This is a genomic window from Methylocella sp., from assembly GCF_044226135.1.
In the GTDB taxonomy this organism is placed as follows: Bacteria; Pseudomonadota; Alphaproteobacteria; order Rhizobiales; family Beijerinckiaceae; genus Methylocapsa.
In genome coordinates this window covers 1-57,671 of sequence record NZ_JBGAHM010000016.1, presented here as the reverse complement: position 1 = coordinate 57,671, position 57,671 = coordinate 1, and the positions used below count along the sequence as shown (strand labels likewise).

The following is a 57,671-nucleotide window of genomic DNA, read 5'->3' as shown; positions in this document are numbered from 1 at the left end:
TCAATCCACGCCCCTGCGCGAGGGGCGACCCTTTTCGACTGGGCGATTGCATCATTTGAGGAGTTTCAATCCACGCCCCTGCGCGAGGGGCGACTCTACGACAAGCTGCGCCCCGGCCGGCGCGTGGTTTCAATCCACGCCCCTGCGCGAGGGGCGACCCGGTGACATAGGTAGGCGCATCAGTGATGGAGCCGTTTCAATCCACGCCCCTGCGCGAGGGGCGACCGGCGTTCGCCAACAGCGATCCGACCGGCATCGGGCAGTTTCAATCCACGCCCCTGCGCGAGGGGCGACACGCTAAAAAGGTGACGAGCGCCGTCGCGTTGATTGTGTTTCAATCCACGCCCCTGCGCGAGGGGCGACGCAATACTACAGATAGCCCTGATGGACATGGCGGCGTTTCAATCCACGCCCCTGCGCGAGGGGCGCGACTCGCGGCCTGATTAGGCGTCAGGCCGCGCCGCAGGTTTCAATCCACGCCCCTGCGCGAGGGGCGACCGGAAATTCGAGCACATCTATGAGGTGCGCGGATGAGGTTTCAATCCACGCCCCTGCGCGAGGGGCGACAATTGCAAAGGCTAACAAGATCGCCGCGTCTGTGTTTCAATCCACGCCCCTGCGCGAGGGGCGACCCCCGTTTCGTAACGCATGGAGGCCACAAAGAAAATGGCTTCTCTCGCGCGAACCCACATAGCATGGCCTCGATGCGTCGGGGCGACCGTCGATCAAAGCAGTACGGCTTTGTTATAAAAGGGCATTCTGCGCCGCGAACCGCAGTCGTGGGTCGAGGCCGCTTGCGGTTCGCGCTCAGGAAAACGAGAGAGATTGTCAAACAGGATTCATAAGATCATCGGCGCGTCGAAATCGACGGCTGGCTTCGCGCCGACGTGCTCCACCCGGCGACGCCAATTCGCGCCCAGGAAGTAGAAGCGCAAGCTGTCCTTTTCGGCGTCCATCTCTTTGACAAGACGCGCGCGCAACGTCGTCCACTGCGCGGGATCGACTTCGCATTCGAACACCGAATATTGCACGCGCTGGCCAAGGTCGCGGCAAGCTTTGGCGATCCGACGCAATCTCCTGCGGCCCGCAGACGTCGTCGTCTCGACGTCATAGCTGACAAGCACCATCACGACCGCGCCTATTTCCAGATCATCGGCGGATATCCGTCAAGATCTCCGCGCACGGCCTTCGCCAGGAGTTGAGCCTGAAGATGCGGCAGCAATCCGATCGGCGTCTTCTCCTTCAAAAAGGGATGTTCGATCTCCTCGCGCTTTCGCTCCTGATAGGCGATCAGCACACGCTTTCTCGCGGCGTCCTCAAGAAGCGTCGCGCCATTGTCGAATGCGCGAAAATCGCGCGCGCCCAATTCTCCACGATTGAGAAGCGTCAGCGCGAGCCTGTCAGCGACGTGCGGTCGTAATTCCTCCATCAAGTCGAGCGCAAGGCTTGGACGGCCGGGACGCAGCCGATGAAGAAAGCCGACCGCGGGGTCGAGCCCCACGCCTTCCAACGCCGAACGGCAGTCGTGGACAAGCAGAGTATATAGAAAGGACAGCAAGGCGTTGATGGGGTCGAGAGGAGGACGACGCGAACGCGCTTTGAAACGAAGGCCTTCGTCGCCCGTCCGGATCAACAGATCGAAGACGCTGAAATAGCCACGGGCGGCCTCGCCCTCAATTCCACGCACCTCGTCGAGCGGACGCGACTTCAGACAACGCCGTGCAGCATCCGCCAGCGCGTCGACGACATTTTCGAGCGCGCCGCGCTGGGTCGGCTCCAACACCGCTCCATGGTCGCGCAAGGCGCGCTGTAGCACAGCACGCTGATTCGAGGTCTTGGCGATGACGATCGCCGCTGCGAATTTCACGCTTGTCTCGCCGCTTTCATGCGCTCGAAACTGATCTCGGCGCAACAGCACATTTCCAGAAACCGGACCCTCGACACGCGCAAGAAAGCGGCCGCTCTCGGAAAAATACGTGATGGCGATCCCTGACTCCATCGCCGCCGCCACCAGGCCGGTCGAAACACCTACGCGGCCCATGGGCGCGATCGCGCCGAGTTTGTGTAATGGCGCGCGCAGCCGTTCGACGCCGTCGATCTCCACCACCGCATTCTCCCCGTCTTTGCGCAGATAGGCGCCTTCCGTCGAGACATAGAGTGTGTTGAGGTAGCGGCGATCGACCATCTCACACTCCCGCCATCCGCTCGATCCAGCGCGCCACATGGCCGCCGTCGGCCGTCGCCTTTGGCGCGCAGACTTCAAGAAGCGAGCACGCGCGGCAGCGCCTGGCTTCATAGACGGCGTGAGGCGTCGATCCGGAGAGAATCATGGCGCGCGCGGCGACCGCCGTCTCACGCGTCAGATCGCGTAGCGGCGCGTCGAAGGCGACCACGACACGCCGCCGCGTCTCGCCATAAAACAGCGCGCCCTCGGGCGTCTCGACGTCGAACATCTCCTCGAGCGCGAAAGCCTGGGCGCAGAGTTGGACTTCATCCGCGCGATGCGCTTTTGGCGAGCCGCGCTTATATTCGACCGGAAAGGGACGCGATCGTCCTTCGATCTCTCTAAGCTCGACTATATCGGCGACGCCCGACACACCGAGCGCGCGGGAGCGGATCGGCATGGCGCGCGCGATCCGCGCGCCCCGGCGCCGTGCGCCGCCCGGCTCGTCGGCGCGCTCGTGCAGTATCCGCCCCTCGGCGGTGAAGCGATTCTCGCTCCAAACCTGCTCGACATGAATGAGCGCGCACTGGCGTGGGCAATAGAGCATGTGCTGAAGCGCGGACAACGGGATGAACTCCTCCTCCGCCACCTCCATCTCAGACAAGCTCCAACAGTTTCACCCGCGCCGGCAGATCGGCGTCGTCTACCGCCACGCGATAATCGGCATAAGACCGCGGCGGACCTTCGGCGCCATTGGCCCGCGCGACGCTCACCCGCTCGAAAAGCTTGTGCGCAGGCGCGTCGCCAAGATCGCTTTCGTGCTCGAACACGATCAGGCGTCGCGCGGTCATCTCGCCGCGCGCGGCGGACCGGTCATGGTCGAACATTTCTGCAAGCGCGCGCCAGAACAGGGCGAGATCATCCTCGGAAAAGCCCGTGCCCTTGCGCGAATCATTGGCGAGGCGAGCAGAAACGAAGCCATGCGCGCGGTAGAGCCCATAAGGCACGATGTGTTTGCGGCCCATGGTGCGGTCGTTTTTCAGCGCGTCGGCTTCGTTGGTGACGGAGGAGCGGGTGATCGATATTTCGAGCGGCACGATCGGGTCGAGAGACTGCGCGAAGGTGAGCTGGACGGGCCCGCGCACTTGGCCGACATTGACTTCCGTCGACATCACCGCGCCGAAGGCGCGAATATCGTAGAAGTTGTCACACATCCACCGGGTGAGGGCGCGGGCGTCACCGTCCTTCTTCGGCAGCTTTTTCTTTTCGGACTCGAGCCCGAGCGCGGCGTAGGCCTCGCGGTGCTGGAGGTTGAGGACGGCGCGCTCAGCCATATAAATGCGATGCCCCGGCTCGTCGCCGCGCGCCATGGCGACGAAATTACGGACCTTGCGCTTGAGGCAGACGTCGGTGACGAGGCCAAGGCCGGTTTCGGGATCGAGGCGCGGCATGTTTCCGGCGTCGGGATCCCCATTCGGATTGCCGTTGGCGACGTCGAAGAGATAGACGAAATCATAGCGATGGCTGATGGCGGGCATGGAATCATTCCTCGTCGGCGTCGACATTCTCAGCAATATCCAAATCGATAGGGGCCGCCGCAGTTTTTTTGTTGAATGCTTCGCGTTGATGGTAGTAACCGATAGCAAATCGACCTTGCCAATCGAGTGAAAGCGTCCTCGGGAATTCAAACGTAGGTCCGTTTAGAACTTCGGCAATTCGGTCTTCGAACCATTCCGCCAATCCCGGGCCGACTTTCGAACGGATTGATTTTGAGTGATTTTTTGCGTTCCTGATTAGGGCTGGGAACACACGTGCGGGCGTGGCTGAGGCTGTCGCGTAGAATTTGTCGCGGATTGTCGCGTTTCGTCGCCCGAGCGCAGCTGCTTGCATTCGTTCTAAGATCCCAAAGAGCCTTCCTAGACGGTAAGCTATATTACGCTCTTGAATGTCGATTGACACAGGCATCCCCTCGTATGATCGGCAAAGCGAACCTTTGATCAGGGCAACACGCAGTGGTGTTATTTCTCGATCCACGCGTAGCCGCATAAGGAGCGTAGAAAGAATAGATAGAGGATAGCGCGCTCCCGTGAGAATTGCCCGCGCCAGCTCTCCTGCGATATGTGCGTTAGCATGCTCAAACCGAAGATTTTCGTCGCTCGTCATTATTTTTATAGTGCCGTCACTGTTCCGGCGAATCGCCGCGAGGCAATAAATTAAGCGCTTTATCGTTGGCGCCCCGCTATTTTTCCACGCTGGCGGCTCAAGCCGCAAATCCTCGAAATGCCGCGCAAGCTTCTCCGCGAGCTGCTCGATCGTCGTGTCGAGCCAGAACCGCACGGAGATGCGGGCGGCGTTGGGCGAGAGGCCGAGGACATAGAATTTCGTCGCGGGATCGATTGACCGCCCGGGAGCCTGCCCATGCGCAATCTGGTCGAGCGCGGCGAGGAGGTCGCGCTCCTGCGCGTTTGCGCTCGGCGCGTCCGGCGTCTCCTCTTCCGCCTCAAAGGAGGCGCCGCCGAAAAACGAGCCGAACACCTCTTCGACAGGGGCGGCGTCCTCCCCCTCGTCAGCCTCGGCCCAGAACACGACCGAGGCGTCGCCGATCTGCACGCGATGGCGCCTGTCGGCGAGCAGCATGTTGAGCGCGCTCGAATAGGCGAATGCGGCGTATTCCGAGACGGGGGCGTTGTCGCCCTGCTCCTTGCCGTAGGAGGTGAAAGAGGTCTGGTTGAACGATACGATCGATGCGCCGGAGGATTGCGCGCCGCGCACCCCCTTGATCGACGGATGCAGGCGGGCGACCGGCGCCTCCTCGCCGCGCACGAGGCAGAAGCCCGTGGCGCCGTCGCCGCCTGCGCGCGCCACCAGCGCGTGCGCCGCCGGACGATCGTGCAGCCAGCCCTTGTCGCCGTCGAGGCTGAAGACGACATTGGCGTCGAGCATGTCCCGCGCGTGCGGCAGGCTCGCGTAGCGCTCAGAATCCCAGTTCTCAAGAAAGGCGAGCAGCGCCCTGAGGCCATCGTCGGAGGTCTCGCCGATCGCCTCGCGCTGGCGGCGGGCGAACGCGTCGAACTCCGCCGCTCCCGGCTTTTGCCCAGAGCGCTCGGCGCGCTTCGACGGCTTGCCCGGATCGGCTGCGCCGAACACATAGCTCGTCTTGTCCCACAGGAGATTTGCGGCGACGCCGGATGCGCGCTTCACGGGTTGCGGCACGCTCATGACGCGCGGGGCGCTTTTGCCTCTGACGATCGTTCCGAGCGGCGCGACGTCGACGACCGCGCCGGTCTTGTCGAGAACGACGTTGAAGCCGATCTTCTCTGCGGAATAGCCCGTGACCGGCGCCTTGCCCCGCGCGGCCATGCGCTCGTAGCGGCGCATGAGGGCGGCCAGCATGCTCATCGGCGCGCCTCGGCATCCTCAAGGCGCGGCGGCGAGATCACGCCATCGACCATCTCGGCGCGGAAGAACACCGGCGTGGCCCCGGCGGAGAAATCAATGTCGAGCAACATATAGCCGAGATCGCGTCGCCCGAGGAGGCTTTCGTGCGGCGCGGGCATGGCGCCGTCGAGCAGCGAAAAGTCGGCGGCGAATTCACGCGTGCCGAGACAGGGCCGCTGGAAGCACTGGCCGGCCGCGGCGCGCCGCCGGGCCATGTCGACATGCTTGGCGTCATTGTCGTCCGCTCCCCATCTCGCCGTACGCTCGAAATGCGCCTCGATGACATAGGCCACGTCGCGCAGCACGGTCGACGCGCGCTGTTGCCGATCCTCGTCGACGGCGAGGGCGAGACCATCGAGGTGGCCGGACCGCATCGCCGCGCGGGCCGCGGATTCGGAGATCTTCGAGCCGACTTCATTGCGCCTGACGCTTTCAAAGCGGATCGGCCGCAACACATGGATGCGGTCGACGATCCAGCGGATCGCCGGCTTCCAGTGAATCGCCTCGAGAATTCCGCGCGCGGCGGAAGGAGTGATCACGTCATATGAGACGCGCTCGACCTTCATCTCCGGTCGCGTAAAACAGGCGCGCTCGCCCCAGACGTGTAATTTTAAACCGAAATCCCTGTCCGGCTCCGCCATGGGCGCCCCCTCTGCAATGGCGCGATGGTGACGCTTGCGCTCAGGCGCGCAATGCGCCGGCGCATTCATCAACAGGATATTTTTGTGGCAGGAGGGTGGGCGATCCGCCAGAAGCGGACCGCCCTGAACGTTTAAACGTTCTTCACAACCTACTTGTTGCAATCCACAAGGAGACGTCAGATTGAGCGCGTCCCGACGGCGTTGGGTTCGATCGGATCCAGGGCGTCTTTCGGCGGCTCCTTGCCGCCAATCAAATGGCTCTTCCGATCGGAAACGGCCGCATCGGCACGGTCGCCGATCGACATTTCAATTCCAGCCTTGAGCCAAAAATGAAATCGGCCAGCCCTAAAAAATCGTCCCCCGAGCAAGGAAAATCGTCCCCCGAGCAAGGTCAGCATCGTTTTCTCCTCGACGGAGACTGTCGTAGCGCGACTCATAGTGCATTTCAAGTAAGTTGTGATCCTACGTCACCAGCGAGCCCGCCTCAGTGAAGGTTGGATCGGAGACGTCAAGCCCAACATCGTCGCGGTAAAGCGAAAGGTCGGGGAGAACCACGAACTGCTCGCCAAATTGGTCGGGCCGAATGATTTCCGCCGCTCCACGGTGGATTAAGGCGGATCGGTCGCGCGGCGGCATGTTGACAAGATAGCGCTGCAGCTTGCGCGCGAGGCCGCCGACGTTTTGCGCGTGGCGCAAGGCGTTGATGAGCTCGCGCGCCGTCTCGTCGAAGGGAATGATGATCGGCGCCATGGCGTCGTCGATCATGCTGAAACGCCGCGCGAGCGACTCCATCGGCAGCTTGAGCGCCTCGCCTTTCCTTCGCGGCGCATAGGCGGCGAGCAGCTCAAGCAGGCCGTTCTGGTCGAATTCGCGGCGGTCCTTCGTCCAGAACCACTCGTTGAAATAGGCTTCGATCGCCGGCGGATCGAGCGGCGCGCCGGGCAGTTCGCCGTTTTCCAGGCGCCTCAGGACAGATTTCGTCGCCGCCCAGCGCTGCTCCATCTCCTTGTGCCGATAGGCGTCTTCGGATTCGAAGACAGTGACGAAACTTTCCTCGCGGGCGCGCTCGCCCTCGCGGTTGCAGCGCCCGGCCGCCTGGGCGATCTGGTCGAGGCCCGCCGCGGCGCGCATGACCAGAGGAAAATCAATATCGACGCCCGCCTCGATCAACGAAGTCGAGACGACCCTGACGGGGCGTTTCGCTTTGAGATCTTCCCTGATCCGCGCCAGCGCCGCGGCGCGGTGGGCGGCGCACATCATGGTCGAAAGATGCCGGGCGCCCTCAAGCCCGGCGATCCGGCGAAAGAGCTCTCGCGCATGGCGCCGCGTGTTGACGATGGTCAGGATCTGGTCCGCCTCGCCGATTCTCTCGGCGAGAGCCGCGTCGTCGAGCGGGCCGGCGTTCTCGATCTCGACGCGCCGCAAGATTTCAAAGAGCCGGGTCTCGTCCTGCAGAATGGGGCGGACGTCGCGCAGGCCACCTGGGAAGGACCTGTCCGAGGCCGCGTTTTCCAGAACGGCCGGCTGCGTCGCGGTGGAGAGGACGACGCTCGTTCTGTAGTTGCGGGCGAGCTCGTCGATCGCCACGAGGATCGGCCGCAGCACGGATATGGGCAGCGTCTGCGCTTCGTCGAGGATCGCCACGCTTCGCGCGATGTTATGCAGCTTGCGGCAGCGCGACGTCCTGTTGTGAAACAGGCTCTCGAAGAACTGGACGGCTGTGGTGACGACGATCGGGGCGTCCCAGTTCTCCTGCGCGAGCCGCAGCTTGAATTGCATTTCCGGCGCCTCGCGCGAGAGCTTCTCGTCGTCGAAGGCGCCATGATGCTCCAGAACGACGTCGTCGCGGTTGAGCGCGTCGCGAAAAACGCCGGCGGTCTGCTCGACGACGGAAGTGTAGGGAATGACGACGATGACGCGGTCGAGCCCATGGGTGATCGCATGGTCGAGCGCGAAGGCGAGCGAAGCGAGCGTCTTGCCTGCGCCGGTCGGAGCGGCGAGCGTGAAGACGCCTTGCGCCTGCTGCGCCGCGCAGCGGCAGGCGGCGAGCACCTTCGCGCGGACGTCGTTGACGACGCCGGGCCGCTTCCGCCGCGCGCTCTCGCTCCGTTCCAGCAAATAGGCGTCGAGCCGCGCCTTGAGGTCGACGAGCGAGACGTCGGAAAAGCCTCTGTCCTTCTCGCCATAAAAGCTTTCCGTCGCGATGAAGTCGGCGTCGACAAGCGTCGAGAAAACCATGCGCGCAAAGAAGGAGAAGGTAAACGCCGCGGCCTCGAAGGCGCGCTCGCGGTCGTTTTCCCTGCGCGTCGCGAGCCGCGACGGCGTCGGCTGCGGCGGATAGGAGAGGCCTTCCGCCTCCCACGCCTTTTTCTGTGCGTCGAGGCGCGCGACGCAGCCCTTCAGCCGCTCGTCGAGCGGGGTGATCGATCCGGCCGGCGCCTCGCCGTCATGCGTCGCGTCCATCAGTCCCGTGTGGTGACCGGCGATGATCGGCGCGAGGATCGCGGCGACGTGGGGATGATAGAGGCGCGACGCGAGCGCGCCGCCCGGCCCTGAGTGGTCGAAAGGCTCGCGCGAGCCATTGAGGCGGGACTGAAATTTGGGATCGACCTTGCCGAAGTCGTGCAGCCGCGCCGCGGTCTCCGCCCAGTCGCCCGCGCCGAATTTTTCCCCGCGCTGCCGCGCAAGTCGGGCGACCTGCTCCAGATGATCGGCCAAAAGCTCCGCCGGCGCGTCGGGCGAGGGAGCAGAATGCGCATAGATCGCCATGCCGGGTCCTTTGCTAAGTCGAGTGGATGCTTGTGAGGTCTTTGTCGGCGTAGCGGCTGTGGCGACGGCCCCGGCTTGTCCGATCGATTTTCGGCTGAGGCCGGCGCTTCGGCGTCTTTTCTCGAGATGTCGCGCCGCCACGCGGGACTGTCAGAAATTCTGTGCTTGGGGCCATGCTGATGGAAAATGGAGAATCATCGCATGGCTATAACAAGGCCGTCTACATCGCCCTCGGCGTTCTGCCGGACGACGCCAAGGGGATGCTCGGGCTTTGGATCGAGCAGACGGAAGGAGCCAAATTCCGGCTGCGGGTGATGAACGAAGTGAAGAACCGCGGCCTCAGTGACATTCTGATCGCCGTGGTCGACGGCCTCAAAGGAGTCCCCGAGGCGATCAGCGCCGTCTTTCCGCAGGCCATCGTGCAGACCTGCATCGTGCATTTGATCCGCCATTCGCTGGAGTTCGTCTCCTGGAAGGATCGCAAGCCGGTCGTGCCGGCGCTGCGGGCGATCTACCGGGCGAAAGACGCCGACGCCGGCCGCAAGGCCCTTGAAGATTTCGACGCCGGCTTCTGGGGCAGGAAGCATCCGGCCATCGCGCAGAGCTGGCGACGCGCCTGGGAGCACGTCGTTCCGTTCTTCGCCTACCCGGAAAGCGTGCGCCGGATCATCTACACGACCAACGCCATCGAGGCCTTGAACGCCAAGTTGCGGCGAGCGGTGCGAACGCGCGGCCATTTCCCCAATGACGACGCCGCGATGAAACTGCTATATCTTGTTTTGAACCACGCCGCCGCCGACTGGAAACGGCCGCCGCGCGAATGGGTCGACGCTAAAACGCAATTCGCCGTCGTCTTCGGCGAACGCTTCGTCATCCAGTGACAAAGCAAAACGGCCTCAGGCACAAACTAGCTGACAGTCCCGCGTCGGGCGGCAGCTTCTTGGCCATGCCCAGACGATCCGCCAAACATGGTTAGCAAATGGTTTTGTTAGGCGCTCTAAGTCAACTTCGTCTGTCAGCCACCAACAAAGGAAAAGAAAATGAAGTTCTCTCTCGCCGCCGGTTTCGCAATGATACTCGGCCTCACCACCGCAACGACTGGATATGGACAAGCCGCCATGCAACCGACACCGACGACAAAAATTCTGGCCATCGGAACCCTCAACCCCGGTGTCGATCGGCAGAAAGTCTTTGAAATCCTTCCGGACGAGGTTCGCGATACAGCCAATCTCTATCTGGATGGCAAGATCGACCAATGGTACTCGCAGCAGAACGGCAATGGGGTCGTGTTCATCCTGAACGTCACCGATCCCGTGGTTGCCCATGAGATGCTTGAGAAGCTGCCGCTCGGCCAAGCCCATCTGATGAGCTTCGAGCTGATCCCGCTCGGCCCCCTCGCTCCGCTTCGTCGGCTTCAAGGGATGGCAACAAAGCCGTAGGTTCTGTTGACAAATGTGCGGGTCCATATGCGGATCGCGGCGATCTGGACGAAGCCGAGATAGCTGGCTGCGGTCTTGTCGTATCGGGTCGCCAGGCGTCGCGCATTCTTGAGCCTGCTGAAGCAGCGCTCAATGCGGTCGCGTAGGACGTAGATGTAGCCGTCGACGGGGATTTGGATCTTGCGGCTCCGGCGGGTCGGCATGACGCTCGCGGCGCCTCTTTCCTCCAGAGTTTTGCGAATACGGTCCGAATCATGGCCGCGATCAGCCAACACGACCTTGGCCTGCGGCCCTTCCGCCTCCATCAAGGGGTCGAAGCCCAAATAATCGGAGACCTCGCCCGCCGTGATCTCGGCCGCCATGGGCAATCCTTCGCCGTTCGTGCGGAGGTGATTTTTGGCCGTGACGCCACCTCTTGAGCGCCCAAGACCCTGACGCGAAGTCCCCCTTTAGCGCCGGCGGCGCAATGATGCGCCCGGACGATGGTCGAGTCGATCATCTGAACGCTCTCGCCGACGCCCCCGGTCTCGTTGAAGGCGTCGAGCAGGACGTCCCACAACCCGGACAGGGTCCGGCGCCGGAACTGTCGGCAGACCGACCACCACTTGCCGAAATGCTCATGCAGATCGCGCCGCTGCGCGCCCGTCCGGGCGATCCAGAAAATTCCATCGAGAACGAGGCGACGGTCTCTCGGCCGCCGACCGCCATGCGCGCCGCGAACCGTCACGAACGGCTCAAAACACGCCCATTCCTCATCCGACATCAATCCCCGAATCAAGCCCGCCTCCCGTGAAAGCGACCTTGAATCAGAACCTTGCCAAAATGGAAATCCTATTCGTCAACACGGCCTAGCATCAATCAGCCACCGGCAAACCCGGCGGGGTTCAGTTGCGCGGCAGCCGCCGATCACGCCGTCGCACGAAACAGCGATATGGCTGCTGGCGCTTGATCCATCAATCTTCACTCCGGCGGCGCGTCGTTCTCACGCCGTGAGGTCCAGCACTCGTAACCGAGATCATCGTAGAAGCGCTTATATAGCCACACGGCGCGCCGCTCCACGGCTTGTTGGAATGCAGCAAGCCTGTACATGGTCCATTTCCTGTCTGTTCCCGACGCACGTAACCACAAGCCCCGGTCCTCTAACGGAAATGCTGAATCCTTCATCGCGTTCAGCTCGTCCTGAGTAGGTTCAGCGTCATTCCCGACAAAACGCATTTTTCCGGCGACTGGAGCATCCTGGTCGTGCCGGTTTTCCCACGAGGCGATCAGGCGCAAATTGCCAACTCCATCGCCGAGAGCATCTCGATTGTCTCGCATGGCCTTGAAGGCAGGCTCGTCAATTTTGTCAAAGCGGTCACTATTTTCCTTTCTCCAATCTAGCCTCCAATCACTCTTCGGACATATATGATCAACGTCATAGGGAAGGTCGTCCTCATGATCGGAGAGCGGCGCATATCCCGGAAACTTCGCCCGGATGTAGTCGCGCTGCAGCCAGGGCAACATTTTTTTCGACCGCCACCAGTTGGAGGCGATAACGTTCCGATGTGCGTGCTCGCCAAATCGCTCTCCGTCTGATCGCCAAATCGACTCATCCTGGTCCTGGCGACGCTGATTTCGGAACTGGTCGGGCGAGATCAGGGCAGTCGCACAGCTTTCGCCTCCTGCTTCTCCGGTGAGAAGTCGATAAAGGTCGGCGCCGGGGAAATTTTCGAGGGTCTTGCTTTGGCGTTGCTTGAGATATCTGAAGGACCTGTTTGCGGCTTTCTCGTCGTTTTCAACGCTCAGGCGCCAAAATAACGCGAAGCGGACCGCTTCGCGACGCGATTGCTCCCAAGAGTCGGAGTCCGGACGCCTCGTCGCCCAGAAGATGAGGACTTGCCAAAGTTCCGCCGGTAGCTGGGCCAACATGACATCGGGCGCCCAGAAGCTGCCAGCCTTTGGCGCATGGGACAATAGTTCTCTGACCCTCGCGAAGCTGCTGAAGAAAAGTCCCTGTTCCGCACCGTCGCCGGAAGCTCCCGTCATAGGAATCAATTTCAGAAGCCCGTCGCGCAGATCGCTCGAACGCTCGGCCATTTCCTTGGCGAAATCCTGGACGCTCGGCGCACCATTACCCTGATCAGGCTGTTCATGTAAGCCCGCATTTGCAATGCGCAATGCTGTCACCGCGATTTTGATCGGCGGCAGCACGCGGCCGACGTTGTCAAATATATCGTTCACAGTATCGCGAATTTGCGGATAGTGGTGCTTGTAAATCGAAAACAGCTGCTCATCATGGGTGAGTGGAGCGCCGCCAGCTCCGATCCGCCCGAACAGCATGAGAAGGTCTTCTCCTTTGTCGTCGAATTTTGTCGGATCGACGCACAACAGCGCCACTTGCGCGTCCTCGACCTTAAGGAAGGCCTGATGCAGCGCTTTGAGCACCGCTGCATCAATAATGGAATGTGATTCTGAGATATCGCACTTCGTCTTCTCACGGAGAGCCTCGATCCCTTTCTCATCATTGAGCGGCGAACGCTTACGCCACGCCGCAAGCAGTTTGTGAAGTTTGAAAGTCTTGCCGGCCGTCGCGCCAAAGGGAAGCGGCGGCTGGCCAATCTGGACGCCTTCAGGGGCGATCGGTCCGCCGAACAACTCGCGGTCATAGGCTATCCGAAGTTCACCTTCCTCTTTGACCAAAATGGCCTTCCGATCTCTGATCATCTGTTCGACGGTCGCGTCCTGCGTCGACAGTTCGACATTTTTGCGCGCGCTGCGTCGCTTACTTACTCCATATTTGCTCCCGGTGTCCGGATCGTAGCCGAACGGCTGAGCCGCCGAGGTCAAGTAAAGGCGCGGGAGCCCTGACGCCGCTTTTGCGCCGAGATCGACCCAAAGACACCGCTCGTCCTTTCCAAGGCCAAGGACGCCGAGGCAAAGGGCGCGCAAGCGCTGCTGGCCGTCGAGCAGATCAAAGCCCGGAAATTCTGACGGCGTTGTTTTGTTGCTGTCAAACGAAACTACATTTCTCGCATTGCCCGGGCATGCTTTACGATAGTCTAGGAGATAAAAAGTTCCGATCGGGAGGCCGCGCATCAGCGAGTCCCAAAGATCGAGCACCTGTTTAGGCCGCCATACGGCGGACCGTTGCATCGGCGGCATGGCGAGCACCGGCATTTTGCCAGGGTTTTCCCCTTCCTCCAGCACGCGGTCGGACCTGCGCACCCATTCGGCCAAAACCAGCAGCTTCATTCCGATGACGGTCGATTTATCAAATTGGCCCAACTGATCCGGGCCGAGCAGATCGCAATCATCTACAGACACCGCACACTCCAATGTTGTCATCCGCCGTCATATTCTGTCAGGCAGAGCACGCCACGCCGGCGGCCGCGGCGCTCCTGCCGCGTCGGGCGTCCTATTTCAAGTCTTTGCGTGTCCAAAGGGAACGACAGGCTTGCCATGATGCGCCGCCGCCGCGCCGGCGAGCGCCGCGAGCTTCGCGCGCAACTGTTGCGGCGCCAACACGTCGACCGCATCTCCCCAGGTAAACAGATGCCAACACATCTCCAGCATGCCGCCGGCGCAAAAGCGCACGATCAGCGCGCCGTCCGTATCGCGCTCGACGCTTTGCGAGGGATGAAACCGCCAGCCGGCGGCGGCGTTCGCGGCCGCCGGGGCGAAGCGCAGCACGACGTCGACCGGCTCCTCCTGAAACACGCCGAAGGACTGCGCCGCATAGGCGGCGAGGTCGAAGTCCTCGCGGCGCGTGAAGCTGCGATCGAGCAGATCGAGCGAGACGATGCGGTCGAGTCGCCACAGCCGCATTTCCGGCAGGGAGTCGACGTGGGCGACGAGCCACCCGCGGCCGCCATGGAGAATGCCATAAGGGCAGAGGATGCGCGTCGCCGGCTCCTCGGAATGCGACCCGGCGTATCGGATGACCACGAGCTGCATGCCGAGGATCGCCCGGCGCAGCGTCGGCAGCACGCCTGACGTGAGCAGCGGCCGCGGCCCCGGCCGCATCGCGACGCCCTCGGCCTCCATCAGCGCGGCGACATCGGGCTCCGAGCGACGCAGGGCGTCCGGCCGCATGACGCCTTTCAACGAGGTCGACGCTTCGCGCAACAGCGCGGCGCGCTCGGTCTCGCCCCGGAGGGCGCATTCCCGCGCCGAAACCTCGATCGCCGCCACCGCCTCGGCCCGGGGTTCGATGACGCCGACCAGCGCGCTTCCCGGCAATCGCCAGCGCCGCACCCGCTCTTCATCGTCCCATGGCGCCATTTCGGGGAACATATTCGCCAACACGTCGCGCAACCGCTCGGCGGTTCTCCGGCTGACTTCGATCTCGGCGGCCATTTCATCGAGGGTCAGGCCGATGCGGCTTGCCGCCAGCGATCGGGCAAGCCGGAACAGGCGTTGCGAGGGTTCATAGCGCATCGGCCGAGAGATCCAACCTCCGCGAACCGCCACAATCAGCGCGCAGCCCGGGCGATGAAGCCCATGCCGGACGGCCTGGCCGTTCGCCCGGCGCACTCATCGGCGAGGAGGCGCGAAAGCGTCGTAGGATCTGGCTCCTCTCCCGTCAACGCCGCACGACGTCGCACAAGGGAAAAATCGGCCGGCGTCAGCGTGTCGAGTTCATCGAGGCCATCAGGAGCGTCGAGGCCAAAACAGCGCAGGAAGGCCAGCTGCGCCTGCGCCTTCGTCATGAAGTCGAACCGGATCTTGACCATGAACCGGCGCAGACTCGCCTGGTCGAGGCGGTCGGCCAGATTGGTCGTGCACGCAAACGGCGACGCATGCTGCTCCATCCAGGTCAGCATTTCGTTGACCTGTGTGATCTCCCAGCTTCGAACGGCGCCTGCGCGTTCCTGCAAGAGGCTGTCCGCCTCATCAAACACCAGGAAGGCGCGCGTCTCGCGGGCTTCGGCGAATGCCGCAGCGATGTTATGCTCTGTCCCGCCGACGTGCCGGTCCAACAGATCGGAAGCCCTTTTGTGCAGCACCGGCAGACCCATTTGCGCCGCCAGATGGCGCGCCCAGGCGCTCTTGCCGGCGCCGGGCGGCCCGCAGAGCAGGAAAGACACCGCGCGAGACGCCCCCGGACGCAGCAGGCTTGTCGTCAACGCCGCGAGATCGCAATCGGCGTTGACGAGGTCAGGATCATAGAGGGCGTCGAGCTGGGGTTCCGGCGCCGGCAGGCCGCCGCCATGCACCGCCCGCGCGACGCCTTCGACGATGAGCCGCGCCGTCTCGACGTCCCCGCCGGCGAGCCGTGTCGCGCGCAGCGCGGTCGAGGCGACCGCAGGCGCCGCCGGCACGAGCCGGGCGAGACGCATGGCGTCCGCCTCAGGCAGCATGACGCCTTCCGCTTCGCCCATTCGCCGCCAAAGGCGCGCACGCGTCGTCTGGCCGGGCAGTTTCAATTCGATGCACATGGTCATGCGGCGCAATACAGCGGGGCCAAGCACGTCGATGTTGTTCGCCGTCCAGATCACCGGCGTCGCCATGCGCTCAAGCAACCGGTGAATGAACACGCGAGAGTTTGAACTCTCAAGCCGCCCGTTGAACAGATCCTCGGCTTCGTCGAACAGGAGCAGCGTCTTGCCCGGCGCCGCGAGCGTGTGCGCCAGGCGCAATTTGGCCAACCTTTGGCAACGCGCCGGCTCGTCGCCTCCCTCGTCGGTTTCGGCCACTGAGCCCAGGCGGGCGCCGACCCGCGCCGCCAGCGCAGCGGCGAATGAGGTCTTCCCCGTGCCGGGCGCGCCGTAGAGCAGGACGTTGATCCCGGTCTCGCGACCCGAGAGCGCAGCGCCGAGCAGGGAGGCCGCGACCTCGGCCTCCTGGCCAAGATGCTCGAAAGACTCCCAGGGCAGAGTGTCAATTCCGATCGAGCCGAGAATCTGGCTATGGAAATCAGCCTCAGGCCAAACGCCTTGACGCATCAGCGACAGGAGGCGCGGATGCGGGTCAAGGCTGCCGTGTTGCGGGTCGAGATGAAACAGACCGGTCGTCCGCAGGCGTGCGTCGGGCGCGAGCCGAATCTCGACTTCCGCTGCGGTCGTCCGCAGCAGTAGAGCGAGCAGCGCGGCGTCCTTGTTGAAATGCTGAACGCGGCCGCGAGCTACACAGATTACATCGAACAGCCGGGCGACCTGGTGGTCGATGTGGTAATAAAAACCGATTGCGTAGAGTCGGGCTTCCAGCGGATCGAGCGCGAGGGCTTCAGAAATCGTCGCAACCCACTGATCGACAGGCGTAGACGGGTCACTATCCGCATGCGCCCTTACGGCCGACCGGATCGCAGTCCCCATTTTGCGCCAATCCGGCGCGGAGACTCCGCGGCCGCAGGGCCGGGAAAAGGAGAGATCTTCCACGACCGTCGATTCCAGAAACCCAATCGTCAGAGCAGTCTGGCGAAGCCAGCTTGCCAATGCGTCCGCCTCCGGCATGCGGCGATCGACCGTTTCATAGATGTTGGCGGCGCATGCGACGGCTATTTGCGCCCCGCCGGCGCCAGTGCTCACAAGGGCGCCGCGACGGCGGCGAATGGATGCGCTCATGTCAGATCTCCATCCTGTCTAGGCAAAGGAACTTGGCGCGGTCGCCTCAAGAGCGGCCGTGCGTTGGAAGATCGGGTGTTGAAGCCAAAACCTCGCGAAAAAGCGGCGTCAACGCCGTTGGCTGCGAATTCGCTGCATGACGATGGCGCCTGTGGCGCCGAGGCGCGAATTGACGGCCAAGGCTGTCGAGAGGAGCGGCGCGCCGAATGTCAGGCGGGCTCGAATCTGCGCCGGTCGACAAGGAATTCGAGCAAATCGTCGCCGCGACAGGTTGCGATGACGAGCGTCAGCGGTTCGTGCAAATGAGAGGCCGTCGCGGCGTTCTCGCCCGGATCGAACACCGGCGTCGGCAGGACGGCCATCACGATCGCAGGCTCGCCGTAATCCGGGGCCGTCCTGTTTTTCAGGCCGGGCTTCCACTGCACGAACTGGCCCTTGCGGAAGGGATGACACTGGTTCAGCAGGTCCGCCAACTCCTTTAGTCTACGGCGGCGCACATCGGTCGGCGGTTCAGATTGTGGAGCGTCGGCCAGATGAAGCGTCGAGACATTCGTGATCTGGTCATTGTGCATAAGGCCTCCGTCTCCGGCGTTTCGAACTGTAGAGATCATAACGGCTCGCTACGACAGAATCGGACGCCTTGGATGAGGGAGCCACAAAATTGACGGCGCCCGCTGCGGAGCGGCCGCAGACGATGGAGGGGCCGGATCAGATACGACTGATCAATCAACGCCTGCGCGCAAGACCGTTTGAACGTCGGCGCCGGCTTGCGGGCCGACGCAGGCGGCGAGCTGAAGCGCGCGAGCGCCGACGAGCGCGTGAAGTTCGTGCGCGAGATCGGCCGGCTCCGCGAGAAGGTGCAGGCCGTCCGCGAGCACTACGGCTCGACGGCGCAGCTTCTGGCCCGCAAAGGTCTCGGTAGCGAGCGCCGCAGCCGTTTGCAGCAGCAGGTCGAAAAGTCGGGACCGGCCGAGCTTGCCTCGCTCGCGGCCTTCGCGGCGGCCACGAATGGCCTGCCGCCGGTTTCGTGGACGCCGAGAAAAGGTGTTTCATGACGCTGGAGGTAGGTTATGGCGAGGCGAGTATTCAGTCGTGAGTTCAAGGTCGCGGCCGTTCGTCTGGTTCGCGAACGGGGCGTGAGCGTCGCGCAGGCGTCGCGTGACCTCGACATGCATGAGAACGTTCTGCGCAAATGGGTGAAGGAGTTCGGATCTGATCCGAAGCAGGCCTTCCCCGGCCACGGGCAGCAGAAGCCCGAGCAGCTGGAGATCGAGCGTCTGCGGCGCGAAGTGACGAAGCTGAAGGCGGAGCGCGACATCCTAAAAAAGGCCGCTGCCTACTTCGCGAAGGAGTCGACATGAAGTTCGGCTTTATCGCGAAGCGCCGTTCGATCTGGCCGGCGGCATGGCTGTGCGAAGCGCTGGGCGTCTCGAGACCTGGCTTCCATGCCTGGCTGCATCGCGGGCCGAGCGCCCGAACGAAAGCCGACGAGGGGCTGACGACGAAGGCGCGGGCGAGCTTCGTCGTCAGCGCCCGCGCGTACGGCGCTCGAAGGGTCTGGCGGGACGTGCTCGCAGACGGCGCATCCTGCGGCCTGCACAAGATCGAGCGTCTGATGCGGGCGAACGCTCTGCGAGCGCGGCCTCGCCGCCGTGGCCTGCCGAAGGACGAAGGCGAACGTTCAAACCCGAGCGTGGCGCCGAACGCACTCTACAGGCAGTTCTCGGCCGATCAGCCGAACCGCAAATGGATCGCCGACTTCACATACGTCTCGACGGCCGAGGGCTGGCTCTACGTCGCGGCCGTCATCGATCTCTTCTTCCACTGCAGGCCGTGCTTGATGACGTAGACGATTCCGCTCACCACGCGCCGGTCGTCGACCCTCCGCTCACCACGCGCCGGTCGTCGACCCGCGGCACGCCATGCGACAGCGGAAAATACGGCGAGATCCGGGCCATCTGCCGCTCGCTCAGCAAAAACAGGTCACTCATCACGGCGTCCTCCAACACACCGTGAATCACACTTCAATCCAAATTAAGAGGTCCTGAGCCTAGCGGCTTGAGGCTCTGCGTCCGGCGCAAGCCTTCGCTTCCATTGAGGCAACGGGCCTATCATCCATGTCCCACGATCGTCTTGTCACGACAGGTTCGGAGCGCTGCTGGCCCGCCTGTACTCCGACGGCGTGCATCCCATCCAGCGGGTGAAGGCCCGGGTGAAGCTGGCATGCGTGTCGTAGCCAAGGGACAGAGAGATGGAGAGGATCGACATCTGCGTCTCGACGAGGAGGCGGATGGCCCGCGCGCGACGCGCATCCTCGACGATCTCACGATAGGTGAATCCCTTCTCGCGCAAGCGGCGCTGCAATCCTTGCGTTCCGAGGCCGACGAGGCGCGCGGCGCCTTCGATATCGCTCTGGCCATCGAGGAGGCGTAGCGCGACAACCGCAGAGAGGGCGCGCGCCGGCTCCGGCGCGTCCGAGAGAATGACGTCCGCGAGCACGTCCCGCAGGGTCACGATTCGCGTCCTCCCCGTGACCCTGTGGATGCGCCGGCTGCTCAGTTCGCTCGCCTTCAAGGCGAGGCCGGATCCTGGCCGCTCGCAACGCAGATCCACCTGCAACCGGTCCTCCACTAGGATGGCCTCGGGGTCGCGTGCATATTCAACTTCCGCCCAGTCGGGCCGCCATCGGGCGCCGAGATAAAGGCGAACGAAGGTGAGCATGGGCGGCAGGAGATGGTCGCAATGCTGCGCCTTGCTCACGTCGAAGGTCGGCGTCGCAAACCGCAGGACGCGGTGGCCGCCATCCCGGACGAGTTCCAGCCGCGCGCCGCTTTGATGCGCCCAGCTTGTCGCGACCGCGCGGCGCAGGCCTTCGCCGAGCGTCGGGGCGGCGGCGGCGTGCTCGATCCATAGGCCATAGCCTCTGTGGGTCATGCCCTCTCCCACATCCAGGCCGAAGGTCCGTCGCCCCAAGGCGGCGGCCCCCCGGGCGAACAGGCCCATCATCGAATGCAGCGGCATGGGCGTGCGCGGCGCGTCCCGTAGAGCCATCGGCAGGCGCTCCCGGGCGAAGACGTCCGCGAGAACCTGTTCGCCCGCCTGCCTTTCAATCAGCTCGGGCAGGGCGCCGAAGCCTCTTGCTCGCACAAGGGCGATTGAACCCGAACCACGCACGAAACCTCGTCGAGTGACGCAAAATGTGAAGAGCGCCGGAGTGATATGGACTAGATCAAGGACACGGTCGGGCTCCCCAGGGCAAACATTATCTGGAGGCCAGGAGCCCCAAACAGGAGAAAGACTGGTTTCGGCGACCTTTTCCATGAGCGCATGCGCCATGGGAGGGCCGTGCGCGAGCGCGGTTCATCGCTTCATTGACGCAAGTCTCGTTCGGGTGGAAATTTCTCGTCCAAAAAATCAAGAGGTGGCTCAAGCATGAAGCTTCTCGCCCGCGCCTTGGCTCTCACGACATTGCTTCTGCTTTTCCCCGGAACGGTTCTGGCGGAAGCGCTCCCGTCTTGGAATGACGGCGCCGCGAAGACGGCGATCCAGAGTTTCGTCCAGCGCGTGACCGATCCGGCCGGCAAGGATTTCGTGCGCCCCGAGGCGCGCATCGCCGTTTTCGACAATGACGGCACCCTGTGGGTCGAGCAGCCCATGTACACGCAGCTCGCCTTCGCCCTGGAGCGGCTGAAGGAGCTCGCGCCGCAACACCCGGAATGGCTGCAGAATCCGACGCTGAAGGCGGCCATCGACGGCGACCTGAAGACAGTCGCGGCGGCGGGTGAAAAGGGGCTGCTGGAACTGGTGATGGTCACTCATGCCGGCATGACGCCCGAAGAATTCCAGGCCATCGTCGCCGACTGGCTCGCAAAGGCCAGGCATCCGCGCTTCAAGAAGCCGTATACCCAGCTCGTCTACCAGCCCATGCTGGAACTGCTCGCCTATCTGCGCGAGAACGGCTTTACGACCTACATCGTCTCGGGCGGCGGCGTCGAGTTCATGCGGTCATGGATGGAGAACGTCTATCGCATCCTGCCGGCGCAGGTGGTCGGGTCGAGCATCAAGACCAGATTCGAGATGGTCGACGGCAAGCCGGCGCTGGTGCGGCAGCCGGAATTGAACTTCATCGATGACGGCGCCGGCAAGCCGGTCGGCATCAATGAGCACATCGGGCAGCGCCCGATCGCCGCCTTCGGCAATTCCGACGGCGACCTGCAGATGCTGCAATGGACCACCGCCGGCGAGGGACCGCGCTTCGGCCTCATCGTTCATCACACCGACGCCGAGCGGGAATACGCCTATGACCGAACCTCCTCGTTCGGCCATCTCGACAAGGCGCTCGACGCCGCGCCGGCCGCAGGCTGGACGGTGGTGGACATGAAGTCCGACTGGAAGACCGTCTTTCCGCCGGCCAAGTGAGAGCCTCACTTGCTGCATACGTCTCGCACTGCACAGGAAGCGTCCATGAGAACGACAATTTCGACCACGCTGACCGCCGTCGTCGCGACGGCGGTCCTGGGATGGGGCGGCGCGGCTTGCGCCGAGGCCAGGAAGCCGAACATCCTGCTGATCGTCTCCGACGATACCGGCTGGGGCGACCTCGGCGCCTATCTCGGCGGCAAGCGTCGCGGCATGCCCACGCCCAACATGGATGAGCTCGCGGCCCAGGGCATGGTGTTCACCAACTTCTATGGCCAGCCGAGCTGCACGCCCGGCCGCGCCGCGATCCAGACCGGGCGCATTCCCAACCGCTCCGGCATGACCACCGTGGCCTTCCAGGGCCAGGGCGGCGGCCTGCCGAAGGCGGAATGGACCCTCGCCTCCGTGCTCAAGCAGGGCGGCTACAAGACCTACTTCACCGGCAAATGGCACCTCGGCGAGGCGGACTACGCGCTGCCCAACGCCCAGGGCTACGACGTGATGAAGCATGCCTTTCTCTACCACCTCAACGCCTACACCTACGGCGATCCCAAGTGGTTCCCCGGCATGAGCGCGAACCTGCGGGCCATGTTCGAGCGCGTGACCAAGGGCTCGCTCTCCGGCAATGCGGGCGGCCCGGTGAAGGAGGACTTCAAGGTCAACGGCGAGTACGTGGACACCCCTGACAAGGGCGTGGTCGGCATTCCCTTCCTCGACGCCTACGTGGAGAAGGCGGCCGTCGAGTTCCTGGAGGACGCCGCCAAGGCGCCCAACACGCCGTTCTTCATCAACGTGAACTTCATGAAGAACCACCAGCCAAACATGCCGGCGCCCGACTTCGTCGGCAAGTCCATCTCCAAGTCCAAATATGCGGACTCGGTGGTGGAGCTCGACGCCCGGATCGGCAACGTGCTGAAGAAGCTTGACGAGCTCGGCCTAGCGGACAACACGCTGGTGGTCTACACGGTGGACAACGGCGCCTGGCAGGATGTCTATCCCGACGCCGGCTACACCCCCTTCCGCGGCACCAAGGGCACCGTGCGCGAGGGCGGCAACCTTGTGCCGTCCATGGCGCGCTGGCCCGGCAAGATCAAGGCCGACTCCAAGAATGACGACATCATGGGCGGTCTCGACCTGATGGCCACCTTCGCCTCCGTCGCGGGCGTTGCGCTGCCCACCAAGGACCGTGAAGGCCAGCCGATCATCTTCGACAGCTACGACATGACGCCGGTCTGGCTCGGCAAGGGCGAGGACCCGCGCCATGAGTGGTTCTACTTCACCGAGAACGAGCTCAGCCCCGGCGCCGTGCGGGTGGATAACTTCAAGTATGTCTTCAACCTGCGCGGCGACGACGGCGCCTATACGGGCGGCCTCGCGGTGGACACCAACCAGGGCTGGAAGGGGCCGGAGAAATATGTGGCGACCGTGCCGCAGGTCTTCGATCTCCCGGCCGACCCGCAGGAGCGCTACGACATCTTCATGACCACCTTCACCGAGAGCACCTGGGCGGCGATCCCGTTCAACATGGCGGTCGAGAAGCTCATGAAGACCTATGTGCAATATCCGCCCCGCAAGGCCCAGAGCGACGCATATTCCGGCCCCATCACGCTCTCCCAGTACGAACGCTTCAAGTTCGTGCAGGACGCGCTGAAGGAGAAGGGCTTCTCGCTGCCCCTGCCGACGGGCAACTGAGGCGGACCGGGCGGAGCGTCACCCCGAACCTGCTCCGCCCCTCGCTGCCGTGGGACGCTTGCCGCACCTCGGCGCCCGTCCGGCGGCTTTCCCTACACGAGCGCCTGCGCGGCCCTAGAGTAGCCTCGCATGGCGAATCCGGAGGTAGGCGGCATGTCGTTTCGCGGGGTGTTTGGCGCTCGCGGCCGGCATTCTCGCGGCCGGGCTGATCGCGCTGGCGACTGGCCTGTCGGCCCAGCGTGCGCCCTCGGCGCTCGGGCCGGCGACATCGGCGCGCTGAGCGAGCCGGCCCCGCCCGGCTTCGTCGGCTCCGCCGCCTGCGCGGACTGTCATGCCGCGGAGACCCGGGCCTGGCTCTCCTCCCAGCATGCCCACGCCATGGCTCGCGCCGAGCCGCAGACGGCGCTGGGCAATTTCGAAGATGCGCGCGTCACCCATCGCGGCAGCGCGGCGCGCTTCGTCCGCGACGGCCCGCGCTACATGGTCAAGACAGAGGGGGCGGAGAGCCATCCACTTTGACTGCGCTTCTCGAACGACGTGGCGCCCGATGCGAACGATGCCGAGAATGGCATCGTAGGCGTCGGCATCAAGTTCTTCGGCATCACACCTCCGACGCTGGCCGAGATCGATCTCTCGGCGCCGGCCGCGGATCTGATCCTCCAGAACCACAACGTCTTCTTCGTCGATACCGGCAGGGACATGTGCGTGTTCACCGACTTGGCGTTAGAAGGCCGGATCGAGGACTGGCGCCGTGATCATCCCGAGACGCGGCAAAGCCTCGCCGACATGGCGAAATGGGAAACAGAGCGTCCTGACCGCCACCTGTTGGAGCGTTCTCCCCTATGCATCCGGGCCGGCGCGCGCCGTGAAATACTGCCTCCGATCCATCAGGGCGGGAAGAGCCTGGCGCCAGACACCGATCCCAATCAGCTCGACTCCGATCTTGCACTACGGCTGGCGGAGAGCCTGGCGGCCTTCGCTCATGAAATGCAGATTCCGGCGGCGAGAAGCTCCCTTCCGGTCGACCTAGCGACCTTTCGCAGGAAAGAAGCGGACGTTTCTCTCGTGACGATCGGCGCGCTCGAGCTGGGCCAGCACGATGTGGGCCGCGAGGGTCGATGCGCCTATTGGGAGACGCTCGCGTTTTCGCCATGGCGCGTGCCGCCAGCCAACCAACCACTCGGATCCATCGCCCAGTCCCGTCGACGCGCCTATCCGGCCTCCGCCGCGCTGCGGCATTACGTCAACGGCACACCCCAACCGCCTCTGTCGTCGTGGCGCTCCCATGCAGAACCTGGCCCATAGCGCATCCTTCGATTCAACGGAAAAGATCGCGCCGTCAAAGCCCGGGATCAAACATCCCAGGCTGGCCATGGGGGTTCGATTCCCCTCATGCGCCGCGCCTGCGGCGACGCGGCCGCTTCATTTCCCGGGCGGAAAGATCGTCTCCCAGTCGGTCTTCATGTCGACGACGGTCCAGCCTGCGGCCGGCGCGGCGTCGAGCGCCTTGTCGAGATGGCCGAACGAGGAGGTTCGGTCATAGGCGTATTCCCGCTCGGCGTCGGTGTGATGAACGATGAGGCCGAAGCGCGGTCCCTCGCCGGCGGTGGTCCAGCGCCGTCATCGATGAAGTTCAATTCCGGCTGCCGCACCAGCGCCGGCTTGCCGTCGACCATCTCGAATCTGGTCTTGATGCTCGACCCGACCACCTGCGCCGGCAGGATGCGATAGACGTTCTCCATCCATGACCGCATGAACTCGACGCCGCCGCCCGAGACGATGTAGGTCGTAAAGCCGTTCTCGCGCAGATAGGCGAGCAGTTCCAGCATGGGCTGGTAGACGAGCTGGGTATACGGCTTCTTGAAGCGCGGATGCCTGGCCTTTGCGAGCCAGTCGGCGACGATGGCCTGGAATTCTTCGGGCGTCATGCCGGCGTGGGTGACCGCCACCAGATCGATGAGACCCTTTTCGCCGGAGGCGGCGAGGGCCTTGAGGTCGCCGTCGACGGCCGCCTTCAGCGCTGGATTGGACCGCCATTCCGGATGTTTTGGAGCGAGGTCCCGGACCCGGTCGAGGGCGAAGGCGAGCTGGACATACATCGGCTGCTCGACCCAGAGCGTTCCGTCATTGTCGAAAGCGGCGACGCGCTTTTCGGGAGGAACGAAATCCTTGCCGGCCGGATCGGTCACGCGCTGGACGAAACCCATGACGGCGGCTTTTGCCGGCCCCTCGTTCCAGGAGGCAAGCGGTTCGCAAAGCGCAACGCCGATGGAAAAAAGGAGGAGCGTCGCGCCCGCTGCGGCGCGTGCGAAATATTTCATTGTGGCGACCCTCCGATCTGTTAAGGCGGCGCCAGATGACAGAGCCGCCCGTAGACAAGTTCAAGTCAAATCACCCCGGCGCGCCCGCGGGGCCAGGGCCCAGCATTGCGGCGCGATCGGCGATCGCCTGACGCGCGTAATTGACGGCGAGCTGGTAGGTCGGCGCCGTCGCCTCATCGAGCGACCCGGTCTCCGCCTGACTGAGAAGGCGGGCGACGACGCTGTCGAGATCGGCGCTGAGCTCGCCGAGGCGCTCGCGGTCAGCGCGCCGCACCTCGCCAAGGATTGCGAGAAGGCGGCGCAGGTCGGTCTCCTCCGCGTCGCGCAGGCGCAGCTTGGCCAGCAGCCAGGTCATGAGCGACCCGAGAACGCCGACCGTCGCCGAACCGATCCAGAAGAAGCTCTCGAAGCGGTCAAAGACGCTCGTCTCGTCGTCATCATAATAGGCCTTGGCCGCGGGATGCACCGGGAATGTCGATTTTTCCGTGTCCGGCGCCTCGAAGCTTGAGAGAGCAGGGTCGATCGCCAGAAGACGCCCCTTGGCCTCATAGAGCTGGCGCGTCAGCGTTCCGACCGTCAGGTCCGACAGGGAAGGGCCGGCGACGAGCCGCCACGCCGCAGCAAGCGTTGAGACGTCTTCATCCGGGCGCGGCGTCGAGCCGCCGAACGAGCCGGCCGGGATTTCGGCGGGCTCCAGCGTCACCAGCCGCTCGGCGACGGCGTCGCCATCATCCACGCCAACGACGTTCGGCGTGCCCCTGGTCGCCCTCGCGATCGAGGCGAAAGCTTCGGAGGCCTGTCCCCTTCCGGCGCGTCCGACCACAAATACGGCGGCGACGCGCTTCTGCCGCACCGCTGCGCCCGCGCCCTGCGCGGTGACGGGGATGCGTTCGACCGCATCGGGCGCGACCGAAAAGAAATTGAGCACGCCATCCAGCAGGGCTGCGTCGCCCGGCGGCCCGGGGAGCATTCCGACCGCATGTCCCTTGAGGTCCTGAAAGCTGTCGATCGAAGAATTCGCCGGAACGATCAGAAACAGCCGATCCCGACGCAGAATGGCGATGGTCTTGGCCTGCGGCGGAAAGGCGAGGTCGGTGCGCAGGATCGCGGCGTCGGCCTTGCCCTCGACCAGGGCTTTCGCCGCCTCGTCCTCATTGGCGGCGGGAAGCCGCGCGAGCCTGACCCAGCCATTTTCCTCATTCACAGCCCGGCCGAGATCCATCCAGGCCCTTTGCGCCTCCCGCGGCAGCGGCGGAACCGCGACCCTGACCGTCACCGTAAACGAACGATAGGCCACATAGCCCGCGAGCGCGACCGCGGCGATGAGGAGGAGAAAGGCGCTGACTCTCAGCAGGGCGCGTGGGGCCATGTTCAATCAGAGACTTGGTTCAATCAGGGATCTCGGCCTCGATCTCCCGCACAATCTGCATGTAGGCGCTGGCGGCCGGCGAGAGCATTCTGCCGCGCTTGAACACGAAGCCATATCCGATCGTGAGCCATGGCGCTTCGACTGGCAGCGTGACGCAAAGACCATCCCTCAGCTCTCGCTCGATCTGGCTCGGGATCGCGGCGCCGAGCGCCTCGCCATTGAGCACGATCTGCTTCGCGATGGCGAAAGATCCGACCAGGGCGCGGGGCTGAAACCGGTTCACGGCTTCATTGAAGGTCGCGAATGGTCGGTCGACCTTTGGCAGCGACGCGCTCATGCGCTCCGGCAGGCTCGGGCCGGCCCAGGGAAAATCCATCAGGTCCTCCAGCGTGAGGTTCTTCTTCCTGGCGAGCGGATGATCCGCCGCGCAGAAAAACGCCATCCGCGAGACCCGTATCCGTTGCGCTTCGAGTTCCGGCCCGACCTCGCCGGTCTCCGCAAAAGCGATGTCGGCGCCGCCGGCGCCGACTTCATGCACCGCATTCTCCCACGTCGCGTTCCTGATCTCGACAACGAGTTTTGGATGCTTCCGCAGCAGCACGGCGACCGCCCGCGCGCCCGAGATATCCGCTGCGTAAGGACCGGCGACGATCCGCAGCTCGCCGACCTCGAGGCCCTTTGCGAGATCGACTTCGCGCATGAGTTCGCCAAAGTCGGCGATCGCCCGCTCCCCGTGGCGCAGGATGATTTCGCCAAACAGGGTTGGCGTCACGCCCTGCCGGTCGAACAGGGAGACGCCGAGCGCATCCTCCATCTGCTTCAGCGTGCGCGTCAGATTGGGCTGCGACACGCCGAGCGCGCGCGCCGCGCGTCCGAAGTGCCTGTGCTCGGCGAGCGCCCGGACGACATGAATTTGGCGAATGGAGTGCATTTCGATACGCCAGGCAAATTGCCGAATATCACAAATGATATTGGACGCCCCTTTGGGAGTATGGGACTATATCGATACGGATTCCGAAAGAGAATCTTTCAACGAGGGCCGCCATAGGGCCGACATTCTCGGCGATCGCCGCCGGCAATCTGTCTGACTTTCCGTACGTTCTTGAGCCGCGCTCACACGCGTAAAGGCATGACCTGCGCATCCTCGCTGCGCCGGTCCCCGACAAGGTTGTGTTGTTGCCTCCCGCGCGCAAGGGCGCCCTTACGCATCCGGTTGGCGATCTCGCCGGGCGTGGGCGCGGGCCGGCCAGTTCGGGGGCTCTCGAACGCCAGAGTTTCTCGCCTCCGCGTGTTTTTCACCTCCCCGTGAAACTTCATCCCGACGCGCGCGAGATGAATGGCCGGCGCGTTGCTCAGACGCCATGCGCGCGGGCGACAAAAGGAAGGTTCAATGCGGAATCAGAATGCCGCTCTGGCCGCCGTCGCCTGGACTGTCCTGAGCGCGCCGGCCGCCGCTCGTGGGAAAAACCTCAACGCGGCGTCGCGTCAGCCAGGCCGAACCATCCTGCCGACGCCGCCTTGCGGAGCCGCAGGCGCGTTCGGCGGCAGGGTTCCGGGCTGGAGCCTGTTCGCCGGTCGCGTGCCGCCATGGCCCGCCCTTTACCCTCATCGGGAGCATCGATCAGACAGGGGCAGACCTGCAATGACCGAATTGGGCAAAACGCGTTGGACATTGCTTTGTTCGAGATTCGAGACAGCGGCGCGCGCCGCCGCGGCCATAATCCTCTCCCTGGGTTTCGCGCTTCCCGCATCCGCCCAGACCGCGGCTTCCGGCCCAAGCCCACCCGCCGGGTCACCGGCGCCCGAGGCGACGGAGGCGCTTGAAAGCGATGAGCAAAATCTCGCCAAGCAGCTCGCCAATCCCGTGGCGTCACTCGTCAGCGTGCCGTTCCAGTTCAACTACGATGGCCGGCTCAACACGCTTGAGGGCGGCTGGCGCGCAAATCTCAACATCCAGCCGGTCATACCCTTCTCGCTCAATTCCGACTGGAACCTGATCTCCCGCACGATCCTTCCGCTCATCTATTCCGGAGACGCCGTCGTCGACTCGGGCCGGATCTTCGGAACCGGCGACACGCTTCAGAGCTTTTTTTTCTCGCCGGTCGAACCCTGGAACGGCGTCATCTGGGGCGCCGGCCCCGCCTTCCTGCTGCCAACCGGCAGCAGCGCCGTATATTCGGTCCGTCAGTGGGGCGCCGGTCCAACGGCGGTCGTGCTTGACCAGATCGGACCCTGGACGATCGGCGTGCTCGCCAATCACGTCTGGTCTTTCGCGCAATCGGGCTATCCCGCGCCGGACGTCAGCTCGACCTTCATTCAACCGTTCGTCTCCTACACGACGTCGGACGCCTGGACGTTTACGCTCAACACCGAGAGCACATATGACTGGGTGGCGCGGAAATGGCAGATTCCATTGAACGCCGTCGTATCGAAAGTCGTCAAGGTCGGCCCGCAGCTCATGAGTTTCGGCGTTGGCGCGCGTTACTATGCGGTCAGCCCGAACGTCGCCGCCAAGGGCTGGGGAGCGCGCGCGATCGTCACCTTTCTGTTTCCGAAATGACTTCGGCGCGCCTCGCGCCGACGATCGCGGCCGCCCTTCTGGGGACGCTGAGGTGCGTGAGCGCGGAGGAAGGAGGCGCCGGTCACTCTGTCCCCGGGTCGGAAGCGACCTTGATCGACCTTCCGCCGACCAGGCCAGGCTTCATCGTCGAAACGATGTATCTGGGTTTTTGGGACGACGCGTCGGCGAGCAGGCAAATTCCGGTCGCCGGTCAGGTGACGGCGGGTCTCAACGCCAGCGCGACCGCGATCATGATCGGCGGCCTTTACACATTCGCGGCGCCGGACCCCGGCGGCGCCTTTTATTCTCTTGGCGCCTCCGCGCCCTTCGTCGACGAGAAAATCACGGCCCAGATCGTCGGCCCGCTCGGGCGATCGATCACACGCTCGGATCGCGACAGCGGGCTCGGAGACATAACAATCATTCCGGCCATGCTGGCCTGGAAGAACGGCGACGTTCAGTTCAGCGTCGCTGCGCCGGTCTATGCGCCGACAGGGGCCTACGAGGCCGGGCGGCTCGCCAATGTGGGCCTCAACTACTGGACCTTCGATCCGACCATTTCCCTTGCGTATAATGGTTCGACGAATGGCTTCAACGCGGCGGCGGCGCCAACGCTTTCTTGTTCGAGCAGATCGCGGACGACGGCGGCGTCGGCGCGTCGCTGGGGCCGTTTCGCGGCGGGTCGATCGGCGTCGGGCCCGACATACCCTATGTGCCGCCGCTTGGAAGCGCGTCGGCCGTGGTCGAGGCGCGCTGGCTGCCGGAGATCGAGACGCGCAATCGCGTGAGGGGCAATTTTCTCTGGACGAAGGCCGTGCGGCAATTCTGACCTCGCGCCTGAGACGGACGCCGGAGATCAAAGATCCACAACAGGTTGAGGAGACGACAATGAGCCATCGGTCGCGGTTCCTGAAAGGCGCGCTGCTTGCGGTTGCCGCAGCCAGCGCCCCCGGCCCTGGCGCCGGGGCGGCCTCGGCGCAAGCCGAGCCAGCCTCCAAACCCAACATCATCGTCTTCATGGCCGATGACGTCGGCTGGATGAACGTGTCGTCCTACGGCGGCGACATCATGGGCGTGCGCACGCCCAACATCGACCGGATCGGCGAGGAGGGGATGAGGCTGACTTCCTTCTATGCGCAGCCGAGCTGCACCGCGGGCCGGGCCGCCTTCATCACGGGCCAGTTGCCGGTGCGCACCGGCCTGACGACGGTTGGGTCGCCGGGTTCGCCGGCCGGCCTGCAGGCCGGCGACATCACTCTGGCGGAGGTGCTGAAGTCGGTCGGCTATTCGACGGCGCAGTTCGGCAAGAATCATCTCGGCGATCTCGACGAGCATCTGCCCTGCAATCATGGCTTCGACGTCTTCTACGGCAATCTCTACCACCTCAACGCCAATGAGGACCTCGAAGATCCGGACCGGCCGAAGGACGCCGCCTTCCGCAAGAAATTCGATCCGCGCGGCGTCGTGTCGTGCGCTGCGGGCGGGCCGGTCAAGGACGAAGGCCCGCTGACGGTCGAGCGGATGAAGACGTTCGACGAAGACACGCTCGCGATGTCGATCAAATACATCGCGGACCGCGGCAAGGACGGCAAGCCGTTCTTCCTCTGGCACAACCCGACCCGCATGCATGTGTTCGTGCATCTCAAGGACGACCGCAAGGGCGTCTCGCGCGCCGGCGCCCAGGACATCTATGGCGATGGTCTCGCCGAGCTCGACGATCAGTTCGGCCGCATGATGGCCGCGTTGCAGAAATCCGGTCTCGACAGGAACACCATCGTCATCTTCACCACCGACAACGGCGCCTATCAATACATGTGGCCGGAGGGCGGCACGTCGCCTTTCCGGGGCGACAAGGGAACGACATGGGAAGGCGGCGTGCGGGTTCCGTTCCTGATCCGCTGGCCCGGCGCGCCCGGTCGTCGCGTCTCCGCAGAGATCGTCGACATGCTTGATCTCATGCCGACGCTGGCTTCCGCCGCAGGCGTGTCTGATCTCGCGGCGCGCCTCGCCAAAGGCGCTTCGTTCAACGGCAAGGACTACAAGGTCCATCTCGACGGGTTCGACGAGGGCGCCTTCTTTGGCGGCGAGCAGGAGACCTCGAACCGCAAGTTTGTCTTCTACTATGACGAGACGGTGCTGACCGCCATTCGCTACGGCTTCTACAAGGTGACCTTCTCGGCGAAGGAGGGGGGCAAATGGGACAATCCGCTCCTGAGCCTGGGCCGTCCCCTGATCACCAATTTGCTGATGGACCCGTTCGAGCGGCAGGACGGCGACGTCAACCGCCAGCTCGCCGAGCACAAGACCTGGGCGCTGACGCCGATCGTCGGCGTCGCCACCCAGCATCTTGCGACCTTCAAGGAGTTTCCGATTCGCCAGCTGGGGATGAGCGCCGACGTCGGCAAGACCGTCGAGGGCGTGCAGTCGCAGATCCTGAAGATGCAGCAGCAGGGCAACTGACGCCGGCCGTCGATCGGGCGCCGCCGAGTCGCCGCAACAGGAGACGCTCACACGAAGGGCGCGGACAGGAGTGGACCATGACCATGCGGGCGAACACATTGGCGTTGTCGATCGCGCTGGCGTCGCTGGCGGTTACGACGCCGGTCCTCGCACAGGACTCAAAGGGCTGGGATCGCACGGTAAGAACCGCGGATTATCTCGAACCCGCGATCCCGCATCCGGATCAGGACAGGGCCGTGCGGGACAAGCTCGCGCAGCTCGAAGCGAAGACCGGCCGCAAGCCGAATATCCTCATCGTGCTCGTCGACGATATGGGCTACGGCGATCCGGGCGCCTATGGCGGCGGGGCCATGGCGGGCACCCCGACGCCCAACATCGACCGGCTGGCGGCGGGCGGCCTGAGGCTCACTTCAGCCTATGCGACGCCGCTCTGCACACCGACGCGTGCGGCGCTCAACACCGGCCGCATACCGGCGCGCAGCGGCCTGACGCGTCCGCTGCTGGCGTCCGATCGGCCGACCAAGGCGCCATGGGCGGATGAAGTGAGCGCTGCGAAGCTGCTGAGCGACAATGGCTATGTCACCGGCCTTTCCGGCAAATGGCATATTGGCGAGGACCGGCAAAGCCAGCCCCAGATGGTCGGCTTCGACGAATTTCACGGCTTCCTGTCGGTTGTCAGCGAATACACCCAGTACATGGACATCGCCAAATATCCGCAGCTGATGCTGGACCCCGACAGGCTCGCGACCTTCAAGGGCCTCAGCGAATACAACGCCGTCGTCGAGGGAAGGAAGGGTCAGGAGCTGAAAATCGTCTATCCGCTCGACACGCCGAAGCAGATGGGAAATGTGGACCAGGATTTCGCCGGCTGGTCGGTGGACTTCATCAAGCGGGCCGCCGCGGCGAAAAAGCCGTTCTATCTCATCCACGCCTTCGCCAAGGTCCATTTCGACAATTATCCCGGCGACGGCCACCAGGGGAAGAGTCCGGCGAAATTGCCCTACAAGGACGCAATCGTCGAGGTCGACGACATCGTCGGACGCCTGATACAGACGCTGAAGGACACCGGCGAAGCTGACAACACATTGGTGTTCTTCACATCCGACAATGGACCGGAGGAGGACAGCTATCCGGACTCGGGCTTCACGCCGTTCCGGGGCGGCAAGGGCACGACCTGGGAGGGCGGCGTCCGGGCGCCGGGGTCGCCTACTGGCCCGGAATGATCAAGCCGCGTGTGAGCGATGGACTGTTCGACCTCATGGACCTATTCAACACCTCGCTCGACCTTGGCGGGATCGTCTCGAAAATCCCGCACGAGCGCTATATCGACGGGATCGATCAGACCGGATTCCTGCTCGCCGATAATGGCGAGACGGCAAGGCAGGTCGTGTTCAGTTACAACCAGGCCGATTTTTCCGCGCTGCGCTGGGGCGAGTTCAAGGCCTATTTCATGGTGCAGCTGTTCGATCAGCCCTTCTCGAACATCAGCATGTCGACTTTCGCGCCGGTTGGCGTCTCGCCGTGGGTGTTCGATATCTATCGCGACCCGAAGGAGCGGTTGACGCGCAGCAACAGCGACTATGAATGGGCGTACGGGCCTGTTCTCCAGATGCAGGCGGCGCATGCGGCGACTTTCGTCAAATATCCGAAGAAGGACATCGGGCTTGGCATTGGAGGCGGAGGCGACCCGCGATAGCCATGTCTCGACAATCGCTCCGCGCTCGTCGTTAACCGGGCGCCCGCCGCGACGCCATGACGAAGCGGCATAAGCCGGGGAGATCGTGGCGAAGCTGCGCCAGATCGAGGTTTTCACGGCGCAGGGACGATCGATCGCTGAAGCTGTGAAGACGATCTCGGTGACGCAGACGGCGTGTTTGACACGTCGACAATCTGGCCGGGGCGGAAGCGGCTGTGGTCGTCGACGATGTTCAACACCCGGAACCGGCGGCAGCCGCGAGTTGATCGCTGACGACGTCGAGCGACCAGCGCTGCGTCGGCCGGCATTGCCACGCCGACGGCGACAGCCCGACGATCCGCTTCAGCCTGGCGTTTTCGGCCTCGAGTTCGCAAAGCCGCTTCGCGTCGCTCGCTTCCATGCGCCGCACTTCTTCCGCCACGCATCAAAGGTCGCGCTGCTGATGGCGTGACGCCGGCGGATGTCGTCGACTCTGGCCCCCGGCCTCGCGCGCCTTCAAAACGCCGATGATCTGCCCGTCGCTGAAACGCTTGTGCTTCACGGGCCTTCGTCCTCATCGATTTAAGGATGGAAGAGTCCAGGTCGCAATGGCCCCGATCGCGGGGGAAAGGTCACAGGCGCCATTCAGCGCGCGGCTTCAAAAGCCCGCTTCAGTCCGAGAGGCGCGCCGCATAAAATCGAAACCGCTCTCCACTTTCTCCAAACAGGCCAGATCCTCTTTGCGTCACAACCCCGATTCCGCGCCATTGGCGCTGACGGCGGACAGGACGAAGACCCATCGGGCTCTCGACGCCGCCACGAGCGCACGTTCGGCTCTGACACAGAAACGTACAAATTACTTGATATTGAAGCGCGGCTCAGCGTGACCGAAGCCGCGCCAGCGAACCTGAACGCGCGTCGCCTCTGTGACGACCGGCTGAAATGGCGAAGCAACCAACGGTCGATTGCGCATCGCAGCAAACTGGCATAGTTGATGTATCGCCGTCGGCCGTTAAGGAGGACACCTCCCTGAGCGAACATATGGACTGGCTGCCCAGGATGAGCGACTGGAGCGCGGCGCTTCGCGAGGCGCAGCGTCTGCCCTGGCGCGACGCCAAACCGGTTTTCATCCGGCTCGCCAACGCCGATCTCGACTTTCTTGAGTCGGGCAAACTCGACCGCGCGGCGCAGCGGGCGCTCGACTCGTCCGGCGCCGAAGAGCCGCGCCTGCGCATCGCCGTTCTCGGCTCCTCGACGACCTCGCATCTCGCGTCCGGGATTCGCGTCGGCGCGCTCCGGCGCGGCCTCGTGGCTGACGTCTATGAAGGTCCTTACGGGCTTTATCGACAGGAGCTGATGGACCCTGCGTCCGGCCTGCGGGCCTTTAATCCCCAGATCGTTCTTTTTGCGCTCGACGCGCGGCATGTCGCCGGCGCGGAAGGGGTCGACCCGAAAGACGCCGTGGCGCAGATGGCGACGTGCTGGGCGCTGGCGAAGTCGTCGTTCGAATGCGCCGTCGTCCAGCAAACCCTCCTCCCGGCCTTTCCGGCGACGCTCGGCTCCAATGAGCATCGTCTCGCGGAGTCGCCATTCGCCGTGGTCGAAACGATCAACGGCGAATTGCGCCCCGCCGCCGACGCCGCCGGCGTGCAGCTGCTCGCCCTCGATCACATGATCCGTCGCCATGGCGGCCTCGATTTCTGGCACGACCCGGCGCTTTGGAACCGGGCCAAGCAGGAGATAAGCCCCCGCGCCGCCCCGCTTTATGGGGAATATTTCGGCCGGCTCGTCGCGGCGCTGCGCGGCCTTTCGGCAAAATGCCTCGTCCTCGACCTCGACAACACGCTTTGGGGCGGCGTCATAGGCGACGACGGGCTCGAGGGGATCGTGCTGGGGCAGGGCAGCGCCGCCGGCGAGGCCTATCTTGACTTCCAGCGATACGCGAAAAGCCTCACGCGCCGCGGAATCATCCTCGCCGTGTGCTCGAAGAACGACGAGGCCAACGCGCTGGCGCCGTTCCGCGAGCATCCCGAGATGCTGTTGAAAGAATCGGACATCGCCTGTTTTGTCGCCAACTGGTCCGACAAGGCGCACAACATCCGCCACATCGCCGCGACGCTCAACATCGGCCTCGATTCGCTCGTCTTTGCTGACGACAACCCTGTCGAGCGCGGCCTTGTGCGGCGCGAACTGCCCATGGTCGCCGTTCCCGAACTGCCCGAGGATCCAACCCTTTACGCGTCCTGTCTCGCGCTCGGCGGGTACTTCGAGGGCGTCGCCGTGACCTCCGACGATCGAGAGCGCGGAGCGCAATACGCCGCCAATGCGCAGCGCGAAAAGCTGCGCGAGACCGCGACCGACATGGCGAGCTACCTCGCCGCCCTCAAGATGGAGCTGATCTGGCTGCCGTTCGACAAGATGGGGCTGCCGCGCGTCGTTCAGCTCGCCAACAAGACCAACCAGTTCAACCTGGCCACGATCCGCTACTCCGAAGGCGATCTCGAGCGGGCGATGAACGATCCCGCAGCGGTCACGCTGCAACTGCGCCTCACCGACGTCTATGGCGACAACGGGATTATCGGCGTCATCCTGGGCCGCGTGCGTGACGACGAACTCTTCATCGAGACGTGGCTGATGAGCTGCCGCGTGCTCGGCCGCCAGGTCGAGGAAGCCTCGCTGGGGCTGCTTCGCGAGATCGCTCGCGAAAGGGGTCTTCGCCGCCTTGTCGGCGAATATCGAAAGACCGCCAAGAACGGCATGGTGCGAGAGCATTATCGCAAGCTCGGATTTGCGCCGCTCGAGCCGTTTGACGCCGACGCGTCCTCGACACGCTGGGTGCTTGACCTTGAAGCGTTCGAGCCGCAACCGACATTCATTTCAATTATTGCGGGGACAAATGCAAAAATCGCAAATCTATAGCGAGCTCAACGCGATCTTTTGCGACCTGTTCGACGACGACGACATCAAGCTGAAGCCCGAGACCAGCGCCGAGGACGTCGAGGGGTGGGATTCCCTTGCGCACATAAATCTCATCGTCGCCATAGAGCAGAAATTCAAGATCAAGTTCAAAACGGCCGAGATCGAATCGCTTCATAACGTCGGCCATCTTGTGGACGTCATTTATTCGAAGCTGAACTGATGACGGACGCCCCGATGAGCGAAGCGGCTGAGCTGGAGCGAAGCACGGGGCCGGACGGGCGAAAAAGCGCCCGCCTTTATTGTCTCGCGCTGGGCGTGGCCGCCTTCGCCTTTCTCGCGCTCGGATTTGTTTTACCGCAAACCGACTGGGCGATCCGTCGGGCGGGCAAGCTTTCGATCGCCAACACGGGCTATGTCACGACGCTTGGCGACCGGAAATGCGACGTCGTCATCTACGGCGACAGCACCGCGCTTGTCGGCCTCGACCCGGGGCTGATCGCCGCACGGACCGGCCTCCCGACGTGCAACATCGCCGAATACGCCGGCATGACGATGGTGAACGGGACGCTGGTCCCGGATCTCTACCTCGAGCGGCGGCCGAGCCCGAAGGTGTGGGTTTTCAACTTCGCGCCCGAAAATCTTGCGCCGTATCACGCCTGGGACACGGTGTCGCTCTATGAGGCCATTCTCTTCCGGCTGCGCGAAAAGCCGGATTTTTCAACGTTCTGGCTGCTTCTCACCCATCCCAAAGACGCAATGGGCTTCGCCACGCTCGGCGCCCGGATATCGCTGACAGGCCTGCTGAAGCCTCCTTTGCGCGGCCCGCTGACCCAGCTTCGCGCCGACCATCTCGGACGCCTGCCGCTGGCCGCGCCTGCGCTGACGAATTGTCAATCCGAGAAGCGCGAGCACGCCGCCGACCCCGCTTACGTCGAAATGTGGCGTTCGCGTTACGATCACGACGGAGCGGTCGTGCTGGTCAACCAGACCCCCGAGCCTGAGTGCGACCCAACGCTTGACTTCTACCGTTCGCACCCGGCCCCGACCGACAATCGGCTCGAGACCTATCCTGTGTCGGCATTCAACACGAGCGGCCGTCTGCACATGACGCAGGCGGGCTGGACGCGCTACTCAGGCGAGGTCGCCGACCAGATTGTCGCGGCCTTGCAGCGGAAGGCCGCGTCCGGCGCCGGCGCCGTCTACAGCAAGGCCAACGACTGATGTTGTTTTCCTCGACCGTTTTCATCTATCTGTTCCTGCCGATCGTCCTCCTTGGTTACCATCTGACGAGCAAGGTCGGCCGGCGCGCCGAATTCGTCTGGCTCGCGGCCGCCTCGCTGTTTTTCTACGCCTATTGGGACGCGACCTATCTCTTCGTCCTCGTCGGATCGATCGTCGTCAACTTCTGGTTCGCGCGACGCATCGAGGCGGTCGACGAGGCGGCTGGCCGGCGTCGCGTCTGGCTCGTCGCGGCGATCGCAGCCAATATTTTGCTGCTCGTATGGTACAAATATTTCTTTCCGACGATCGGCTTTCTGCAAAGCATCGGGCTCGAGACGCCGGACTGGGTCGCGGTCGCGCTGCCGCTCGGCATCTCCTTCTTCACTTTCACACAGATCGCCTATCTCGTCGATCTCAGCCAGGGCGCGGCCGGGCGGCAGAGCTTCGTCTCCTACGTTCTGTTCGTCACCTTCTTCCCGCATCTGATCGCCGGTCCGATCATCCATCACGCGGAGATGATGCCGCAATTCGAAGAGCGCCGGCGCAAGGGGCTCCAGGCGGACGACATGGCGCTCGGCCTCACATGGTTCGTGCTGGGGCTCAGCAAGAAAGTCCTGATCGCCGACCGTTTCGGCCCGCTCGCGGATTCGCTTTACGCGCAGCCCGGCGCGCTCGGCGCCACGGCCACCTGGATCGGCGTGCTCGCCTATGCGGTCCAGCTTTACTTCGACTTTTCAGGCTATTCGGACATGGCGCTCGGCCTCGCCCGAATGTTCTCGATCCGCTTCCCGTTCAATTTCAACTCGCCCTACAAGGCGCGCAACATCATCGACTTCTGGGCGCGGTGGCACATGACGCTCACGCGCTACCTCACCGCCTATCTCTACAATCCGCTCGCGCTCTACATCAATCGCCGGCGCATGGCGCAGGGACGCAAGGTGTCGAAGCGCGCCGTCAAGACCCCCGGCGGCTTTTTGGAGCTCGTCGCCTTCCCGACCATTCTCACCATGTTCCTCGCCGGCATATGGCACGGCGCGGGCCTTCAGTTCATGGTCTTCGGCCTTCTGCACGGCCTCTATCTGACCATCAACCACGCCTGGCGTCTGTTCGCCTCCGACCGCCCCGCCCTGCGCCGTTTCATGCCCTGGCCGGTCGGCATGACGCTCACGGCGGCCGCGGTTCTCGTCGGCCAGGTGTTCTTCCGCGCCGCCAGCGTGACGGACGCTTTCACCGTCCTTGGCGGGCTTCTCAACCTGCACGCCGGGGCGAGGCTGGCGGACGGGCCGATGGTCCATATGGTCCCCTCGACCTCGACTTTTCTGCTTGCGCCGTCGATCGCCGCGGCCGGCCTTGCGGCGTGTTTCCTCATCACCTGGCTGGCGCCGAACACGCAGGAAATTCTCGGCGAGGCGCCGACCGAGACGGCGCATAATCCCGGCCTTTTCAAAAACCTGAGATGGGGCGTCAGCCTCGCCTCGGCGGCCGCCGTCATTGTCCTTTTCGCCGGATGTTTCATCCTGCTCGACGCCAGCACGAGCTTCCTCTACTTCCAGTTTTAGGCGGCGGTCGGAGTTACGCCGCCGGTCGGAGACTGGCGACGCAGGCGCTCGTCAACGGCTTGAACGCGCAGATGGAAGCGAACCCGATCCTGGCGCCGGCCGTCACGCCGCGCGGCCGGAGGCGCACGGGTCGCGCCTCCTGTTTCAACGGCCGCGAAGATCAGCTCGCGCCGGCGAGCCGCCGCACCGTTTCGTCGGCGCTCCACACGCCGTTCGCCATGTAGCGGTAGTTGATGAGCGCGGCGAGATAGCCGTCGCCGTCGGGGAGCTTCGGCGCCGCCACCGCGTCACGCACGACGGCGACTTCGAAACCGGCCTCCAGCAGGTCCCGCATGTGCGACTCCACGCACATATTGGCCAGCATGCCGGCGAGGATCACCTGGCTGATCCCCCGCTTGCCGAGCTGTAGCTTCAGGTCGTTGGCCTGAGGGCCATAAAGCTTGTGCGGCGAGCAGACGATGGTCTCGCCGTCCTCGATATAGGGTTTGAACGCCTCCAGGAAATCCGCCCCCGAGCCGCGAAACCCCTCAACCGCGTAGGGCCCCCTGCGGTCGAAGACGCCGGCGTCGTGCTGGAATTTCTCCAGCGGCGCCTGCCAGCGCCAGTGATGGTCCCAGCAATAATAGTAGTGCGGGGAGACGGCGACGACCACGCCGGCCTTCTTGGCGGCGGCGAACAGCTCGATCAGGTTCGGCACCAGATTGTTCTCGGTGACGCTCTCGCCGACCGCCGGCCAGGCCTTTCCCTGAGGGCTCATCACGTCGACCTGCGGGTCGATGACGACCAGCGCCACACGCTTGAGATCGAGAACCATGTCCACCTTCGGCAGAACGGGGTTCGCCGTGTCCGCGTAAAGCTCGGCGGATCGGGCGGAGTAGTCCGGCTTCATGGCGAAAGCTCCATACAGGATGAATGAGGATCAAAGGCTGGTCGTCGAGAGCCGCCACGACGCGCCCGCAAGGGTCGGCGCGCCCCTGGCGGCGAGGCTTGCGGCCTCAGGCCCAAAACGTCCCCCGGCGTCGCGTGGCAGGACACGCGCGGCAGGACACGCGCGGCAAGACAAGCGCAACAAGACAAAGGCGACAGGACACAAGCGCGGCCGGCGACCCGGCGCCGCGACGGACGCAACATCTGACGGCGGCCGGTCTTTCCGGCGACGCCGCCGCCCATGACGGTCAGGGGCGGCGGCCCGGCTTCACGCCTTCACGAAGGCGAGCAGGTCCGGGTTGATCACATCGGCATGGATGGTCAGCATGCCGTGCGGATAGCCCTTGTAGATTTTCAGCGTCCCCTGCTTCAGCAGCTTGACCGACTTCACGCCGGCGTCCTCATAGGGCACCACCTGGTCGTCGTCGCCATGCAGCACCAGCGTCGGCACGGAGATCGCCTTCAGGTCGTCGGTCTGGTCAGTCTCGGAGAAAGCCTTGACGCCGTCGTAATGCGCCTTGGCGCCGCCGATCATGCCCTGGCGCCACCAGTTCTGGATGACGCCGGGGATCGTCTTGGCTCCGTCGCGGTTGAAGCCGTAGAACGGCCCCGAGGCGAAATCGAGGTAGAGCTGCGCGCGGTTGGCGGCGAGCGCGGCGCGCAAGCCGTCGAACACCTCGATCGGCGTGCCCTCCGGGTTGTTCTCGCTTTTCACCATGATCGGCGGCACGGCGGAGACCAGCACGGCCTTGGCCACGCGTCCCTGCGGCTGTCCATATTGCGCCACATAGCGGGCGACCTCGCCGCCCCCGGTGGAGTGGCCGATGTGGACGGCGTTTCGCAGGTCGAGGCGCTCGGCCACCGCCGAGGCGTCGGCCGCATAATGATCCATGTCGTGCCCATCGCTCACCTGCACGGAGCGTCCGTGGCCGCGCCGGTCATGCGCGACGACGCGGTAGCCGTGCTGGAGAAAAAACAGCATCTGGGCGTCCCAGTCGTCCGACGCCAGCGGCCAGCCGTGGTGGAACACGATGGGCTGCGCGTCCTTCGGGCCCCAGTCCTTGTAGAAAATGTCGACCCCATCGCTGGTCGTCACGAAAGCGGCGCTCATGGAAGAGACTCCTTGTTTGGTCGCGCTGGCGGAAAGCTGAGCGCCGGGGGCCGGCGCCGGAAGGAAAGTCATGGCGGCCGTCACCGCCGCGCCGGAAAGAAACCTGCGCCGGCCGCAGGACCGGACCGGAGCGCTTGACTCGAGTCTACGAACGCCCTTCCCTTCGCTCAATATATATCCATGTATATATTCATATCCCCTGCGGACAGGACATAGATGACCGCAATCGGGACATCGCGTGTCCGGTCGCCGGCGACAGGCTGATCGACCTTCGCCATGCGGCGCGCCTCGCGTCCGAAAAAACAGGGATGTCGTCATTCCGCCACGGGGGCGGCGAAGAGCCCGGCGCGCGACCATTTACGCGCCGCGGGCGTGATCGGGAGGGAACATGAAGATCGGCCTGGTGCTGTGCCCGGACTTTCAGCTCATCGGGCTCGCGGCGATCTCGGCGTTCGAGGTGGCCAACAAGCGGGCCGGCGAGACCCTTTATGAACTCCACGTGCTGTCGGAGGACGGAGGGCTGATCACCTCGTCTTCGGGCATGCAGGCCCTGACGAAGCGGCTCGACGAAAATGTCTATGACACGCTGATCGTCGGCTCCGGCATGGAGATCCCGACCGCGTCGCCGGGTCTTGTCCGGTTGCTCCGGTCCTCGGCCGCACAGGCGCGACGGGCCGCGTCCATCTGCCTCGGCGCCTTCGTCCTTGGAGACGCGGGGCTGTTGAGCGGCCGGCGCGCGACCACGCACTGGCGTTACGCGAAGGCCCTGCAGGAACGTTTCCCGAGCTGCCAGGTCGACATGGACAAGATCTTCATCGAGGACGGCGCGGTCTGGACCTCGGCCGGCATGACGGCGGGCGTCGATCTCGTCATCGCCATGATCGAGCGCGATCATGGCGCCGACCTCGCGCAAACGGTCGCGAAAAGCATGGTCATGTATCATCGCCGCTCCGGCGGACAGTCCCAGCACTCCGCGCTTCTGGAGCTGAACGCGCGGGAGGACCGGGTGCAGCGGGCCATGAACTACGCCCGCGCAAATCTCAAGATCAAGCTGAGCATTGAAGATCTCGCGAACGCGGCGAGCCTCAGCCCCCGCCAGTTCACCCGGCTGTTTCGGGCCGAGACGGGCACGACGCCCGCCAAGGCCGTCGAGACCCTGCGCGTGGAGGCGGCGAAACTGTTGCTGGAGCAGTCCCGCCTGCCGATCGAGGAGATCGCGCGCGAGGTCGGCTTCGAGAACAGGGAGCGGATGAGGCTCGCCTTCATACGGGTCCGCGGCGAGGCTCCCCGCGCGGTGCGAAGCGACGCGGGTCCTCTCGCCACGCTGTAGCGGACGCCGTCACGGCGGCGGGAGCCGTCAGGAAAGCCGGATGTTGGAAAGGTCGATCGACACCACCAGCGGCTCGGGACTGAAGCCGCCGTCCGGCCGCCGGGCGAAGATCCGGCGCCGGGTCGGAAAGCTGACGCCCGAAACCTCCACATAGTCGCTGACGAAATGGGCGCCGGGCGTATTGCCGGCGATCTCGACATTGTAGTCGTGGCGCTTCAACAGTCCGTCGCCGTCGAAGTAGAGCGTCTGCAGGGCGCTGTGCGTCGCGATGTCAGCGGGAAAGCGCACCGCCAGGCGACGCCAGTCGCCGTCGTCGGTCGGCCACGGCTCCAGCTCTTCCGACTCCATGCCCGGCCAGGCGAGCAGGAACGGCATGTTGAGATAGGTCCACATGGCGCAGCCGGCGAAATAGGCGAGCTGCAACTCCGTCCATGGCGTCTGGAGCGTATGGCCGGCGAAGCTCGCCCTCGGGTCGGAGAGATCTTCGAGGATCGCGCCGTCCGCGCTTTCGAGCGCCGTGCGTCCGGGCTCGAAGCGCGAGCGGCGCCCCCCGGATCCGAACGGCGCGTGGGAGGCCCATTGCGTCTTCAGGCCAACGGCGACGGAGGTGCGCTCCAGCGTGTGCGGAAACCCCTTCACGCTCCACAGCACGCCGCCCTGGTCGAGGTCTGCGGAAACCTGCTCGAACTGTCGCCAGAGCGGCAGCCCCCCATGGGCCTCGATGACGTAATCTCTCAGACGGGACATTGCGGGCTCCGCAAACAAGGCGATGACATGACGTCGATCCGTGGCCCGACGTTAAGGGATCGCGAAAAACCGCCGAATGCCGTAGTTGCCTTGTTTCGAGCCACACGATGAAGAGGCGGACTCAGTCCTGTTTGCGCCGCTTCGGTCTGCGCCCGCGCGTCGCCCGTCCTGTTCGGGGGCTGCGTTCCCCGCGCACGCGGGGATGAAGCGGCCGCCGCGCCGGCGACGTTGCGCGGCCGCAGGCTCGCCTGCGCGCGGCGCAGCCGAAAAGCTTGAGCGGCGATCAGGTCATGACGCGCCTTTCGGGTCGGGATCTGCGTGAACGCCGGCGATCTCGCGGAGCCTCGCGCGCTCTGGCTCCGGGCGAGGAGCGTCCGGTTGCGCCGCGCAGACCCGCCGGCCGGCGCTCCGCAGGCGCGCACGTCGATCGCCCGTCCGGGCTTCTGCGCGCCGGGGCGGCCCTGTTCGAGCCCTGACGGGCGGGCGTCCGACGCCCTGTTTCGGAGCCCGGGCGGATGGCGGCGGCATGATCGTCTGGCGGCTGCTTCGCCGCGGCTGCGGCCGGGACGCGTCCCTCCCGACGCCACGGCGAAACGCCGGGCCCCGCGTTCGGCGTGACCGGGGGCGGCCGCCCAGATTCCGCGGAGCGCCGTCCAGACCGGCGGCGCCGGCGTCGTTGTCAGAAACAGGCGGGCGCGCGTCTCATCGTTCCTTCATCGCCTGCGAGGCCGTCTCCATGAGCGGCGCGAAAAGATAATCGACGATCCGGCGCCGGCCGGTGCGAATTTCCGCCGAAACGCTCATGCCCGACGTGAGCGCAGCGTCGGCGCCGTCGACGGCGAAGCTGGCGCGGTCGGGCTTCAGCACGATCTCGAAGACGGCGCCCTGAGGATCCTCGCCGTTTTCCGCCGGCCCGCCGGACGCGCCTTTGAGCCTCGCCGACTGCGCGGGCCGGCGTCCCGCAGGATCGGCCGACGCGTCCCGCGCGATCCGGACGACGCGGGCGTCGAGCGCGCCGTAACGGGTGAACGGAAAGGCGTCCACCTTGACCGAGGCCTTCTGCCCCTCCTTCACGAAGCCGGCGTCCCGGTTCGGCAGATAGGCGACGATCTCGAGCTCGGCGTCTTCGGGAACGATCTTCATCATCTCCTCGCCCGAGCCCACGACCTGTCCCACGGTCGTCAGGGTCGAGCCGTGGACCACGCCGGCGATCGGGCTGCGCAGCGTCATGTGGGCGCTTCGCGCGCGCGTCTTGGCGAGCTTCTCGCGCAGCTCCACGATCTGCCGCTCGGCCTCGGCGAGCTTCTGCGCATTTTCGGCGATGAACACGCGAAGCGTCCTGTCGACGTCGCGCGCGATCACCGCGAGGCTCGCCTCGGTTTCGGCGCGCTGCCCGACCTGCTGGGCGAGCGCCGTCTCCTGAAGCTGGACGGCCTCCATGGCGTCGAGAAGGCTCGCCTTCGAGCCGGCGCGCCGTTCGATGAGTTCGCGACGCATGGCGACCCGCTCGCGCAACGTCTCGATCAAAATCTTCTCCGACGCGATGGTCGCGTCGAGCCGTGCGCGTTCTGCGCCTTTCTGCAGCGCCTGGGCCGACAGGCTCGCCGTCTCGGAGCGCAGGCGCGAGAGGTCGGCGGCGAAGACGAGGCTTTCGCGCAGGCGGACGGACTGCGGAACGTCGTCCGTAAAGGCGACGTCGGCTGCGCCTTCGCCCAAGCGGGCCGCCGCGATCGCGCTTCGCCGCCGCTCCGCTTCGGCCTTGAGCGCGACGAGATCGTTTGTCACGGCGTTTTCGTCGGCGTCCGTCTCCTCGCGTTCGAGCATGGCCAGCGGCGCGCCGGCCGCGACATGGGCGCCGTTTTCGACGAAGGCCGCAGCGAGCTTGCCGGGTTCGAGCGGCTGGATGACCTTCACCTGTCCGGCCGGGCGAAGCCGCCCCGGCGCGACGGCGACGATGTCGACGCCGCCCCACCAGGCGAACGCCGCGACGACGGCGAACAGCGCGCAGATGACGAGCAGCATGGCGGCGCGCGCCGGAGACGGCGGCGTTTCGAGAATTTCGAGCGCGGCCGGCAGGAATTCGCGATCGTCGGCCTTGCGGGCGAAGGCCTTGCGCGCCGTCCTGACGCGGGGCGTCTCGTTCATCGCGCCTCCGAAGCGTCCTGGAGCGTCGCGAGGCGTCTGTAGAGCCCGCCGCGCGCGAGAAGCTCGTCGTGCCGGCCGGTCTCGACGATGCGCCCTTCCGCCAGGACCACGATGCGGTCGCACCGGCGCACCGTCGCGAGCCGGTGCGCGATGACGACGGCCGTGCGGCGCTTCAGGATCATCGCCATGTTGGCCTGGATCGCATGCTCGCTCTCATAGTCGAGCGAACTCGTCGCCTCGTCGAGGATGAGGATGGGCGGATTGCCGGCGAGCGCCCGGGCGATCGCGATCCTCTGGCGCTGGCCGCCGGAAAGATTGGCGCCGCGTTCCTCGACGATCGTGTCGTAGCCTTGCGGCAGTCTCGAAATGAAGTCGTCGGCGCCGGCGAGACGCGCGAGACGCATGATCTCGGCGCGCGGCAGGGCGCGCGTTCCGAAGGCGATGTTGTCGTGCACGGAGCGGTTGAACAGGATCGAGTCCTGCATGACGACGCCGATGTTGGAGCGCAGCCAGGCCGGGTCGACGTTGGCGAGATCGACGCCGTCGAGCGAGATCGCGCCTTCTTCCGGCTGATAGAGACGCTGGATGAGCTTGGCGAGCGTCGATTTGCCGGACCCCGAAGGGCCGACGACGCCGATCGCCTCGCCTTGCCTGATCGACAGGCTGACCTCCTTCAGCGCGAGGGCGGCGCCCGGGCGGTAACGGAAGCTCACGTTGCGGAACTCGATCGCGCCCTGCGGACGAGGCAGGGGAATCGCGGCGGAAGGCGCGGGCTCGGGCGGGCAGTTGAGGACGTCGCCGAGGCGCGAGACGGAGACCTGGACCTGCTGGAAATCCTGCCAGAGCTGCGACAGCCGCAGGATCGGGGCGACCGTCTGCCCGGCGATCATGTTGAAGGCGATCAGCGCGCCGATGGTCAGCTCACCGGCCATCGCCTCCTGCGCGCCAAAGAGCAGGATGAGCGCCGTCGTCGCCTTGCTGACGTATTGGACGGCGTTCTGGCCGCCGGCGCTCAGCATCGAGGCGTCGAAGCTCGCGCGCACATAGGCTGCGAGCCGCTCCTCCCATTCGGTCTGCATGAAAGGCTCCGCGGCCATTCCCTTGACCGCCGCCACCCCCACGATCGCCTCGACGAGAAATTGCTGGCTCGCCGCGCCCGTCGCGAATTTCTCGTCGATCTTTTGGCGCAGCGACGGCCGGACGAGAAAGGCGATCGCGACGTAAAGCGGGACGCTCGCGACGACGATGAGGGCGAGCCTGGTCGAATAGGCGAAGAGAACGGCGACGAACACGAAGGCGAAGACGAAATCCATGGCCGCGAACAGGGCCTGGCCCGTCAGGAAGTTGCGGATCGTTTCGAGTTCGCGCACGCGCGCGACGGTCTGTCCCGCCGCGCGCGTCTCGAAATAGGCGATCGGCAGACGCAGCAGGCGGTGGAACAGCCGCTGTCCCAGCTCGACGTCGATCCTGTTCGTCGTGTGCGACAGGACGTAGCTGCGCAGATATTGCAACACGACGTCGAAGGCGCCGATGACGAGCAGGCCGCCGACCAGCACATAGAGCGTCGAGAGCGCCTTGTGGGTCAGCGCCTTGTCGATGACCACCTGGAACATCAGCGGCGTCGCGAGCGCGAACAGCTGGATGAAGAGCGAGGCGACGAGGACGTGCGACAGCGCGCTGCGGTAGCGCCAGAGCGACGGCAGAAACCATTTGAAGCCGAACACGGGCTCGGCGCCGGCGCCGCCGAGCCGGCGCGTCAGAAGCAGCAGCTCAGGCGCCGTCTCTTCCAGGAGCTCGGCGACAGGGAGGCGGCGATAGATTTTCGAAACGGGATCGACGACGCGGCAATCGCCGTCCTCATGCCGCCCGGCGAAGATCTGGAAGCGGCCGTCGGCGAGCCTGACGACGGCGGGCAAGGGGATGCGGCCGAGCCGCTTCGCGTCGAAATTCGTGACGAGGCGCGCCCGGAGGCCGAGCCGCCGCGCGGCCCGGATGAGATCCTCCGCCGCGGCGAGGCGGCCGGAAAGGCCCAGTTCGCGCCGCAGCCGGCCGGGATCGGCGCCGATCCGGTAGAAGCCGGCGACGGCGCAAAGGGCGAGCATGCCCGTGTCGGCGTTCTGGGAGCCGCTTGCGAAACCGGCCAATTGCGTCATCGAAAAGTCCGATCGGCCGGCGGCCGCGCCTTACAGCAGACGGCCTTCGTAAGCGCCATATTGAAGATAATGCTGCAACGGATTCACCTGCGCTTTGGCCACGTCCGGATTGTGCTGCTCATAGGCGCTGGTGTCGAAGGCGGCGGAGGGATCGAAATTCTGCTTCCAGCCGGACGTGTCGTAGTGGGTGAGCGGATCGACGCCGGACGTCGCGACGTCGGCGTATTGCGACAGATAGAAATCCGTGTCGAAAAAGGCGTTGGGGTTGCGCCCTTCCTTCCAGCCATAGGTTTCGTAATGCTGATGGGCGAAGGCGGCGGGGTCTTTCGCGCCGATCGCCGCCTTGGCGACGTCCGGATTGTCGAGCAGATAATATTCCGCGTCGAAGCTGCCATTTTTGAACTGCGACGAGAAGCCGATCGCGTCATAGGCCTTGCGGCCTTCGGCCTGCCCGTAGCGAAGATAATGTTCGAGCGGGTCGACGCCGGCCTTGGCGACGTCCTTGTTGTGCAGAAGATAGAGCCCGGTGTCGAAATGGGCGGAGGGGTCGCGCCCTTCCTTCCAGCCGGCGGCGTCGTAGTGGGCGAGCGGATTGACCTTGGCCTTGGCGACGTCCGGGTTTGACGCGAGATAGCCCGAGGTGCTGAAAAGCTGGTCGGGGTTGCGCCCCTCCTTCCAGCCATAGGCGTCGTAATGCGCCTTCGCGTCGACGCCCGCCTTGGCGACGTCCGCATATTTGAAACTGTAGTAGGCGCTGTCGTAAAGCCCGCTCGTCTCGTCGATCAGCAGCTTGAACGGCGCGGAGGCGGCGCTCGTCTTGCCCGTGACGGCGCTGGTCACCTTCGCCGTCAGAACATGCGCGCCGTCCGAAAGCAGGCCCGCGTCGGCGGCCCAGCGCCCGTCGGCGCCGACCAGCCCCGAGCCGACGAACGTCGCGCCTTCATAAAGGTTGAGGAAGTCGCCTGAAGCGCCGCCGACTCCGACGATCGTCGGGGTTATGTCGCGGGTGACGCTGTCGCCCGGCGCCAGAGTGTCGGACGCCCCGGCGAGCGCAAGCTGCGTCGGGGCCGCCGGCGCAGCGACATATTGCAGGGTCAGGAGCGTGCCGGACGCGCCGTCGGCGCTCGTGACGAAATCGCCGCTCGTCAATCCCGGCAAAAAGATCTGCGTCGAATACAGAAAGCTTGAGCCGAGAGACGTCACATTCAGCAAATTTGTCGACTTGTCATAAAAGGCGAACGTGTATCCATAGGTGTAGTATGGCATGTCGGTGATCTGGATCGTCTCGCCGATCTGCATGTCCGTGATCGTGTCGTTGAAACAGTCGGCCATCGTTCCCTTGAACGCGTCACGGCCGGCGCCTCCGGTCAGCGTGTCCGCCGCGGCGCCGGTGACGATGACGTCGTCGCCGCTTCCCCCGATCGCCTTTTCGATCGTGCAGCCGTAGGCGATGGCCACATTGTCCGTCATGCCGTCTATCGACGAATAGCTTCCGGCCACAAGGCTGATCTGCTGGTTTCCGGCGTAGCCCGAACAGTCGAGCGTGTCGATTCCGCCGGCGTCCCAGATGGTGAAGATCGGCGCCGTGTTGAGGGAGAAGTCATAGATGGCTTTTTCCGGATCGGCGTTCTCCAGATTGCTGTGGAAGCCGTAAACCGTGTCCCCCGTCCGCGTCGCCGTGTCGACGCCGTAAAGCGCCTGGATCGCCGCGATGTCGTCGACCATGGGCGTCTCGGGATAAAGCCAGTTGGCGTAGGTTCCGTCCTGCGCCCAGCCGCCGAGAAAGGCGTCGTAGCCGCCGAAATAGGACATGATCGAATAGCGGCGATTGTCCTGGGCGTAGACCGCGTCTTCGTCATAGGTGATGACGCCGCCCGAGCCCGCGTTGTAAGCTCCCGGATGGGACAGGCCGAGCGCATGGCCGATTTCATGGATGTAGGTCGCGACGCCATAGCCGCCAAGGACGAGCGCGTCGCTCTGGTTGGTGCTCCAGTCGGCGGCGATCCAGATCTGCTGCGCCGCGATGTTATTGTGCGTCGCGCCGTCGCTCGTGAGAAAAGGCCGGGCGTAAGTGCCGTCGCCGTCGGTGGTCGTCGAGTAATTGAAGGTGACGCCGGCTGACGGATCGTTGGTCTGCGTGAGCGTCGTCGGAATGAGGTCGTCCCAAAGCTTGAACGAGAGCCCGGCCATGGAGCGTTCATGCGGCGTGAGCGCGAGGACGCCGGAAGATTCGGAGCCGACGAACGAGCTGTTGGTCGGCGTCGTGTCAAGAAGCGCGAAGGTGACGACAGGGCTGGCCCAGCTTCTGGTCCTTGTGTCTCCATATCCCCATGACGTCGTCAGCTGGGTGACGATCTGGGGCAGCGTGAAATCCGGCTTATATTCATTTTCAGCTTGTAAATATGAACTATATTCGGGCTTCCGAAGCATTTGAGCCACCCTGAAAATAATATCGGATGTGTTCAGAATGAAAACGGCGCGGGCGCAAGTCTGGAGCTGGGTTCAGCGCCGATCCGCCCCTGAAAAATAATCTGGCCGGATGATAATTCATTGCAGAGTGCGGGTCCAGCGAGCAAGCGCCGGCGGAGCCGCTCAAGGCTGGCGCGTCGTCGCGTTGAGCGGTAGGATGCCCGCTCCAAGCCGTCGACCTGGCGGTCGCCCCGCCGCTGGCGGGCCGGGCTCCGCCGGCTCGGGCGCGGCGGCGACCCGCTCGATCGACGCCCCTCTCCGCTTCATGGCCCGACCCACATCCGTCAGGGAGACCTCCGCCGCAGGACCGGCCTTGCCGCGGGCCGCGTTTCAAGAGCCCCGCGCCGGCTTCACGGCCAATGTCTGGCGCGCCCTCCTTCGTGGTTTGAATGTTCCGGTTCGAGTTTGCGAAAGACCACGCTTGCGCGGAGTCGCTCCCGCGCCTGGGAAAACACGGACGAACGCGACACGACATGGCGCGAGACGCGACGCAGGACATGCCTGACCTCCTCGTGGTCGGCGGAGGCGTCAATGGCGCAGGCCTGGCGCGCGACGCCGCCGGGCGCGGGCTCGCCGTGCTTCTGGTCGAGCAGGACGATCTCGCCGCCCACACCTCGTCCTCGTCCACCAAGCTCATTCATGGCGGGCTGCGCTACCTCGAACATTGCGAGTTCCGTCTGGTGCGCGAGGCGCTTCTCGAACGCGAGCGGCTGCTCGCCATCGCGCCGCACGTCATCGCGCCGCTGCGCTTCGTGCTTCCGCACGACGTCAGGGTCCGGCCCGCGTGGCTGGTGCGGACGGGACTGTTCCTCTACGACCATCTGGCGTCGCGCAAGCGCCTGCCCGCCTCGACGCGGATCGATCTTTCCCGCGACCCGCGCGGCGCGCCGCTGAACCCGCTCACGCGCGTGGGGTTTGAATATTCCGACTGTTCGGCGGACGACGCCCGCCTCGTCGTCCTCAACGCCCTCGACGCCCGCGAGCGCGGCGCGGACATCCGCGTCGGCGTGCGTCTCGAAAGCGCCCGCCGCGAGGGCGGCGTGTGGGCGGCGACGCTGCGCGGCCCCTCCGGCGAAACGCAGGCGGCGCGCGCCCGCATTCTCGTCAACGCCGCCGGGCCATGGGTGAGCGACGTGCTCGACCGCCGGCTCGGCCTTGGCGGCTTCAAGCGCGTGCGGCTTGTCAGGGGCGGCCACATCGTCACGCCGCGCCTCTATGAGGGCGCGCACGCCTACGTCCTGCAGAACCCGGACCGGCGCGTCGTGTTCGCGATCCCCTACCAGGACGACTTCACGCTCGTCGGAACGACGGAGGTCCCCCATGACGCGCCGTGCGCTTGCGCGCGCGTCTCGGCGGACGAGGTCGAATATCTCGTCGCCACGATCAACCGGTGGTTCAGGAAAGGGATTTCGGCGGAACATGTGGCGTGGAGCTTCTCCGGCGTGCGGGCCCTGTTCGACGACGGCGCCGTCGACGCCTCGGCCGTCACCCGCGACTATGTTCTCGACCTCGACGCGCCGCCGGGAGGCGCGCCGCTCCTGTCGGCGTTCGGCGGCAAGCTCACGACCTATCGCCGGCTCGCCGAGCATGCGCTGCAGAAGCTCTCCCCGTTTCTGCCGGGGCTGAAGCCCGCCTGGACCGCGCAGGCGGCGCTGCCCGGCGGCGATCTCCCTTGCGGCGACGTCGCCGCCTATGCGCGCCGGCTGTTTGCGGAAAAGCCTTTTCTGGGGGAAGCCCGCGCGTCGCGATTCGCCCGGTCCTACGGCACGCGCGCCGAGCGCCTTCTTGCCGGAATCACATCGGAAGCGGGGCTTGGCCGCGATTTCGGCGCCGGCCTCACGGAGGCGGAGACAACCTATCTCGCGCGCGTCGAATGGGCCCGCTCGGGCGAGGACGTGCTATGGCGGCGCAGCAAGCTCGGCCTTCGGGCGCCGGCCTGCGCGAAAGCGCGCATCGACGCGTTCCTGAAGACGATCTGAGGGCAGGCGCCGGAACTCGCCTTCGCTTCAGCCGCGCGGGAGGAGACAGATGTCGAAATATGTCGGCGCCCTCGATCAAGGCACGACCAGCACGCGGTTCATCATTTTCGACCGCGCCGGCCGGATCGTCGGCCTTGCGCAAAAGGAGCATGCGCAGATCTGTCCGCAGCCCGGCTGGGTCGAGCATGACGCGGAGGAGATCTGGGCGAACGCCCGCGCGGTCATCGCGGGCGCGCTGGAGAAAAGCGGCCTCTCGGCCCTCGATCTGGCCGGCGTGGGGATCGCCAACCAGCGCGAGACCTGCCTTCTGTGGGATCGTCGGACCGGCAGGCCCCTCGCCAACGCCCTGGTCTGGCAGGACGCCCGCACCGACGAGACCGTCAGGCGCCTCGCCGCCGAACACGGCAGGGACCGCCTCAGGGCCAGGACCGGCCTTCCGCTCGCCAGCTATTTCTCCGGGGTCAAGCTCAACTGGCTCCTCGCCAACGTGCCCGGCGCCCGCGAGAAGGCCGCGTCGGGCGACGCGCTGTTTGGCACCATCGACTCCTGGCTTTTGTGGAACCTCACCGGCGGCGTCGACGGAGGCGTCCACGTCACCGACGTCACCAACGCCTCGCGCACCCAGCTCATGGATCTCGCCACGCTGTCCTGGGACGACGAGCTCCTCGCGCTGTTCGACGCGCCGCGCGCCTGCCTGCCGCGCATCGTCTCGTCGTCGGAAATCTACGGCGCGGCCCGCGCGCCGCTCGCCGGGGCGCCCGTCGCGGGCGTTCTCGGCGACCAGCAAGCGGCCCTGTTCGGGCAGGCCTGCCTGAACCCGGGCGAGGCGAAAAACACCTATGGCACCGGCGCCTTCATGCTGATGAACGTCGGCGAGACGCCGTTCCAGTCGAGCTGCGGCCTGATCTCCACCGTCGCCTACAGGCTCGGCGCGCGTCCCGCCGTCTACGCGCTCGAAGGCTCGATCGCCATCGCCGGCGCGCTGGTGCAGTGGCTGCGCGACAATCTCGGGGTGATCGGGGTCTCGGCCGAGGTCGAGACCCTCGCCCGTTCGGTCAGCGACAATGGCGACGTCTATTTCGTGCCGGCCTTCTCGGGCCTCTACGCCCCGCGCTGGAGAGAGGACGCCCGCGGCGTCATCTGCGGCCTCACGCGTTTCGCCAACAAGGGCCACATCGCCCGCGCGGCGCTCGAAGCGACGGCCTATCAAACCCGCGAAGCGCTCGACGCCATGGCGCAGGATTCGGGCGTGGCCATCCGCGAGCTGCGCGTCGACGGCGGCATGGTCGTGAACGAACTGCTCATGCAGTTTCAGGCCGACATCCTCGACGTGCCGGTGGCGCGCCCCCGCGTGATCGAGACCACCGCGCTCGGGGCCGCCTATGCGGCGGGCCTCGCCGTGGGCTATTTCCAGTCCCCGCGCGACATCGTCGAGAACTGGGGCGTCGACCGGCGCTGGCGCCCGCAGATGGACGAGGAGCGCCGCGGGCGGCTGTTCGGCGACTGGCGCAAGGCGGTCGAGCGCTCGTTGCGATGGGCGAGCTGACATGAGCGTCCTTCCTCCCGCAGCGGCCGGGCGCGGCGAGGCGGCCGCGTCCCGCGACGAGACCCGTGCGGAAGGGCTCCACAAACCGGCGAATCGCCGCTAGTGTCGCCGCCAAGGCCTCGAACAGCCAGAAAGCCCGAATGGGCCGCGCCCCTGCCCCACAGGCGCCGCGGCAGGACGATCGCCCCGTCCCTGCTTCCGTCTCTTCAAGACCTCTTTTCAGGCCGCACGGGCGCACCGCCGGACGCCTCGGGCCAAATGTCGGGAGGCACTAAAGCCATGTCGCGCGCCAAACTCGCCTGCGTCGTCGCCCTTCTGGCGCCGGCGCTCGTCGAACCGGCACATGTGCGGGCGCAGGAAGGCGCTCCGGTGAGCGTGGTTTCCGCAGCCCTGAAGCCCGTCTCGAACGCGAAGGAGTTCATCGGCCGCGTCGAATCGCCCGAGCATGTGGAGATCCGCGCCCGCGTGAAGGGGATGCTCGAGCGCGTGCTGTTCAAGGAAGGCGAGACGGTCAGGGAAGGCCAGCCGCTCTACGCCATCGAAAAGCCCCTGTTCGAGGCCGACGTGCAGCAGGCCGAAGGCGACCTCGAAAGGGCGAAGGCGGCGCTGGCGCTCGCCAGGATCGACCGCGGCCGCGCCGATGAGCTGCTCGCCAAGAACTCCGGCACCGTCGTCGCCCGCGACAAGGCGGTGGCCGACGTCGACACGTCGGCCGGCGCCGTGCTCTCCGCCGAGGCGGCGCTGAACACCGCGCGGATCAATCTCGGCTACACGGACATCGTCTCGCCGATCGCCGGCCGCATCGGCCGCACCGCCGTCACCCGCGGGCATATCGTGGGGCCCGACAGCGGCCCGCTCGTGACCGTCGTCAGCCAGAATCCGATGTATGTCGTCTTTCCGGTGAGCCAGCGCGACTTCCTGGAGGAGCAGAAGAAAAAGGGCAAGACGAACCTCGACGACGTCGAGGTGCGCGTCAAATTCTCCGACGGCTCCGTCTATGATGAAACCGGCCGGATCAATTTCATCGACGTGTCGGTCAACCGCGGCGCCGACACGGTGATCATGCGCGCCGACGTGCCGAACCCCGCCGGCAGGCTGATCGACGGCCAGCTCGTGCGCGTGGAGCTGACGGGCAAGACGCCGGAGGAGCGCGTCGTCATTCCGCAGGCGGCCCTCATCGCCGATCAGGGCGGCGTCTATGTCTTCGCGGTCGAGGACGGCAAGGCGGTCGTGCGCCGGGTGAAGACCGGCGCGGCCCAGGGCTCCGACATCGTGGTGACCGAAGGCCTCAAACCCGGAGAGCCGGTCGTCGTCGACGGCTTCGAGAGCCTCCGGCCCGGCGCCGCCGTGCGCGCCGTCCCGGCGCCCGGCCTCAAGAGCTGACCCGATGATCTCCTCCGTCTTCGTCGACAGGCCGCGGCTCGCCATCGTCATCTCGATCGTCACGGTGATCGCCGGCCTGCTCTCGATGCTGGCCATTCCCGTGGCGCAATATCCAGACATCATCCCGCCGCAGGTGTCGGTGACGACGACCTATCCCGGCGCCTCCGCCGAGATCGTCGATTCGACCGTCGCCCAGCCGATCGAGGCGCAGGTCGTCGGCGTCGACAAGCTCATGTACATGAAGAGCGTCTCCGGCGACGACGGCTCCTACACGCTGACCGGCTCGTTCGAGCTTGGAACCAACCCGGACATCAACACCGTCAACATGAACAACCGCGTCCAGACGGCGCTCTCGAAGCTGCCCGAGGACGTGAAGCGCCAGGGCGTGACGGTCAAGAAGAAGTCGTCGGCGCTGCTCGGCGTGCTCTCGGTCTATTCGCCGCGCGGGACCTATGACCCGCTCTACATCTCCAATTACGTCACGATCAACATCCTCGACGAACTGAAGAGCATTCCGGGCGTCGGCGACGCCTCGCTGTGGGGCCCGCAGGACTACGCCATGCGCGCCTGGCTCAAGACCGACCGGCTGACCGGCCTCGGCCTCACCACGCAGGACGTCGTCGCCGCGATCCGCGCGCAGAACGTGCAGGCGGCGGTCGGACGCATCGGCGCGCGGCCGATCTCGGACGACCAGCAGCTTCAGCTCAACCTGCGCACCAAGGGGCGGCTGTCGAGCGTCGAGGAGTTCGAGAAGATCATCCTGCGCACCAACCCGGACGGCTCGACGCTGCGGCTCGGCGACGTCGCGCGGCTCGAACTCGGCGCGGCCAATCTCGACCGCGAGACCCTGTTCAACGGCGGCCCCGCCTCGGTGCTGGCGCTCTACCAGTCGCCCGGCGCGAACGCCATCCAGACCATCGGCGCGATCCGCGCGCGCATGGCCGAGCTGGCGAAGGCCTTCCCCGACGATCTCGCCTGGAAGGTCACCTACGATCCGACCACCTTCGTCACCGAGACCATGCACGAGGTGCAGAAGACGCTGCTCGAGGCCTTCGTCCTGGTGGTGCTCGTCGTCTATCTGTTCCTCGGCAGCTTCCGCGCCACGCTGATCCCGACGCTCGCCGTGCCTGTGAGCCTCATCGGCGTGTTCATCGTCCTGAACGCCATCGGCTATTCCGCCAACACGGTGTCGCTGCTCGCCATCGTGCTCGCCATCGGCATTGTCGTCGACGACGCGATCGTGGTGGTCGAGAACGTCGAGCGCGTGATGGAGGAACATCCGGAGCTGACCCCGGCCGACGCCACCAAGAAGGCGATGGCCGAGATCACCGCGCCGATCATCGCCATCACGCTGGTGCTGCTCTCCGTTTTCGTGCCCGTCGCCTTCATTCCGGGCATTTCGGGCGAACTGTTCCGCCAGTTCGCGGTGACGGTGGCGGTCGCCATGCTGCTGTCGGCGATCAACGCCCTGACCCTGTCGCCCGCGCTGTGCGCCATCCTGCTCAAACCCTCGCATGGGCCGAAGAAGGGGCCGATCGGCTATGTCATGCGCGCCATCGACCGCGTGCGCGACGCCTATGGCGCGGCCGTGGCGCGCCTCGTGCGGTTCTCGGTCATCGGGCTCGCCTGCGTCGTCGTCGCCTCGGGCGGCGTCTATGCGCTCTCCAGACTGACGCCGACCGGCTTCCTGCCGGAGGACGACCAGGGCGCGTTCTTCGTCGTCGTGCAATTGCCGGGCGGCGCCTCGGTCGGGCGCACGACCGAGGTGATCCGCAAGGCGGAGGCGCTGCTCAAGGAGGAGCATACGGTCGAGGACTACACCTCGGTCGTCGGCCTCAACTTCATCGACAACTACTCGCAGCCCAACGCCGCCTTCATCGTCGTGACGCTGAAGCCGTTCGAGGAGCGCAAGGGCGCCGAGAACGGCGCCAGCGCGATCATCGCGCGGCTCGGCAAGAAGATGCGGCAGATTTCCGGCGGCGCGGTGACGCCGCTGGCGCCGCCGCCGATCGTCGGCCTCGGCACGGGCGGCGGCTTCGCCTTCGTGCTGCAGGATCTGCGCGCCGGCGACCCGAAGGCGCTGGCGCAGGTGCTGCGCGGCCTGATCGTCGCCGCCAACCAGGACCCGCGGCTGTCGCGCGTCTTCTCGACCTACACGGCGACCAATCCGTCGATCGTGCTCGACATCGACCGCGACAGGGCGCAGGTGCTGGGCGTGCCGCTCAACGACGTGTTCCAGGCGCTCCAGACCTCGCTCGGCGGCCTCTACGTCAACGACATGAACCTCTACGGCCGCACCTGGCAGGTGCAGGCGCAGGCCGAAGCGCAGGACCGCAGCCGCGTCGATGACATCTACCAGATCCATGTGCGCAACAATAAAGGCGAGATGATCCCGCTGCGCTCGATCGTCGAGGCGCGGGTCGAGACCGGCCCGCCGGCGCTGATCCGCTATAACAACAAGCGCGCCGTGACGGTGCAGGGCGCGCCGGCGCCGGGAGTCTCGTCGGGCCAGGCGCTGGCGGCGATGGACGAAGTCGCGGCGAAGACGCTGCCGCAGGGCTTTTCGGGGGCCTGGACCGACACCTCGTTCCAGGAGAAGCGGGCGGAAGGCAAGACGGGGATCATCCTCGCCTTCGCCGTGCTGTTCGCCTTCCTGTTCCTCGTCGCGCTTTACGAGAGCTGGTCCATTCCCG

General features: G+C 65.1%; 42 protein-coding genes, 5 pseudogenes and 1 CRISPR repeat array (1 of these 48 running past the window's edge). Of the genes and pseudogenes, 22 read left to right on the top strand and 25 right to left on the bottom strand.

All coding sequences use genetic code 11. The features are described from left to right. Positions 1-632: direct repeats of the CRISPR family, unit length 32 nt; unit sequence GTTTCAATCCACGCCCCTGCGCGAGGGGCGAC; it reaches 6,433 nt to the left of the window's first position. 207 nt (positions 633-839) lie between these two features. The 8 genes from cas2 to cas3 all read right to left on the bottom strand — a co-directional run bounded on the left by cas2 (position 840) and on the right by cas3 (position 9,012). Continuing rightward, a complete protein-coding gene (gene cas2 / locus ACILRB_RS09240) occupies positions 840-1,130 on the bottom strand; it encodes a CRISPR-associated endonuclease Cas2 (RefSeq protein WP_395665999.1) in 291 nt (96 codons plus the stop codon). Positions 1,131-1,138: 8 nt separating this feature from the next. Beyond that, a complete protein-coding gene (cas1c, locus tag ACILRB_RS09235) occupies positions 1,139-2,185 on the bottom strand; it encodes a type I-C CRISPR-associated endonuclease Cas1c (RefSeq protein ID WP_395665998.1) in 1,047 nt (348 codons plus the stop codon). 1 nt (position 2,186) lies between these two features. Continuing rightward, positions 2,187-2,819, bottom strand: a complete 633-nt coding sequence (gene cas4 / locus ACILRB_RS09230; RefSeq protein ID WP_395665997.1) for a CRISPR-associated protein Cas4 — start codon at positions 2,817-2,819, stop codon at positions 2,187-2,189. Between the two features lies 1 nt (position 2,820). Next, a complete protein-coding gene (gene cas7c / locus ACILRB_RS09225) occupies positions 2,821-3,702 on the bottom strand; it encodes a type I-C CRISPR-associated protein Cas7/Csd2 (RefSeq protein WP_395665996.1) in 882 nt (293 codons plus the stop codon). A 4-nt stretch (positions 3,703-3,706) separates the two neighbouring features. After that, on the bottom strand, positions 3,707-5,563 hold the full coding sequence (cas8c, locus tag ACILRB_RS09220; RefSeq protein ID WP_395665995.1) for a type I-C CRISPR-associated protein Cas8c/Csd1: 1,857 nt from the start codon (positions 5,561-5,563) through the stop codon (positions 3,707-3,709). Beyond that, positions 5,560-6,243, bottom strand: coding sequence for a type I-C CRISPR-associated protein Cas5c (gene cas5c, locus ACILRB_RS09215; protein WP_395666001.1), 684 nt, complete (start codon positions 6,241-6,243; stop codon positions 5,560-5,562). Before cas5c ends, cas8c begins: the two co-directional genes overlap by 4 nt. Positions 6,244-6,419: 176 nt before the next feature. Further along, positions 6,420-6,641 (bottom strand): hypothetical protein, encoded by a 222-nt coding sequence (locus ACILRB_RS09210; protein WP_395665994.1) that lies wholly within the window; start codon positions 6,639-6,641, stop codon positions 6,420-6,422. 64 nt (positions 6,642-6,705) lie between these two features. Beyond that, on the bottom strand, positions 6,706-9,012 hold the full coding sequence (gene cas3, locus ACILRB_RS09205; protein ID WP_395665993.1) for a CRISPR-associated helicase Cas3': 2,307 nt from the start codon (positions 9,010-9,012) through the stop codon (positions 6,706-6,708). Between the two features lie 209 nt (positions 9,013-9,221). On the opposite strand from cas3, the pseudogene ACILRB_RS09200 reads away from it, so the two are divergent. Further along, positions 9,222-9,893 (top strand): annotated as a pseudogene (locus tag ACILRB_RS09200) (IS256 family transposase); the annotation flags it as partial. A gap of 159 nt (positions 9,894-10,052) precedes the next feature. Then, positions 10,053-10,451 (top strand): hypothetical protein, encoded by a 399-nt coding sequence (locus ACILRB_RS09195; protein WP_395665992.1) that lies wholly within the window; start codon positions 10,053-10,055, stop codon positions 10,449-10,451. A gap of 4 nt (positions 10,452-10,455) precedes the next feature. On the opposite strand, the pseudogene ACILRB_RS09190 reads toward ACILRB_RS09195, so the two are convergent. The 5 genes and pseudogenes from ACILRB_RS09190 to ACILRB_RS09170 all read right to left on the bottom strand — a co-directional run. Further along, a pseudogene (locus ACILRB_RS09190) lies at positions 10,456-11,214 on the bottom strand (IS5 family transposase); the annotation flags it as partial. A 197-nt stretch (positions 11,215-11,411) separates the two neighbouring features. Then, positions 11,412-13,754: a DUF262 domain-containing protein gene (locus ACILRB_RS09185; RefSeq protein ID WP_395665991.1), complete on the bottom strand. Its 2,343-nt coding sequence runs from the start codon at positions 13,752-13,754 to the stop codon at positions 11,412-11,414. A 96-nt stretch (positions 13,755-13,850) separates the two neighbouring features. After that, positions 13,851-14,867: a helix-turn-helix transcriptional regulator gene (locus ACILRB_RS09180; RefSeq protein ID WP_395665990.1), complete on the bottom strand. Its 1,017-nt coding sequence runs from the start codon at positions 14,865-14,867 to the stop codon at positions 13,851-13,853. Between the two features lie 35 nt (positions 14,868-14,902). After that, a complete protein-coding gene (locus ACILRB_RS09175; RefSeq protein WP_395665989.1) occupies positions 14,903-16,993 on the bottom strand; it encodes an AAA family ATPase in 2,091 nt (696 codons plus the stop codon). Between the two features lie 209 nt (positions 16,994-17,202). After that, complete coding sequence (locus tag ACILRB_RS09170; protein WP_395665988.1) at positions 17,203-17,565, bottom strand: hypothetical protein; 363 nt, start codon at positions 17,563-17,565, stop codon at positions 17,203-17,205. Between the two features lie 177 nt (positions 17,566-17,742). Here ACILRB_RS09170 and ACILRB_RS09165 point away from each other — a divergent pair, with 177 nt between their 5' ends. Both ACILRB_RS09165 and ACILRB_RS09160 read left to right on the top strand, forming a co-directional pair. Next, complete coding sequence (locus tag ACILRB_RS09165) at positions 17,743-18,048, top strand: hypothetical protein (RefSeq protein WP_395665987.1); 306 nt, start codon at positions 17,743-17,745, stop codon at positions 18,046-18,048. A gap of 15 nt (positions 18,049-18,063) precedes the next feature. Next, positions 18,064-18,812 (top strand): annotated as a pseudogene (locus ACILRB_RS09160) (IS3 family transposase); the annotation flags it as partial. On the opposite strand, the pseudogene ACILRB_RS09155 reads toward ACILRB_RS09160, so the two are convergent. Both ACILRB_RS09155 and ACILRB_RS09150 read right to left on the bottom strand, forming a co-directional pair. Further along, a pseudogene (locus ACILRB_RS09155) lies at positions 18,812-18,984 on the bottom strand (transposase); the annotation flags it as partial. The pseudogenes ACILRB_RS09160 and ACILRB_RS09155 overlap by 1 nt on opposite strands. A 145-nt stretch (positions 18,985-19,129) precedes the next feature. Continuing rightward, positions 19,130-20,329, bottom strand: coding sequence for a helix-turn-helix domain-containing protein (locus ACILRB_RS09150; protein ID WP_395665986.1), 1,200 nt, complete (start codon positions 20,327-20,329; stop codon positions 19,130-19,132). Positions 20,330-20,425: 96 nt separating this feature from the next. Between ACILRB_RS09150 and ACILRB_RS09145 the strand changes: the two genes are divergently transcribed. The 4 genes from ACILRB_RS09145 (at position 20,426) to ACILRB_RS09130 (ending at position 24,409) form a co-directional block, all read left to right on the top strand. Further along, positions 20,426-21,412: an HAD family hydrolase gene (locus ACILRB_RS09145; RefSeq protein WP_395665985.1), complete on the top strand. Its 987-nt coding sequence runs from the start codon at positions 20,426-20,428 to the stop codon at positions 21,410-21,412. A gap of 45 nt (positions 21,413-21,457) precedes the next feature. Further along, on the top strand, positions 21,458-23,104 hold the full coding sequence (locus tag ACILRB_RS09140) for an arylsulfatase (RefSeq protein WP_395665984.1): 1,647 nt from the start codon (positions 21,458-21,460) through the stop codon (positions 23,102-23,104). Between the two features lie 129 nt (positions 23,105-23,233). Further along, positions 23,234-23,623 carry a multiheme c-type cytochrome gene (locus tag ACILRB_RS09135; protein WP_395665983.1) on the top strand — a complete coding sequence of 130 codons (390 nt, stop codon included), beginning with the start codon at positions 23,234-23,236 and terminating at the stop codon, positions 23,621-23,623. An 18-nt stretch (positions 23,624-23,641) separates the two neighbouring features. Beyond that, positions 23,642-24,409 carry a hypothetical protein gene (locus tag ACILRB_RS09130; RefSeq protein ID WP_395665982.1) on the top strand — a complete coding sequence of 256 codons (768 nt, stop codon included), beginning with the start codon at positions 23,642-23,644 and terminating at the stop codon, positions 24,407-24,409. A gap of 117 nt (positions 24,410-24,526) precedes the next feature. On the opposite strand, the pseudogene ACILRB_RS09125 reads toward ACILRB_RS09130, so the two are convergent. From ACILRB_RS09125 to ACILRB_RS09115, 3 genes and pseudogenes are all read right to left on the bottom strand, one after another. Further along, positions 24,527-25,425: pseudogene (locus ACILRB_RS09125) on the bottom strand (HAD family hydrolase). A gap of 70 nt (positions 25,426-25,495) precedes the next feature. After that, positions 25,496-26,794 (bottom strand): TAXI family TRAP transporter solute-binding subunit, encoded by a 1,299-nt coding sequence (locus tag ACILRB_RS09120; RefSeq protein WP_395665981.1) that lies wholly within the window; start codon positions 26,792-26,794, stop codon positions 25,496-25,498. 19 nt (positions 26,795-26,813) lie between these two features. Continuing rightward, positions 26,814-27,725, bottom strand: a complete 912-nt coding sequence (locus ACILRB_RS09115) for a LysR family transcriptional regulator (protein WP_395665980.1) — start codon at positions 27,723-27,725, stop codon at positions 26,814-26,816. Positions 27,726-28,523: 798 nt separating this feature from the next. Here ACILRB_RS09115 and ACILRB_RS09110 point away from each other — a divergent pair. From ACILRB_RS09110 to ACILRB_RS09090, 5 genes are all read left to right on the top strand, one after another. Continuing rightward, positions 28,524-29,354, top strand: a complete 831-nt coding sequence (locus tag ACILRB_RS09110; protein ID WP_395666000.1) for a transporter — start codon at positions 28,524-28,526, stop codon at positions 29,352-29,354. Positions 29,355-29,464: 110 nt separating this feature from the next. Next, positions 29,465-30,142 (top strand): transporter, encoded by a 678-nt coding sequence (locus ACILRB_RS09105; protein WP_395665979.1) that lies wholly within the window; start codon positions 29,465-29,467, stop codon positions 30,140-30,142. 100 nt (positions 30,143-30,242) lie between these two features. Next, positions 30,243-31,814, top strand: a complete 1,572-nt coding sequence (locus ACILRB_RS09100; protein ID WP_395665978.1) for an arylsulfatase — start codon at positions 30,243-30,245, stop codon at positions 31,812-31,814. Between the two features lie 77 nt (positions 31,815-31,891). Next, on the top strand, positions 31,892-33,037 hold the full coding sequence (locus ACILRB_RS09095) for a sulfatase-like hydrolase/transferase (protein WP_395665977.1): 1,146 nt from the start codon (positions 31,892-31,894) through the stop codon (positions 33,035-33,037). Between the two features lie 11 nt (positions 33,038-33,048). Continuing rightward, positions 33,049-33,510 (top strand): hypothetical protein, encoded by a 462-nt coding sequence (locus tag ACILRB_RS09090; RefSeq protein WP_395665976.1) that lies wholly within the window; start codon positions 33,049-33,051, stop codon positions 33,508-33,510. 232 nt (positions 33,511-33,742) lie between these two features. Here the strand turns inward: ACILRB_RS09090 and ACILRB_RS09085 are convergent, their stop codons facing one another. Continuing rightward, complete coding sequence (locus ACILRB_RS09085; protein WP_395666002.1) at positions 33,743-33,910, bottom strand: hypothetical protein; 168 nt, start codon at positions 33,908-33,910, stop codon at positions 33,743-33,745. A 620-nt stretch (positions 33,911-34,530) separates the two neighbouring features. Here ACILRB_RS09085 and ACILRB_RS09080 point away from each other — a divergent pair. Genes ACILRB_RS09080 through ACILRB_RS09065 form a run of 4 tightly spaced genes read left to right on the top strand, consistent with a single transcriptional unit; the run spans position 34,531 to position 39,188 of the window. Then, the gene (locus ACILRB_RS09080; RefSeq protein WP_395665975.1) at positions 34,531-36,408 is read left to right on the top strand and encodes an HAD-IIIC family phosphatase; all 1,878 of its coding nucleotides are present in this window, start codon (positions 34,531-34,533) and stop codon (positions 36,406-36,408) included. Then, positions 36,386-36,628: an acyl carrier protein gene (locus tag ACILRB_RS09075; RefSeq protein WP_395665974.1), complete on the top strand. Its 243-nt coding sequence runs from the start codon at positions 36,386-36,388 to the stop codon at positions 36,626-36,628. The genes ACILRB_RS09080 and ACILRB_RS09075 overlap by 23 nt, the downstream gene beginning before the upstream one ends. Before the next feature lie 14 nt (positions 36,629-36,642). Beyond that, positions 36,643-37,629: a hypothetical protein gene (locus tag ACILRB_RS09070; protein WP_395665973.1), complete on the top strand. Its 987-nt coding sequence runs from the start codon at positions 36,643-36,645 to the stop codon at positions 37,627-37,629. Then, complete coding sequence (locus ACILRB_RS09065) at positions 37,629-39,188, top strand: MBOAT family O-acyltransferase (RefSeq protein ID WP_395665972.1); 1,560 nt, start codon at positions 37,629-37,631, stop codon at positions 39,186-39,188. The genes ACILRB_RS09070 and ACILRB_RS09065 overlap by 1 nt, the downstream gene beginning before the upstream one ends. Positions 39,189-39,348: 160 nt before the next feature. Here ACILRB_RS09065 and ACILRB_RS09060 read toward each other — a convergent pair whose 3' ends face one another. Both ACILRB_RS09060 and ACILRB_RS09055 read right to left on the bottom strand, forming a co-directional pair. Next, positions 39,349-40,077: a cysteine hydrolase family protein gene (locus ACILRB_RS09060; RefSeq protein ID WP_395665971.1), complete on the bottom strand. Its 729-nt coding sequence runs from the start codon at positions 40,075-40,077 to the stop codon at positions 39,349-39,351. 306 nt (positions 40,078-40,383) lie between these two features. After that, entirely contained in the window at positions 40,384-41,226 is an 843-nt protein-coding gene (locus tag ACILRB_RS09055; RefSeq protein WP_395665970.1) for an alpha/beta fold hydrolase, read from the bottom strand. A gap of 388 nt (positions 41,227-41,614) precedes the next feature. Here ACILRB_RS09055 and ACILRB_RS09050 point away from each other — a divergent pair, with 388 nt between their 5' ends. Further along, the gene (locus ACILRB_RS09050) at positions 41,615-42,556 is read left to right on the top strand and encodes a GlxA family transcriptional regulator (RefSeq protein WP_395665969.1); all 942 of its coding nucleotides are present in this window, start codon (positions 41,615-41,617) and stop codon (positions 42,554-42,556) included. A 27-nt stretch (positions 42,557-42,583) separates the two neighbouring features. Here the strand turns inward: ACILRB_RS09050 and ACILRB_RS09045 are convergent, their stop codons facing one another. The 4 genes from ACILRB_RS09045 to ACILRB_RS09030 all read right to left on the bottom strand — a co-directional run bounded on the left by ACILRB_RS09045 (position 42,584) and on the right by ACILRB_RS09030 (position 50,031). Beyond that, positions 42,584-43,303, bottom strand: coding sequence for a hypothetical protein (locus tag ACILRB_RS09045; RefSeq protein WP_395665968.1), 720 nt, complete (start codon positions 43,301-43,303; stop codon positions 42,584-42,586). A gap of 702 nt (positions 43,304-44,005) precedes the next feature. Then, positions 44,006-45,448 (bottom strand): HlyD family type I secretion periplasmic adaptor subunit, encoded by a 1,443-nt coding sequence (locus tag ACILRB_RS09040; RefSeq protein ID WP_395665967.1) that lies wholly within the window; start codon positions 45,446-45,448, stop codon positions 44,006-44,008. Beyond that, on the bottom strand, positions 45,445-47,601 hold the full coding sequence (locus ACILRB_RS09035; RefSeq protein ID WP_395665966.1) for a peptidase domain-containing ABC transporter: 2,157 nt from the start codon (positions 47,599-47,601) through the stop codon (positions 45,445-45,447). Before ACILRB_RS09035 ends, ACILRB_RS09040 begins: the two co-directional genes overlap by 4 nt. 30 nt (positions 47,602-47,631) lie before the next feature. Next, the gene (locus tag ACILRB_RS09030; protein ID WP_395665965.1) at positions 47,632-50,031 is read right to left on the bottom strand and encodes a M10 family metallopeptidase C-terminal domain-containing protein; all 2,400 of its coding nucleotides are present in this window, start codon (positions 50,029-50,031) and stop codon (positions 47,632-47,634) included. 512 nt (positions 50,032-50,543) lie between these two features. Between ACILRB_RS09030 and ACILRB_RS09025 the strand changes: the two genes are divergently transcribed. The 4 genes from ACILRB_RS09025 to ACILRB_RS09010 all read left to right on the top strand — a co-directional run. After that, positions 50,544-52,049 (top strand): glycerol-3-phosphate dehydrogenase, encoded by a 1,506-nt coding sequence (locus tag ACILRB_RS09025; protein ID WP_395665964.1) that lies wholly within the window; start codon positions 50,544-50,546, stop codon positions 52,047-52,049. 49 nt (positions 52,050-52,098) lie between these two features. Further along, the gene (gene glpK, locus ACILRB_RS09020; RefSeq protein WP_395665963.1) at positions 52,099-53,595 is read left to right on the top strand and encodes a glycerol kinase GlpK; all 1,497 of its coding nucleotides are present in this window, start codon (positions 52,099-52,101) and stop codon (positions 53,593-53,595) included. A gap of 279 nt (positions 53,596-53,874) precedes the next feature. After that, positions 53,875-54,978 (top strand): efflux RND transporter periplasmic adaptor subunit, encoded by a 1,104-nt coding sequence (locus tag ACILRB_RS09015; RefSeq protein WP_395665962.1) that lies wholly within the window; start codon positions 53,875-53,877, stop codon positions 54,976-54,978. A 4-nt stretch (positions 54,979-54,982) separates the two neighbouring features. Further along, positions 54,983-57,671, top strand: a 2,689-nt coding sequence (locus tag ACILRB_RS09010; RefSeq protein ID WP_395665961.1) for an efflux RND transporter permease subunit, incomplete at its 3' end; no start/stop codon positions are given.

Coding starts and splice junctions, on each gene's coding strand:
- cas1c (WP_395665998.1), bottom strand. CDS start 2,185: ATGGTCGATCGCCGCTACCTCAACACACTCTATGTCTCGACGGAAGGC.
- cas4 (WP_395665997.1), bottom strand. CDS start 2,819: ATGGAGGTGGCGGAGGAGGAGTTCATCCCGTTGTCCGCGCTTCAGCAC.
- cas7c (WP_395665996.1), bottom strand. CDS start 3,702: ATGCCCGCCATCAGCCATCGCTATGATTTCGTCTATCTCTTCGACGTC.
- cas8c (WP_395665995.1), bottom strand. CDS start 5,563: ATGAGCATGCTGGCCGCCCTCATGCGCCGCTACGAGCGCATGGCCGCG.
- cas5c (WP_395666001.1), bottom strand. CDS start 6,243: ATGGCGGAGCCGGACAGGGATTTCGGTTTAAAATTACACGTCTGGGGC.
- ACILRB_RS09210 (WP_395665994.1), bottom strand. CDS start 6,641: ATGCTGACCTTGCTCGGGGGACGATTTTCCTTGCTCGGGGGACGATTT.
- cas3 (WP_395665993.1), bottom strand. CDS start 9,012: ATGGCGATCTATGCGCATTCTGCTCCCTCGCCCGACGCGCCGGCGGAG.
- ACILRB_RS09195 (WP_395665992.1), top strand. CDS start 10,053: ATGAAGTTCTCTCTCGCCGCCGGTTTCGCAATGATACTCGGCCTCACC.
- ACILRB_RS09180 (WP_395665990.1), bottom strand. CDS start 14,867: ATGCGCTATGAACCCTCGCAACGCCTGTTCCGGCTTGCCCGATCGCTG.
- ACILRB_RS09175 (WP_395665989.1), bottom strand. CDS start 16,993: ATGAGCGCATCCATTCGCCGCCGTCGCGGCGCCCTTGTGAGCACTGGC.
- ACILRB_RS09170 (WP_395665988.1), bottom strand. CDS start 17,565: ATGCACAATGACCAGATCACGAATGTCTCGACGCTTCATCTGGCCGAC.
- ACILRB_RS09150 (WP_395665986.1), bottom strand. CDS start 20,329: ATGGCGCATGCGCTCATGGAAAAGGTCGCCGAAACCAGTCTTTCTCCT.
- ACILRB_RS09145 (WP_395665985.1), top strand. CDS start 20,426: ATGAAGCTTCTCGCCCGCGCCTTGGCTCTCACGACATTGCTTCTGCTT.
- ACILRB_RS09140 (WP_395665984.1), top strand. CDS start 21,458: ATGAGAACGACAATTTCGACCACGCTGACCGCCGTCGTCGCGACGGCG.
- ACILRB_RS09135 (WP_395665983.1), top strand. CDS start 23,234: ATGGCGAATCCGGAGGTAGGCGGCATGTCGTTTCGCGGGGTGTTTGGC.
- ACILRB_RS09120 (WP_395665981.1), bottom strand. CDS start 26,794: ATGGCCCCACGCGCCCTGCTGAGAGTCAGCGCCTTTCTCCTCCTCATC.
- ACILRB_RS09115 (WP_395665980.1), bottom strand. CDS start 27,725: ATGCACTCCATTCGCCAAATTCATGTCGTCCGGGCGCTCGCCGAGCAC.
- ACILRB_RS09100 (WP_395665978.1), top strand. CDS start 30,243: ATGAGCCATCGGTCGCGGTTCCTGAAAGGCGCGCTGCTTGCGGTTGCC.
- ACILRB_RS09095 (WP_395665977.1), top strand. CDS start 31,892: ATGACCATGCGGGCGAACACATTGGCGTTGTCGATCGCGCTGGCGTCG.
- ACILRB_RS09085 (WP_395666002.1), bottom strand. CDS start 33,910: ATGGAAGCGAGCGACGCGAAGCGGCTTTGCGAACTCGAGGCCGAAAAC.
- ACILRB_RS09080 (WP_395665975.1), top strand. CDS start 34,531: ATGGACTGGCTGCCCAGGATGAGCGACTGGAGCGCGGCGCTTCGCGAG.
- ACILRB_RS09075 (WP_395665974.1), top strand. CDS start 36,386: ATGCAAAAATCGCAAATCTATAGCGAGCTCAACGCGATCTTTTGCGAC.
- ACILRB_RS09070 (WP_395665973.1), top strand. CDS start 36,643: ATGAGCGAAGCGGCTGAGCTGGAGCGAAGCACGGGGCCGGACGGGCGA.
- ACILRB_RS09065 (WP_395665972.1), top strand. CDS start 37,629: ATGTTGTTTTCCTCGACCGTTTTCATCTATCTGTTCCTGCCGATCGTC.
- ACILRB_RS09060 (WP_395665971.1), bottom strand. CDS start 40,077: ATGAAGCCGGACTACTCCGCCCGATCCGCCGAGCTTTACGCGGACACG.
- ACILRB_RS09055 (WP_395665970.1), bottom strand. CDS start 41,226: ATGAGCGCCGCTTTCGTGACGACCAGCGATGGGGTCGACATTTTCTAC.
- ACILRB_RS09050 (WP_395665969.1), top strand. CDS start 41,615: ATGAAGATCGGCCTGGTGCTGTGCCCGGACTTTCAGCTCATCGGGCTC.
- ACILRB_RS09045 (WP_395665968.1), bottom strand. CDS start 43,303: ATGTCCCGTCTGAGAGATTACGTCATCGAGGCCCATGGGGGGCTGCCG.
- ACILRB_RS09040 (WP_395665967.1), bottom strand. CDS start 45,448: ATGAACGAGACGCCCCGCGTCAGGACGGCGCGCAAGGCCTTCGCCCGC.
- ACILRB_RS09035 (WP_395665966.1), bottom strand. CDS start 47,601: ATGACGCAATTGGCCGGTTTCGCAAGCGGCTCCCAGAACGCCGACACG.
- ACILRB_RS09030 (WP_395665965.1), bottom strand. CDS start 50,031: ATGCTTCGGAAGCCCGAATATAGTTCATATTTACAAGCTGAAAATGAA.
- ACILRB_RS09025 (WP_395665964.1), top strand. CDS start 50,544: ATGGCGCGAGACGCGACGCAGGACATGCCTGACCTCCTCGTGGTCGGC.
- glpK (WP_395665963.1), top strand. CDS start 52,099: ATGTCGAAATATGTCGGCGCCCTCGATCAAGGCACGACCAGCACGCGG.
- ACILRB_RS09015 (WP_395665962.1), top strand. CDS start 53,875: ATGTCGCGCGCCAAACTCGCCTGCGTCGTCGCCCTTCTGGCGCCGGCG.